The organism is Amycolatopsis sp. NBRC 101858, assembly GCF_030269325.1.
GTDB lineage: Bacteria > Actinomycetota > Actinomycetes > Mycobacteriales > Pseudonocardiaceae > Amycolatopsis > Amycolatopsis ponsaeliensis.
This window is the reverse complement of sequence record NZ_BSTD01000001.1, coordinates 224,306-281,469: the sequence shown is the minus strand read 5'-3', so window position 1 is coordinate 281,469 and position 57,164 is coordinate 224,306. Positions and strand designations below refer to the sequence as shown.

The following is a 57,164-nucleotide window of genomic DNA, read 5'->3' as shown; positions in this document are numbered from 1 at the left end:
TCGAGCACGTCGGCCACCGGGCGCAGCTGGCGCGCGAGGGTGTCGCCGACCGGGTGGGCGCCGATCGCCGTCGTCGGCACCGTGAGGCGGCTCGCCGCCACCGCCTCCGCGATCTGCGCCGCGCTCTCGGGCATCGCGCGGTAGTGGGCGAACGCGCACCGCAGCGCGTCGCGGCCGGTGTAGGCGGCGACGAACCGGTCCCGGAGCTCGGGCGGCACGCCGCGCCGGGAGCCGGCGTCGAGGAACCAGCCGATGTAGTCGTCTTCGTGCCCGGCCAGGACCGTTTCGGCGAGGCCGGGGACCGCGTGGAACCCGAACCACCACGGCGGCCCGCCGGCGAGGAAGTCCTCGGCACCGGGGAGGCGGCCGAGCAAGGACTCCATGAGGACGAGCCGGTGGACCCGCTCGGGCCGGCGCAGGGCGAGCAGGAACGCGGGCGGGGCACCCGCGTCGATGCCGGCGACGGTCGCGGCCGGTTCGCCGAGGGCGTCGAGGAGGGCTTCGGCGTCCGCGGCGAGGGTGGCGGCGTCGTAACCGCCGTCGGCGCGGGTGGTCGCGCCGAGGCCGCGCAGGTCGGGGGCGATCACCCGGTGGTGCGGGGTCAGGTGCGGGATGACCGCGCTCCAGATGCGCCAGGTGTGCGGGAAGCCGTGCAACAGCAGGAGCGCGGGCCCCTCACCGCCGATGGCGACGGTGATCTCGATGCCGTTGGCGGTGATCCGGTGTTCGCGCACGCTGCCTCCCGGGGCGGTTACCATTGGTTAGTGGCTAACGTTAGGTAACGACTCCGGCCCGGCCAAGACGGCACTTCCCCGACAGGTGGTGAGCTCCAGGTGACCCCTTCGCGCGGCGACCTCTTCGACCCCGCGTGCCCGACCCGGAAGCTGCTGGACCGCATCGGCACCAAGTGGACGTCGATGGCGGTCAAGGTGCTGGCGGACGCGGCCCCGGCCGAGGTCCGGTTCGCGGAACTGCAGCGGCGGATGCCGGGGGTGTCCCAGAAGATGTTGTCGGTGACGCTGCAGAGCTTGACGCGCGACGGTTTGGTGGCGCGCCGGGTGGAGCCGACGGTGCCACCGAAGGTCCACTACCGCCTCACCGAACTGGGGTGCTCGCTGGAGGTACCGCTGGCGGCGTTGCGCAGGTGGGCGGAGGAACACATGCCGGCGATCGACCGGGCCAACGCGGCTGCCAGGGACTGAACCGCGGGTGGGTCCGGCGCTCGTGGTCCTGCCGAGGACGGCGATCCCGGCGGCATCGCGCTGGGTGTGGCTGCCGCCGGCTCGCTCGGCTTCGCCGGAAGCCTGCGGGCAGGGTGCGTCATCGGTTCGCGCGCTCGTGGACGTGCCCGCCGGCGATCGACCGGGCCAACGCGGCTGCCCAAGACTGAACCGCGGCCGTCAGGTCACCGGCTTTCCCGCACCGAGCAAAGCCGGAATGGCCGTGTGCCCGTTGGACAGGAACGACGGGACCGTGGTCAGCTCCGCCGGGTCCACGGCCAGCCGGAGCCCCGGGAACCGGGCGAACAACGCGGGCAGCGCGATCGCGGCTTCGAGGCGGGCCAGCGGGGCGCCCATGCAGAAGTGCACGCCGTGCCCGAACGCCAGGTGCTGCTTGTCTTCGCGGGACAGGTCGAACTCGCCCGCCGTTTCGCCGTGCTCGGCCGGGTCGCGGCCCGCCGCCGCGTACGCCGCGAGGATCGCCTCGCCCTTGGCGATGATCGTGCCGTCGTCCAGGGCGATGTCCTCGATCGCGTAGCGCAACGGCAGGTACGGCACCGGTGCCTGCCAGCGCAGCGTTTCCTCGATGACCTCGGCCCACGTGTGGTCGCCGCGCAGGACCGCCGCCAGCTGGTCGGGGTGGGTCAACAGGGCCGTGACCGCGTGGTCGAGCAGGTTGACCGTGGTTTCGTGGCCCGCCGTGAGCATGAGGATGAGCGTGTCGACCAGCTCGTCGGCGTCGAGCCGGGTGGTGTCTTCGGCCCGGGCCGTGATCAGAGCGCTCGTGAGGTCGCCGGCGGGGTTCGCGGTCTTGTCGGCGACCAGGCCGCGCATGAGCTCGTACAGCTCGAGCGAGTTCGCCTGCGCCCGTTCGGCGGTGACGGTCGTGTCGAAGATGGTGTCCACGACCGAACGCACCGCGGCCCGGCGGTCGGCCGGCACGCCGAAGAGCCGGCAGATCACCTCGACCGGCAGCGGGTAGGCGAACTCCTCGCGCAGGTCGACCGGCTCCCCGCCCGCGCGCTCGAGCCGGTCGAGCAGCTCGGTCGTGATCTGCTCGACGTCCGGCCGCATGGCCTCCACCTGCCGCACGGTGAAGGCCTTGGACACCAGGGCCCGCAGCCGCCGGTGGTCGGCGCCGTAGGTGGTGAACATGTTGCGCACCGACACCCAGATCAGCAGGGGCCAGTCCTCGCCGATCCGCCCTTCGCGCAAGGCGGTCCAGTGCGCCCGGGGATCCTTCGACACCCGGGGGTCGGTGAGGAGCTTGCGCAGGGTGGCCGCGTCCGCGACCGCCCACGCCGGGACGCCGCCGGGCAGTTCGACGAGCCCGGCCTGGCCTTCGGCACGCAGGAGCCGGCCCTCGCCGTGCACGTCCTGGCCGGTCACGTCGAGCCGCAGGACGTTGCCGCTGGTCATCTCGCCTCCCCTGAACCCGGTGCCCACCCCGAACCGTAGGCCGTCCTTCCGGTTTTACCAGCGGCACAGGGGATTCCGGCACGGTGGCCTGGCAATCGGCGTCGCGAATAGGGGTGACCCCAGCCCGGCCGTCAGCCGGGTCGGAAGAACGCGAGCAGCCTCTGGGCGGCGTCCGGCGACATCAGCAGTTCCTGCATCTTCGCCGACATCCGGGCGGCGGCGCCGGTGCGTTCGAACATTTCGCTTTCGTAGTCCCCGACGGCGGCGGGGAAGTCACCCGGGTGCGCGGCCAGCGCGAGGCCGAGCAGGGCGCCGTCGATCAGCGCCATGTTGGCGCCCTCGCCCACCGGCGGCATCAGGTGCGCGGCGTCGCCCACCAGCGTGACGTCCGGCTTCGACGGCCAGGTCAGCCCGATCGGGAGCGTGGTGAGCGACCGCGGCACGACCGTGTCGTCGCAGGCTGCGATCAGCGCGGTGAACCGCGGGTCCCAGCCGGCGAGCAGCTCGATCAGCCGCGCGCGGGCGCCGGCCGGGTCGTCGAACGGGATCCCGCTGCCGGCGAGCCAGTCCTCGCCGGTGTTGTAGAAGCTGAGTCCGATCCGGACACGACCGTCGCCGTTGCGCTGCGCCGAAAGGGATTTGCCCTCGCCGAGCACCCAGTAGTTGCCGCGCCCGACCATCGCGGCCAGGTCGGGGTGCGTGCGGTCGATGTCGGGGATGCCGACCTCGACGACGTTCTGGCCGAGGTGCTCCGGGCGGGCGCCGGTGAGCAGCGCGCGGACCCGGGACTGCGCGCCGTCCGCGCCGACCATCAGGTCGTACGGCGCGCTGCTGCCATCGGCGAAGTGCACCCGGCCGTCGCCGGCGGACTCGTACGCGTGCCCCCAGCGCACCACGTCCGCCGGGAGGGAGTCCAGCAGCAGAGCGCGCAGGTCGGCGCGGTCCACCTCGGGACGGGCGAGCGGGGCGTCGTCGGGGGTGTCCTCCTGGAGCAGGAGTGTCCCGTCCGGCTCCAGCAGCCGCATGTCCTGGCCCTCGCCACGGGCGATCGCGAAGAACTCGTCGATCAGCCCGGCCTCACGCAGCGCCCGCTGCCCGGAGTGGATGTCGAGCATGCCGCCCTGGCCGCGCGCGTCGCGGGCCGGCTCCCGTTCGTACACGACGGCGTCGATGCCCTTGACGTGCAGCACCCGGGCGAGGGCGAGGCCGCCCAGCCCGGCTCCGACGATGGCGATCGTCATGGGTCCCCCTTCGATACGGTGTATTGCACGATACAGTGTATCGAACGATGCGTTGTACTGTCAGCGCCATGGTGGTGTGGGAACGGCCGGAGCCGCCGGAGCGACCGACGCCGGCCCCGCTGAGCCGGGACCGCATCGTCCGGGCGGCGACCGGGCTGGCCGACGCGCACGGCCTCGAAGCCGTGTCGCTGCGCAAGGTCGCCGCCGCGCTGGACGTCGGGCCGATGCGGCTCTACGGCTACATCGCCACCAAGGAGGAGCTGCTCGACCTGATGGTCGACGCGGTCTACGCCGAGATCCGGCCGGCCGGCGACGGCTGGCGGGAGGTGCTGACCTCGGTCGCCGAACTGACCCGGCGCACCGTGCACCGGCACGAATGGCTGGCCGACCTGATCGGCGGGCGGCCCCAGCTCGGGCCGAACGCGCTGGCCAGGGGCGAGGCCGTGCTGGCCGCGCTGGGCGGCGTCCACGTGGACCTCGTCATGCCGGTGGTCTCCGCGGTCGACGCGTACGTGATCGGCACGGTGCGCCGGGAGGTCGCCGAGCGGCGCGCCGAGCGCGCGTCCGGGATGAACCAGCGGCAGTGGCAGGCCGCGTACGGGCCTTATCTCGAGCGCACCTTCGCGACCGGCCGGTACCCCGCGCTGGAGACGGTCGTCCGCGACGCCGCCCACCTCGGCGCCGACGAGACCTTCCGGACCGGCCTCGGCTTCCTCCTCGACGGCATCGGCGCCGGCATCCCGGACTGAGCCGCTGTCCACTGAGGACGGCCCGGCGCGGCGAAAAGGTGCGGATCGCGGCGGTGCGTGCTTACAGTCCTCCTTCACGGGAGAGAGGGGCAGCGGGTGTCGGTCAGCGCGCAGGAGCCGCCGCGGGGGTGGGTTCCGGTGGAGCACCGGTTCCTCGGTCTCGACCGGCGGACGTTCAAGCCGGCCCTGATCGCCCTCGGGATCGCGCTGGTGCTGGGCTACGGGCTGCCCGCGCTCGACGCCGCCATCCCGTGGCACAACGAAATCCGGGCCGGGGACGTGCTGGACCTCGGGGCCGGGGCGACCGCCGTCCCGCCGGTGGGCTGGCAGCTCGAGAACGGCACCCTCACCGGATCCGCCGCACCGGCGAGCCCGGCGACCCTGCAGGTCACCCTGGCGACCGGCGGCGCGACGATCGACCTGCGCGGCGCGCCCTACCCCGGCTCGGCCGCGGCCTTCCTCGACCAGGTCGAACGCTCGGAGGGCGACGCGCCGGGCGTCGACGCGGCGCGGGGCACGGTGACGACCACGGCCGGCCTGACCGGCGTCGTGCAGGCCGGCACCGGGCCGGGCGGGGACGCGCTCGACGTCGCGTTCAAGGTGCCCGCGGCCGGGCAACCCGCCGATGCCGCGCCCGCGTTGCTGGTGCGGGTGCGCACCGCGCCGGACCAGTTCGAGCGCTACCGCGACACCGTGACGGCGTTCGTCCGCAGCATCGCCCCGGGCGCGGGCCGGTGAGCGGCAAGGCGGCCCAGCTGGCCGCGATCGAAGAATCGGGCTGGGGCCTGCCGTTCCGGTTCTTCCAGCCGCACAACCTGGCCTTCTGGGTGTACCTGCTCGGCGTGGGCGGGGGCGCGCTGGCGATCGTGCGGTACTTCGGTTCCAGCGGCTTCTACACGCCCGCGCTGACCGGCGGCGTGCTGCTGTTCGGGCTGTACCTGGTGCCGTGGTCGCTGGTGCTGCGCCGGCAGAACCGCTACACCGCGCAGCCCGGCGGACTGCTCGCGGCCGGCTTCGCGTGGGGCGGCATCGCGGCGGCGTTCTGGATCGCGCTCCCGGCGAACACCGCGCTGCTGGAGATCTGGACGAAGGTGGGCGGCACCGCGTTCGCGCAGAACTGGGCCGCGGGGCTCACCGCCCCGATCAACGAAGAGTGGAGCAAGGCGCTCGGGCTCGTGCTGCTGATCGGGCTCGCGCCGCGGCTGGTGCGCAGTGCCTACGACGGCTTCATCATCGGCGCCGCCATCGGCCTGGGTTTCCAGGTCTTCGAAGACGTCCTCTACGTCTACAACGGCGCGGCCCAGACCTTCGGCGCCGACCAGCTCGTCACGTCCGTCCAGGTGTTCCTGGTCCGCGGCGCGTCGGGAATCGTGTCGCACGCCCTGTTCAGCGCCATCTTCTGCACGGGCCTGATGTGGGTGCTGGGCCGGGCCCGCGGGGAGCGCCGGGTCGCGCTCGGGCTGGTGACCATGCTGACGGCCATGGTGTTCCACTTCGCCTGGGACGACATGAACGGGCTCGGCGGCAACGGGCCGCTGACCGCGGTGCTGCCGTTCGTGATCGCGGCCGTCGAGCTCGTCACGCTGTTCGCCGTGCTGCGCCGGGCCGCCGGGCTGGAGCGCCGCTGGATGCGGGACCTGCTCGGGCCGGAGGCCGAAGCCGGTGTGCTCGAGCCGGCTCTGCTCGACGCCGTCAGCGGGCTGCGCCGCAACCGCAAGGCCTACCGCAAGCACGTGCACAGCCGCCGCCGGGCGCGGCACCTCGTCGAAGCGGCCGGCGACCTCGCCCGGGAGATCGCCCGGGCCGGCGGCCGGGAAACCCCTCGGGTCGCGCACGCCCGGGCCGAGCTCGCGCGGCTCGGCTGACGGGTCTCCCCAGAGCGCATGGGGCGCGGGAAAGGCTGCCGTGCCGCTCCCGCGTCGGCGACCGGGGCCGATGGGGGACCTTGCGGACGGCAGCACCGGCGCGCCCGTCGCGTCGTTCGAGGGCGCTTCGCACCGCCCTACGGTGGCGGCGACTGGCACGTGCGGTTCGTCGCCAACTGATCCGTGAACGCCCACCGGGGCGGGCGAGCGGGAGGTGCCGGGCAGTGGCATCCTGACCGCGGTCCCGACTCCAGAGGAGATGTTCCGGATGCAGTTCCTGCTTTCCGTCGTCCACGACGGGCCCAGCCTCGCCGACCCGGTCGAGGAAGCGGCGATCGACGAGTTCAACGACCGGCTCCGGGCCGGGGGCAACTGGGTCTTCGCCGGCGGGCTCGGCACCCCCGACAACGCCACCGTCATCGACAACCGGGGCAAGCAGGCGGTGATCACCGACGGCCCGTTCCTGGAGTCGAAGGAGTACCTCGCCGGCTTCTGGGTCGTCGAAGCGCCCTCGTTCGACGTCGCGGTCAAGCTCGCGACCGAGGGGTCGGAGGCGTGCAACCGGAAGATCGAGGTCCGGCCGTTCCTGGACGAATGAGCGTGCTCGACGCCCGCGAGGCCGTCACCCGCGCCCACCGCGAGGAATGGGCCCGGGTGGTCGCCGCCCTGGCCCGGCGCTTCGGCGATCTCGACATCGCCGAGGAAGCGGCCGCCGAGGCGTTCGCGACCGCCGTCGAGCGGTGGCCGGCCGACGGCGTGCCGCCCAACCCCGGCGCGTGGCTGACCACGACCGCCCAGCGCAAGGCCATCGACCGGATCCGGCGTGAGAACAAGCGCGACGACAAGCAGCAGGAAGCTCGGCTGGCGCACGACGACAGCCCGCCGGAGCCGCTCGGCGCCGTCGAGGACGACCGGCTCCGGCTCATCTTCACCTGCTGCCACCCGGCGCTCGCGGTGGAAGCCCGCCTGGCGCTGACGTTGCGGATGGTCGGCGGCCTGACCATGCCGGAGATCGCCCGCGCCTTCCTGGTGGCCGAGAGCACCATGGGCCAGCGGATCACCCGCGCGAAAGCCAAGATCAAGGCGGCGGGCATCCCCTATCGCGTGCCGTCCCCCGAGGACCTCCCGGAACGCGTCTCCGGCGTGCTCGCGGTCCTGTTCCTCGTGTTCAACGAGGGCTACCTGGCCACCGGCCCCGACACCGACCCGGTGCGGCAGGACCTGACCGCCGAGGCGATCCGGCTCACCCGCGTGATCCGGGGCCTCCTGCCGGACGACGGCGAGGCGGCCGGGCTGCTGGCGCTGATGCTGCTCATCGAGGCCCGCCGCCCGGCTCGCGTCTCGGCCGCCGGTGAGCTGATCCCCCTGGCCGAGCAGGACCGGGCGGCATGGGACGCGACGCTGATCGCCGAGGGTCACCGGCTGGTGCGCGAGCGGCTCGCCGCCGGCGTCGCTCCGGGCCGCTACCAGATCCTCGCGGCGATCAACGCCGTGCACACCTCGGCCCGCACCATCGGCGACACCGACTGGTCGCAGGTCCTCGCCCTCTACGACCAGCTCGTCCGCCTCGACCCCTCACCGACGATCGCCCTCAACCGCGCGATCGCCGTCGCCGAGCTCGACGGCCCCGAAGTCGCACTGGCGGCCGTCGACGAGCTCGAGGACAGCCTGGCCGGCTACCACGCCTTTCACACCACCCGCGCCGAGCTGCTGCGCCGCGCGGGCCGCAACCCCCAGGCGCGCACGGCCTACGACCGGGCCATCGCCCTGGCCGGCAACACCGCCGAGACCGCGTATCTGACCCGCCGTCGCGACGAGCTGACCTAGCTGTGGTGCCCGGGGAGGTTGATCAGCCGGGTGACCGGCGATCGTAGAAGTGCAGCCAGCCCGGTAACGCGGCCCGCCGCAGGGTCTCCGACGGGGAGAAGCGGGCGTAGGCCAATCCGGGGCGGTTGTGTTCGTAGCGGCGCAAGGGTTCGACGGCGACACGGTCGATCCGGGGCAGCCGGTTGATCCGGCACCTGAGCCTCCCCGGACATCACCCCTAGCCGGAATCCGCGTGCGGTGACCGGCTCGTGCCGGAAATGTCGGCTACAGCCAGCGCCGCGGTGAGTGCAGCGCGTACAACATGCGCAACTTCGAAGGTGCAGTGCCCGACGTCCTTCGGAACGATGAACACCTGCCCTGCTCGAGGTCGACGTCTCCGGGTCGCGATTGGCTCGCCGGTGTTGTCGTGAGTGTGTCAGACGAACTCGCACCTGACTTTCCGGAAATTTTTCGAATGCGGTGTCGGATCGAGCCAGGGGTGTTCGTAGTACGGATGAGAGGTCGCCCAGAAGGGGCGCCCCGACAGAGCCGAGAAGGACGTTCCTCATGACAACCGTGAAGGAGCCGGGCGCGGTCGCCACAAGCCGCTCCAGCCGCCTGATGTGGGCGATCCTGGGGGTGGTGCTGCTTGCCGACGCTCTCGACGTGATCGATGCAACAGTCACGAACATCGCCGCTCCGACCATCGCCGCCGAGCTCGGCGGCGGGGAGAGCCTGATCAAGTGGTTGGGCCCGGCGTACATGCTCGCCATGGGTGTCCTGCTCGTGGTCGGTGGACGGCTGGGCGACAAGTTCGGCCAGCGCAGGCTTTTCCTGATCGGCGTGGCCGGGTTCACCCTGGCGTCGGCGGTCGCCGGTTTCGCGCCCGACCCGGCTCTGCTCATCGTCGCCCGGGTCGCGCAGGGAGCGTTCGGTGCGCTGCTGATTCCGCAGGGCATGGCGATCATGACGAAGAATTTCGACCGTGAAATGCTCGGCAAGGCGTTCGGTCTGTTCGGACCCGTTCTCGGTATTTCCAGTGTGGCCGGCCCGGTCCTCGCCGGTTTCATCATCAGCGCCGACATTTTCGGCCTGACCTGGCGCCCGATTTTCCTCCTGAACCTCGTGCTGGGCATCATCGGGCTGATCGTGGCCGTCAAGGTCCTGCCGCGTGACGACGACGGCGACCGCTCCACCGTCGTCGACGGCTGGGGTTCCGGCCTGCTCGCGGTGACGATGCTCGGGCTGCTGTACGGCCTGATCGAGGGCTCGACCAACGGCTGGGGCGTCATCCCGGTCGTCTCGATCGTCGTCGGTGTCCTGTTCTTCGCCGCCTTCGCCTACCGTCAGCGCACCGCGGCCGACCCGCTGATCATGCCGTCGCTCATGAAGAACCGGGGCTTCACCTCCGGCATGATCGTCGGCCTGGCCGCGTTCGCCGCCGGTACCGGCCTGATCTTCGTGCTGTCGCTGTTCCTGCAGGAGGGCCTGCACGCCAGTGCCCGGACGGCTTCGCTCGGCCTGGTGCCGCTCACCCTGGGGCTCATCGCCGCCGGGTTCGCGGCCATGGGCGGCATGGTCGCCAAGCTCGGCCGCCGGCTCGTCTTCATCGGCCTGACCGTCACGTTCGTCGGCTGCGCCGCGGTCCTGGCGCTGGTCGAGGGCTACGGGACGGACGTCAGCATCTGGGCGCTGGCCCCGGCGCTGCTCGTGATCGGCGTCGGCATCGGGTTCAGCTTCTCGACGATCCCGACGGTGGCCCTGGGCGACGCGCGGCCCGAAGAAGCGGGCAGCGCGAGCGGTTCGCTCAGCTCGATCCAGCAGCTGGCGTCGGCCATCGGCTCCGCGGTGGTCACGTCGATCTTCTTCCAGTCGGCCGGCACCGGGCTGGCCCACGCGATGAACGTGACGCTGATCGTGGTCCTCGCGGTCACGGCGCTCAGCATCCCGATCGTGACGCTGATGCCCCGCAAGGCGCCGGCGGGCCCGCCCCCGCCCCCGGAGTGAGTCACCTTTTCCGCAAAACGGCCGGCCGACGGGATACCCACCCGCCGGCCGGCCGTTTTTCGCGCCCGGACGGCGGTTCAGTCGGCGGAGGCGGCCGCCGCGCGGGGCAGCCGGAGGACGGCCCAGACCACCTTGCCGCCGGAGTGCGTGCGGGACCAGCCGGTCGCGTGCGCGAGGTGGGCGACGAGCTGCAGCCCGCTGCCCGGTGCCGGCGTCCGCGGGCCCGGCCGGGGCAGCGAGACGGGCCGGGTGTCGTCATCGGCGACCGCGACGGTCAGCCGGTCCGGCCGCCATTCGAGGCGAAGGCGCGCCGGTGACCGGGCGTGTTCCGCGGCGTTGTCCACGAGCTCGCCGGCCACGGTGGCGGCCGGCTCCGTCAGCGGGTCGATTCCCCAGTTGTGGCAGGTGTCGGTGACGAACCGCGTCGCCGCGCGCACGCTCAACGGCGAAGACGGCAACCACAGCTCGGCACGGCGGCGAGGCGGCGGCGCGCCGAGGTTGTCCAGCGCGGCGAGCACGGTGGGCTCGACCGCGACGAAGCGCCGCACCGGACCACGCCACGGCAGTGCCCCGTGCGCCGGCCCGGGAACCACGACGAGCCGCATCGTCGACCATTGCGTGACGCGCAGCCACACCGTGACGAAGACACTCGCGAGGTAGTCACTGGTGATCTCGAGCCGGCCGAGATCCACGATCACCGCGCGAGGCTGATCCGCCGCGCACTTGAGCAGGACGTCACGCAGCTCCGGATAGGTGCGAATGTCCAGTACGCCCACCGGGCGGACGATCGTCGCCCCTTGCAGTTCGGACAGTTCACAGCTGAGCGGGCTGTCCGCATCCATGCCGAAGGGTCGCCGCCTCTGATTGGTCGAGCCCGGATCGCGCCCAGGACAGTCGAGATTACGCCGGGGCAAGCGACGACAATAGCGAAGCTCGTCAGGTCCACACGATTCAGTGAATGTGGATAAAGAATCACGGATAACGGCCGGGCGATCACAAGATCGAGTGAGGTTGGGCGAACCGGCGCGCGCCGAGCCGGGGGACCGGGTCCGGCCGCGGTTGACTGCACCGGATCCCAGCCCCGGCAAGTGCGGTCCCGCCGGGAAACCCTTCGTGTCCCGAGAGGACGAACGATGACCTTCGCCGTGCCCGAACAGGTCCGCCGCGACCGGATGCCCGAGCTGGACACCGTGCGGGCCGCGATCACCGACATCGGTTCGGGGCGGCCGGTCATCGTGGTCGACGACGAGGAGCGCGAGAACGAAGGCGACCTCATCATGGCCGCCGAACACGCCACGGCCCGCGCGCTCGCCTTCTACGTGCGGCACACCAGCGGGCTGATCTGCGCGCCGATGGACCCGGAGACGGCCGACCGGCTGCGGCTGCCGTTGATGGTGCCGGACAACGAAGATCCGGAAGGCACTGCCTACACGGTGTCGGTGGATGCGGCCGACGGCATCGGATCGGGGATTTCGGCGGCCGACCGCGCGCACACGCTGCGGCTGCTCGCCGGGCCCGCCACCACCGCGACGATGCTGCGCCGGCCCGGGCACGTGTTCCCGCTGCGGGCCCGCCCCGGCGGCCTCGCCGAGCGGCGCGGTCACACCGAGGCGGCGGTGGAGCTGATGCGCCTGTGCGGCCTGGCGCCGGTCGCGGTGATCAGCGAGGTCTGCGACGACGACGGCGGCGTCGCCCGGCTGCCCCAGCTGCGTGCGCTGGCCGACCGGCACTGGCTGAAGGTCGTGTCCGTCGAGCAGATCGCCGCGTTCGCCCGCCAGGCCGAGGTCGCCGGCTGATGCCGCTCGCCACCGTCTTCGACCTGGACGAGACGCTGGTCGACAGCTCCGCGTCGTGGCAGCGCGTCCTCGGCACCGTCGCCGCGCGCCACGGCTACGCGTGGACACCGGCGGACTGGGCCGCGATCCAGGGCACCAGCACCGCCCACTGGAGCACCTACCTCGCGCGCCGCTGCCGGACCGTGACCGCCGAGGCCGTCGTGGGCGAGTGCGTCGACGGCATGGTCGAGGCGATCCGCGACGGTCGCGTCGGCCTGCTGCCCGGCGCCGCGGACCTCGTGGCCGCCGCGGCCGCCCGGGGTCCGGCCGGCCTGGTCTCGGCCTCGCCCCGGCGTTACCTCGACGCGGCGGTCACCGCGTTCGGGCTCGCCGCCCTCCTGCGCGTGACGGTCGCCGGCGAGGACGTCGAGCGGGGCAAACCCGCCCCGGACCCGTACCTGCTCGCCGCCCGGCTGCTCGGCGTGGCACCGGCGGACTGCGTCGCGGTGGAGGACTCCGCGTCCGGGATCCGCTCGGCGCACGCGGCGGGCATGACCGTGCTCGCCATCCCCAACGCCACCACCGCGCTGGACTTCGCCACGCTGGAGCTCGCCCACCACCACGCCGCCGACGCCCGGATCGCGGCCAAGACGCTCGGCATCCTGGCCGGCTGAGGCCCTGCCGTGGCGCGACTCCGAAGGCCGCACCACGCGCCGCGCGGCTAGAACCTTCCCGGTCCGCGGAGGATCTCCCCCTTCTGCAACGGCCTTGTCCCGCTCAACGGCTGGTACCCGGCCTGGCGGAAGCGGTCGAGCTCGAGCCCCATCACCGTCGGGCGGTTGTTCTCGTAGTCCCAGCGGTTGCCCTCCTCCGGTGAGGCCACCAGGACCTTCATCCGCCGCGCGATCACCGACGCCACCCAGAACTCGTTGTTGATCGTCAGGGACCAGCCGGAGTTCGTCGGGTCGTACAGCGGGTCGTTGGGGGAGAGCTTCCGCAGGTCGGGGATGTCGAGGACCTCGTAGCGCGGGTCGTTCTTGTACTTCGCGGTGTCGGGCAGCCTGCCGATCACCGCCATCCGTTCCGGGTTGTCCTCGTCCGTGCGGGTCCGCGCCGTGCTCCGGGGCGCGGACTGGACCGCCGGGGCCGTCTCCAGGGCCGCCGCGGGCGGCGGTGAGGCCGGCGCCCGCTGCTGCTCGGCGACCTCGGGCGAGCTCGTGGTGTACCGGTAGGCCAGGTACCCGGCGCCGATCGCCAGGAGGCCGCCGACCGTCACCGCGGCTCCGCACACGATCGTCGCGAAACAGCCGATGACGGCGGGAGCGGCGGCGACCGTGGCCTCCGCCGCGATCGGTGCCGCGGCGGGGGCGAGTGACCACGGGACCGTGCTGAACCGGCCGTCGGGGTCGGTCAGCCGCACCGGGTTGTCGTACGCGTAGGTGTAAGCCCCCAGGTTGGCCGGGTTCTGCACGCCGCCGTTCCCCTTGCCGTCCAAATAGGACGGCAGGGCCGGGTCGGGCGACTGCCACAGCTGGGTTCTCGGGTTGTAGTAGCGGGAGCCGTAGTTGTAGAGGCCGGTCTCCTTGTCGAACTCCTTGCCGTTGTACTGGTAGGGCACCGGTGGCTTCTCGGCGCTCTCGCCGGCCCAGGTCTCGCCGGACGGGAAGTACTCCTGGTGCGAGACGAGCTTCCCGTTCTTGTCCGTCACCAGCCCGGCCGAGCCGAGGTGGTCGGCCTGGAAGTAGAACTGCTCGTCTTCGAGCTTGCTCTCGACCTTCTTCGTCAGCAACCGGGTGTCGCCGACGAAGACGTGCTTGAACGACTGGCCGTCGACCTTGCTGAAGTTCTTGCTCGGCGCGATCTCCTTGACGGCGCCGAGCTTGGCGACCCGGCTCCCCGACTCGTCGTACACGAAGCTCGCGGCCAGGTCCTCGCCCCGCCCGTCACAGGAGCCCGGTTCCTGCTTGACCGGGTCGTCCTCGTCCTCGGTGACGCACGCGAGCCGGTTCTCCTCGTCCCAGACGAACTGCGTGTGGTCGTCCGAAGAGGTCAGCGGCTCGGCGGCCAGGACGTTGACCGCCTGGGCGGCGTCGCGGTCCTTGGTGCCGACGTCGATCAGGTTGCCGTTGGCGTCGTACTTCTCGGTGTCCTGGCCGATCTTGACCGGGGCGTGCGGCCGGCCGGCTTCGTAGGTGTAGCGCTGCGAGTACGTCGTGGTGCCCTGCGGGGTGACCGAGCCGCTGGTGCTCACCAGGTCGTTGCGCTGCACCTTGTTCGTGGTGTTGCCGAGAGTGTCGTAGGACAGGTCCAGCTGGTACCGGTTCAGCTTGTCGGCGCTGTTGCGGTACTCGCCGCCGGCCGTGGTGAGCCGGTTCAGGTCGTCGTAGCCGAAGGTCTGCTTGCTCGGGCCGCCGATGCTCTTGGCCGGCGGGACGGCGACGTCGTTGCTCAGCTGCGTGATGTTGCCGACGTCGTCGTACCGGTAGGACTGGTTCTGGATCTCGCGCCCGTCGGGCTGCCGGGCATCGAGGGTGGCCAGCCGCCGGTCCGCCGCGTCGTAGCGGTAGCTCGTGCGGACGCCGGACCCGGTCTCCGTCAGCACTTTCTGCCCGAACTTGTCGTAGTCCTGCCGGGCCAGGTACGGGTAGTCCCGGCCGTCCTTGACACCGGCGGCGGTGGTGACCTGCCCGCCGGTGTCGTAGCCGTAGGTGAGCTGCTCGCCGTCGGGGTAGGTCGTCTGCAGCAGCCGGGCGAACGAGTCGAACCGGGTGAGGGTGGTGAACGACGTCCCGGCGTCCGGGGCGCTGCCGCCGAGGGTGCGGGTCTCGCGGGTGGTCTCGCCGAGCGCGCCGTACCCGCGGGTGACGGTGCCGGCCGCGTCGCGGATCTCGGTGATCCGGCCGGCGCCGTTCTCGGGGGCGCCGAGCGCGCCGTAGGTGTACTTGACGTTGTTGCCGGTGAAGACCGGGTACCGGATCGCGGTGACGCGGGTGAAGTCGTAGTCGTACTCGATCGCCTTGCGCTTCGCGCGCAGGTTCGGCGTCACCTTGGTGATCACGTTGTCCGCGAGGTCGTACCCCGTCTCCGTCTTCCCGGAGTCCGGGCTGTCGAGCACCGTGCGGCGGCCGAAGTTGTCGTAGGCCGACTTCGTGGTGTTGCCGCGGTCGTCGGTCACGGAGGTGATCTGGCCGAGCGGGTCGTAGCCGTAGCTCGTCCAGAGCACCGGCTGGCCGCCGGCGGGGTTGAACTCCTTGACGGCCGTGGTCAGCCGGCGCAGGTCGGTGTAGTTCCGCTTCTCCTTGCCGTTGGCGTCGGTGCTGACCGTCTCGAACTGGGTGGCCCCGGCCCGGTCCGGCCCGAAGCCGTAGGCCACGGTCGAGGACGTGTCGTCCGGCAGGGTCACCCGGGTCGGGCGGTCGAGCACGTCGTAGCTCATCCGCGTGGGCGCCACGGCGTCGACGTCCGTGTCGAACGCGACGTTGCCGTCGCCCTTGGGTTCGGTGACCGGGTAGTACTGCTCGGTGTCCCGGCCGAGGAAGTCGAACACGTGCTTGCCGGAAACGATCATCACCGGCTCGGGTGCCGCGCCGGGCTCGGGCGCGACGCTGGCGTCCTGCTTCGTCTGGACGACGCGGCCGAGGCCGTCGGAGAACTGCACGGTGTCGATCGTGTCGTCGCGGACCCCGGTGGCGGTGTTGTCGATGTGCCGGCTGACCGCGAAGGGCACCGGGGCTTCCGGGTGGTACTCGAAGTCGATCGTCACCCGGTTCTCGGGGATCTCGTTCGGGCCCGCCACGAAGTCGGTGCGGCCCACCCGGTCGTAGTGGAAGTCGACCCGCTGGAAGTTCTCGTCGACGGTGGTCTCGGGCAGGCCGTACTTGTAGTTGTGCGTGCTCACCGAGCGGAGGTTGAAGCTGTCCACGACGGTCTCGACGTAGATCCCGACGACCGCGTCGTAGCCGTAGTCCAGCCGGTACCGCTGGCCGGCTTTGTTGACCGGCCCGACCACGGCCTTGAGGTTGCCGTTGCCGAGGTATTCCATGTCGCTGACGGCCTTCGTGCCGTCGGCCAGCAGCGCGCGGACCTGCGTCACGTTCCCCGTCTTGCAGTCCACAGTGGATTGACGGCTGCGCAGCACGGCCTTCGACGCGACGGCGGAGACCTGGAGGGTGTTCGCCGTACCGACGATGCCGCGGTCCCGGCAGGCGGAATCGGTCGCGGTGTAGCCGATCCGGGTCTCGACGTCGTCCGCCGTCCCGGCGTCGGCCGCGTCCACCACCCGCGTCTTGTTGCCGTACTCGTCGTACTCGAAGTCCGAGGACGTCGACTTGCCCGCGGCCGGGCGGCCTTCGTAGAACCGCTGTTCGGTGCGGGACAACAGCGGGAACACCGTGGCGGTGGTGCTGCGCGGGTCGACCGCCTTGCCGGTGGCGATGTCGCGCAGCGTGTAGGTGTTCACCGTCTCGGTGAACGCCCTCCCGGCCGCGTCGGCGGTCACCGACCGGGCCACCAGGCCGCGCACGTAGAAGCTGTCGGTGCGGTAGTCGGTCGTCACCGTCCGGAACAGCGCATCGCCGGCGCCGGCGTCCCGCTGCTCGGTGACCACCCGGCCGAAGCCGAGGAACTGCCGCTCCAGGCGGTCGTAGCGGCCGTTCTGGTACTGGTAGGTGGACAGCTGCACGTCCTGGCCGTCACCGGGGTGGCCGTCGGAGACGCGGGTGCTCGCCAGCACCCAGCGCGACTGCGGCAGGTCGGTGGTGTTGCCGTCCCGGGTGTAGTCCAGGTCGATCCGGCCGCCGAGCGGGCGGCTCACCGAGCGCAGCAGGTTGGTGCGGCCGGTCTGGTTCTCCGCCACGACCAGCTCGTTGTCGCGAGTGGACCGCACGTGGTCGGGGTAGCCGTCGCCGTTGACGTCGCGCAGCGCGAGCTCGGACCGGCCGATGCCGGTGGAGGTGTCGGCACCCGGGTTGAACACGACGCAGGCGCCGGCCAGGATGCCCAGGCAGAACCCGAAGGTGAAGTACGCGCCGGCGCCGAGGCCGGCGTTCTTGTCGGCGTTGATCCCGCCGAAGCCGCCCGGGAAGGGCGTGGGCGCGAGGAAGCCGTTGCCGGTGTTGATGGCGACGCTCATCGGGGCGCCGTCCCGGGAGAAGACCCGGTCGGCCAGGCCGTCACCGTTCAGGTCCGCGAGGCTCGCGTCCGTCTTGGACGTTCCGGTCGAGGCCGAGACGCCACCGGCCAGGCCGTAGAAGTCGGTGTTGAAGCCGAGATCGGCCGCGGCGTTGCGGGTGTCGGAGTCGTTGAGCGGGCCACCCGGCCACGGTTCGGGCGCGGCGAACCGGTAGCCGAGGTTGAGCGCGGCCGTGCCGTTGTCGTAGACGCGGTCGGGCAGCGCGTCGCCGTTGATGTCCAGCAGGTCGAACCGGCCGCCGGACTCACCGCCGCCGACGCTGCCGCCGATGCCGAGGCTGGGCAGCTCGCTGCCGGACTGGGCGGTGACGGCGTTCGCGTCGGCCGGCGGGCCGCTGTGGCCGCGGCCGTTGGCCATCGTCCGGGCCGGGCTGCCGGCGTTGGCCGACGCGGTGAAGGCGCTGGAGTCGCTCTCGCGGACGTTGGCGGCGCCCAGCGAGCCGCGGGTGCTGCCGAGCCCGCCGGTCATGTCCGAGTACTGGATCCCGGCCGAGCCGACCACGTCGGGGAAGCGGTCGCCGTTGAGGTCGAGGAAGTCGACCTGGCCGCTGCTGCTGCCCCGGGCGACGCTGGCCCCGGCCCCGATCGGCACGCCGGGCAGGCTTGCGCCGAACGTCGTCGAGACCTGGCTGCTCTCGGCGACCCGGGACACCCCGGTCGCGCCGGCGAAGTCGGAGTCGCGGGCGACGTCGATCCGGTCGGTGCCCAGCCGCGAGCTGGCGGCACCGGCGCCGGCGACCCAGGTGTTGCCGTCGTCGCTGCCCCAGCGTCCCTCGGCGGGCTGCGGTGCGAGCACGACGGCGTTGGGCGGGGTGACGCGGCCGTCGAACCCGGGGACGTCCTCCTCCTTGGGGGCGCCGGGGATCCGGTCGCGGTAGTTCGCGTCGATCGCCAGGTCACCCTGCACGATGGGGGCGGTGGCGCGGTCGCGGTTGCCCTGGTAGCCGATCGCGGCCCAGCCGCGGTAGGGCTGGGCGAACGCGCCCTGCTCCGCCGAGGCGTGCAGGGCGCTGGGCACCGGCTCGAACGTCGCGCCGTCGGTGCTGACCGACGCGCTCGCGGTGAACCGCGCGGGCGCCGTGGTGTCCGAAGTGGAATAGTCGAAGAACAGCTCGTCGCCCTCGTTCGCGGACACGGTCACCCGCAACGACTCCGGGGCCGGCGTCTGTCCATTCACGACGTCGATGACCTTCTTGGCCAGCAGCGCGCCGCGGCGCTTGACGGTGAACACGACCCGGGTGTCGGGGCCGCTCACAGTCAGCTCCGGCTGCACGGTCAGCTGACCCGTCCGGGGCGCGGTGTAGGACTGCTGCGGCGCGGTCAGGGAGTCGACCGGGTACAGGTCCAGGTCGTAGGGCGGGCTGATGGTCATCGTCGGGTTGCCGTCCTGGTCGACGACCGGCACGTCGCCGTCCACCGCGGTGTAGTGCGCGGACGGGACCCAGTGCAGGGCGCCGGCGTCGATCGGCGAGTCCACCCGCAGCCGCCACGACAGCGTGTCGTTCGCCGTCACGGGGATGTCCAGGTCGATCGGCACGGTGCCGCCCGTGGCCGCGGGCAGGGTGCCGGTGAGCACGTCCCGGCCGTTGCGCGTGATCACGACCGCGACGTCGTCGGTGGTCGGCCCGACCTTGGACGCGTCCCCGGACAGGTGCAGCGTGCCGGTGACCGGCGCGGTCACCGTCGACGGCCGGCCGCCGAGGGTGAAGTCACGCGAAGCGAGGTAGCGCCGGTTGTCCAGGCCGTTGACGTCGGTGCCGGCCGGGACGCTGGTGTAGGTGATGTCCGGGTCCCACGCGACCTGGTCGAACTTCCCGTCCAGCACGGACTGGACGCGGAAGTAGATCCGCTCGCCGCGGTGCACCGCCACGGCGTCCACGCCGGAGGGCAGGTACTGGGCTGGGTCGCCGGGCATGATGCGCTGCGACCACAGCTCGGCGTTCTCGTGCTGCACGGCGACGCGGACGCCGTCGGCCGCGCGGTCGGCGCCGGGGTCGCCGGTGAGCCGCACCCCACCGGCGATCCGGACGGTGCCGTCGTAGGGCGCGACCCACCGGCGCACGCCGTCCAGCAGCGGGAAGGCGTCGACCTGCCGTTCGAACTCGGCGGTCTGGTCGCTGACGACGCTGCCGGTCACCCCGCCGGCGCCGATGGGCACCGGGGTGTCCTTGCTGTTCGCGCTGTACGCGGGGTGGCCGTCGGCGTCGAGGTGGCCGAACAGCACGCTGCCGTTGGTGACGAGGTCGGTCAAGCCGTCCCCGTTGACGTCGGAGAAGTACCGGTCGGTGCGCGTGGTGGTGGACACGTGGTCGAGCTGCGCGGCCACGCCGATGAACGACTCGACGCCGGAGGTGACCGACCGGGTCGACTCCGAGGAGATGCCGGGCAGGTTGGTCAGCGCGATGGGCGTGTCGCCGAACTCGGTCGCGCCGCCGGGCCCGGACAGGTTGGGCCGGTAGAAGACGCCGGCGCCGGTGCGGAACACCTTGTCCGGCAAGGAGTCGCCGTTGACGTCGGTCAGCGCGAGCAGGCCTTCGGCCGAGCCGGCGGCGAAGCCGACCTTGCCGCCGGCGGACCCGGACTTGCGGGGCAGCGTTGGGTTGAACCCGACGTAGAGGTGGCCGCCGGCGCTGCTGGACGTGGTGGCCGAGAGGGCGCTGGCCTGCCCGCCGGGCACCGGCGCGCCGAGCGAGTCGCCGGGCGTGGTCCAGCCCTGGGCGTCGGAGAAGCCGCGGTAGTCGCCGGCGCCGGTGCGGATGTCGTCGAAGTAGCCGAAGGTGTGCGTGGTGAAGAGCTTGAGGTCCTCGCCGTACTGGGAGACCGACTCCAGCAGCGTCTTGGCGAACGCCCCGGTGCGGTAGTTCAGCTCGTAGGCGCGGATCGGCTTGTCGTCGAGGTAGACGTCGATCCGGCGCAGCAGGTCGGCGGTGACCTCCTTGAACCCGTTGCGCGCGTCGATCTCGACGTCCTGGCGCCGCGGCTCGCCGCGTTCCCGGTCGCGGACGAAGGTGATCGAATACCGGCCCTCGATCTTGCCCTGGCCGGTGTAGGTGATCCGCTTCGGGTAGAGGGCGACGCCGGGCACCGTGCCGCCGGCCACGCCGACGTCCGAGACCTGGACGTTGTGGTAGCGCACGAAGTTGTCGTTGGCGTCGCGCACCTCGCGCAGCGCCCACACCGCGATGTCGCCGAACTCGTCGGTGAGGGTCGTGCTTTCCCCGGGGCTGTCGGCCGGGCCCCCGAAAATCGACCGCGTGCCGTTCTTCGCGGTCACCTCCCACCAGTATTCCCGTGGGGTGGCACCGTGCCGCACGATTCTGCTGAATTGGCCTTCGATCCGGGTGTGGAACACTTTTTCCGCGGTGCGCGGCCGCAGTTCGGCGCGATTCGCGACCGGCGTCAGCTGCTGGCCGCCGAGCAGGTAAGTCTCGGTTTCCAGGGCGCCGGCGTAGCGCGGGACGCCCCACCGCGTGTCGATCGTGATCGACTGGGTGGCCAGCCCCCAGCCGACGCCCGTCCAGCCGTTTTCCGCCGCCGAGTCGTACGTCAGCCCGACGGCCGGCTGGGCGTCGCCCCGGCCCGGTGGCACCTCGATGGGGTAGCTCAGCCGGGCGTCCCCGGTGGAGTCCGCCGTCGGCGGCTGCACGAGGTTGACCTTCGCGCCGGGATCGGCGGCTTGGATCCCCTGGAGCTGGTTGGCGTCGAACGACGCCCCTTCCGGGTGCGCCGGCACGTCGACCAGGCCCTCACCCGCGGCCCCGGCCACGGCCGGTGGCTCGGCGAAGCGCGCGGCCGGCGGGACCACGCCGGCGAGCAAGGTCAGCACCACCCCCAGCGCCACGACGTTGCGGGGAACTTCCGGCACGCGGCGACGCTGACCCCAGGGGCTCATGATCCGGGACCTTTCGTATCGGTCGTCATCAGCGGATCGTGGTTTGATCAGTGAGGGGTGGAACGTACCGATACCGGATATGCGAACGCAATCCGCTCGAGGTGCACCGGAAAGACCGTTCGGCGAATTCGGCCATCAGCCTCAAGGGTTTAAGGCGACGGACTCAGGAATAGGTGACCCGAAAGGGCGTACCGGCTTTGCGGTGCGAACGGGGGTTTTCCGTGTGCTATTTCGAAATCGTCGATTCCGCGGGAACACCCGGCCGGTGCCGCGGGCACCGGCCGGGCGGTGCCGCGCTAGCCGAAGGTCACGTCACTGCACCACATGTAGGTCTGGTCCTGGTGTGACGCCTGCCAGATGGTGAAGACGACGTGGTGCCCGGTGTAGGCACCCGAGGTCTGCACGGTGAAGGTGATGTCCTTGGCCGGGGCGTACCGGCCGGTCTGGGTGACGAAGTCGAGGTTGCCCCAGCCGAGGCGCTGGGTGGTGGGGTCGAACCCGTTCTTGCTGATGTAGACGCGGAGGAAGTCGGCGCCGTGGCTGGCCTGGTCGTACAGGTGCATCGAGAAGCTGCTGCCGAGGGCGGTGGTCTTCCACGGTCCGGCCGCGTTCAGGGAGTTGTTGCGCGACAGGGCGTTGCTGCAGAGCTGGCCGTCGGGGGTGGCGTTCTGGAAGTTGCCGCCGAGGCCGTCCCGCAGTGCGCTCATCCAGTTCCACATGGTGTCGGCGTTGGCCTGGAAAGCTTGCCAGCACTGGGGGTCCTGTTGCTGCATGGCCGGGTTCGTGTGCTGGCTGCCCCAGTCCCGCCAGCACTGGTAGGCGCGGGTGGCGGGGCCGACGATGGTGCCGTGCGCCGAGGCGGCCGGTACCCAGAGGAACAGGCCGGCCAGAGCGGCGACGAGCACGGCGAGGACGCTTCGCCGCCGGGTGGTGGTACGCATTGATGGGCCTCCATTCGTGACGAGTGGTGGTGACCATTGGGAGCGCTCCCAGCGTGGCCGTCAGAGTAGCCGCAATCCGGTAAAACTTCAACAAACCGGACGGGTAGACGGTGGCCTGTTCCCGCGCGGGCTACTCGCTGACGCTCGTCGAGAACTTGAGCGAGCGGCCGGCCTCGGCGCGGAACGTCGAGCCGTTGTCGTTGCTGTAGGCCTCTCCGCCGCCGGGGTACGGGCTGGAGTCGTTGTACGCCAAGCCGTAGCAGCCGGTCGTGTTCGCCGAGCGGACCAGCAGGCCGTACCGTTGCCCGGCCACGACGGGGATGCCCGGCGCCACCGTGACCTCGCGCGGTGACCAGCCGATCTGCGCGGCCGGCACGACGGTGGAGCTCAGCGCGGCACCGGACGGCTGGAACGCGTCCGTCGCCCGGTAGACGCTGATTTCGAGGCCCGCGTCGGGGTTGCCGGCCTGGAAGCTCGTGTACGAGACGGCGGAGAGCCTGCCGGTCCGGCCGGCCACGAACGTCTGGAACCGCGCCACCCCGGCGCCGACGTCGCAGTACGAGCGGAACCCGCTCACGCCGTCCGCCTGGTCGACGTCCCGCGGCGGGGTCTGGTGCCCGGGCGCGCCGGTCGACAGGGTGAGGGAGAACGAGCTCCGGCAGCTGATCGGCTCGATCGCGCCGGCGGCGGTGAAGGTCAGCGGGGTCCAGAAGTAGTTCGCCAGGGCTTCGTTGCGTTGCCCGTTGTTCCAGAGGTCGCTGGCGTAGAGGTAGGTCGTGCCCGACGTCGTCGGGATCGCCGAGACGAACGCCGGTTGCCCGCCGCACGAGTCCGCGCTGATCTTCGCCGGCGCCGACCACGGGCCCAGCGGGCTCGCGGCCGTCCGGTACGACGTCCCGGTGCCCGCGCAGTACCCGCAGTTCGGGTCGGAGTAGGTCAGGTAGTAGACGCCGCCGCGCTTGAACAGGGCCGGTGCTTCGGTCTGCTGCTGGCCGAGCCGGGTGTAGTGGCCCGTTCCGGTGCGGTAGTCGCCCGAAAGCCGTTCCACGACGAGGTCGCCGTTGCTGCGCCAGTCGGTGTAGGCGAGGTACGCGGTGCCGTCCGTGTCGACGAAGACGTCGTGGTCACCGTTGTTCACCCCGCCGGCCGGAGCGTCGTTGTTCACCGCCAGCGTCGGTACCGGTGCTTCGGTGAACGGCCCGGCCGGCGACGGGCTCGTGAGCACCCGGAAGCCGACCTGGTTGTCGTAGACGTTCACCCACAGCACGTACTGCCGGGTCCGTGCGTTGTAGCCGACGTGCGGCCGGAAGCATCCGTAGGTGGCCCCGTTGCAGCGCGTCTGCCAGACGCCGGCGGGGTCGAAGAGCCGGCCCCGGTCGGTCCAGTGGACCAGGTCGGGGGAGGTGTGGACCTTGAACCCGCAGAACGGCGAAGTCGTGGCCTGCCAGGCGAACCCGCAGTCGTAGCTGGTGCCGTAGAGGTAGTACGTCCCGTTGAAAAAGGCGATCTCGCCGTCGTGGGCGTCGACCGAGTTGCCCTGGGCGTCGAACCGGATGACCTGGTGGCCCTGCGCGTCGAAGTTGGTCACGGTCGTGGTGAACGGGGACGCGCTCGCGGGGAGTGCCATGGCGAGCATCGCGACGAGCGCGAGGACGAGCGGGCGAAGGTTCCTCATGGTGGTCTCCTGCCTCGCTCATCTTCGTTGTATGAAACGATTCAACGAATGAACCTAGGTGATGCGGGTCACGGTCGTCAAGGTCGCACGGCTGATCGGGTGTCTTGTTCCGCGTCATCCGGACAGGATCGACGCCGTTCCTTGTTTCGCCGCCGCGGAGGTTGTAGAAAGCCCTTCGGTTGATTGAAACGTTTTATGCGTGTCGGGAGACGTTCATGCACCGGTCGGGAACCTCGATGAAGAGACAGGCTGTCGTGGTCGCGCTCGTGCTCGCCGCGGCGGTCGCACCCACGACCGCGTCGGCGGAGCCCGCGCACGGCGGCCCGCTGCCGCCGACGTCGCTGCGTGCCGACGGCCAGGCGTCGGACGCGGTGGCCGCCAGTCCACAGCCGACGTTCGCCTGGACGGTGAACGACACCGGACGCGCGGAAACCCAGACGGCGTACGAGATCCGTGTCGACGGACCGCGGTCCCACTGGGACTCCGGGCGCGTGCCGTCGGCGAACTCGGTCGACGTCGCCTACACCGGGCCCGCCCTCGACAGCGATCGCACCTACCAGTGGTCGGTGCGGACCTGGAACAGCGAGGGCCGGCCGTCGCCGTGGTCGGCGCCCGCGAAGGTCGACACCGGCCTGCTCCGGCCCGCCGACTGGTCCGCCTGGTGGCTGCAGGCCGACGACGGCGCGCTCGTGCGCGGCAGCTTCGACGTCACCAAGCCGGTCGCCCGCGCCCGGCTGTACCTCGGCGCCCAGGGCGTCGCCGAGCCGCACCTCAACGGCGCCCGCGTCCAGCCCGGCCGGGTGCTCGACTCCGCGGTGACCGACTACGCAGCCCGCGTGCTCTACCGCGACCTCGACGTCACGAACCTGGTCAAGCCCGGCCGCAACGCGCTCGCGTTCATGGCCGGGAAGGGCCAGTACACCGGCCGCCCGGCGCTCGTCGCGCAGCTGAACGTCACTTACACCGACGGCTCGACCGCACGCTTCGGCACCGGCCCCGGCTGGAAGGCCCACGCCGGCCCGGTCACCGGCGACGACTTCTACTACGGCGAAACCTACGACGCCCGCAAGGAGATCGCGGGCTGGGACACCGCCGGGTTCGACGCGGGAGCCTGGCCCGCCGCGCTCGCCGTGGCCCCGGCCGCCCACCGCCAGAGCCTGGCGCAGGGCAAGCCGGTCACCGCTCTCGACACGACCACCTGCTGCGGCTGGTCTCCGGCGGCCGCGACCGACGGGATCGACGGTTCGAGCGACGCGTCGGAGGGCTACCACTCGGCCATCGAATCCAGCGCCGACAGGACGAAGTGGGCGCAGGTCGACCTCGGCTCGGCGCAGCACCTCGGCTCGGTGACGCTGTTCCCGGCGCGGCCGACGAACGACCCCGCGGGGGACTTCGCCGGCGCCGGTTTCCCGGTGCGCTACCGCGTCCAGGTCAGCGACGATCCGGCGTTCGCCACCGCGACGACCGTCGCCGACCGCACGGACGCCGACCAGCCCAACCCGGGCACCGCGGCCGTCACCGTGCCCGCGGACGTCACCGGCCGGTACGTGCGGGTGACCGCGACGAAGCTCGCCTGCGCCGGGACGAGCTGCACCTTCCGGCTGGCCGAGATCGGCGTCTACGGCCCGAACCCGGCGGTGGTCGACAGCGGCGTCACGCAGCTGCTGCCCGACACCACCCCGCCGTCGGAGATTGTCGCGAACTTCAAGCCGGTCAAGGAAACCCGGCCCGCGCCGGGCGTGCGCGTCTACGACTTCGGCCAGAACCGCACCGGCCAGGCGACGCTGCGGGCCGCGCAGCCCGCCGGGACGACGGCGTCGCTGAAGAAGGGCGAGATCCTCGACGGAGGTGGCCGTGTCACGACCGCGAACATCAGCTTCGGCGGCTCCGAGCCGCCGCGGCAGACCGACCACTACACCTTCAGCGGCAACGGAACCGAGACGTACCTGCCGCACTTCAACTACGCCGGCTTCCGCTACGCCGAGCTGACCGGTGTCCCCGACGACGCCGCCGTCACCGTGACCGCGCAGGAGATCCACACCGATGTCGCCTCGACGGGCGGGTTCGACACCTCGGACCCGGGGCTCGACAAGATCCAGGCCGCCGTCACGCAGACGCAGCTGAACAACCTCGAGTCGATCCAGATGGACTGCCCGACCCGCGAGCGCCACGGCTGGCTCGGCGACGCCGCCGACTCCGACCAGGAGGCGATGGCCAACTTCGACATGCAGGCGTTCTACGCGAAGTGGCTCGGCGACATGGTGACCAGCCGGAACGCCGACGGCAGCCTGCCGTCGGTCGCGCCGGTCAACGGCCGCACGGACTGGCTCACCGACCCGGCCTGGGGTACCGCGTACCCGCAGATCATCTGGGACTCCTACACGCAGTACGGGAACGCGCAGCTGCTCGCGACCCACTACGACCACGTCAAGGCGTGGGTCGACTACCTCGGCACGATCAGCGACGCCGACCACGTCGTCGTCAACCCGCCGACGTCGTGGGGCGACGACTGGCTTTCGACAGTCAGCACGCCGCACGGTTACTTCCAGACCGGCTTCTCCTACCTCGACGCGCAACTGCTCGCGAAGATGGCCGGAGCACTGGGCAAGCAGGCCGACGCCACGAAGTACACCGCACTCGCCGGGCAGATCGCGACGGGCTTCCTCAAGCGGTTCTACTCCGCCGACACCGGCGTCTTCGGCACCGGGACGCAGCTGTCCTACGCCCTGCCGCTCGTGTTCGGGCTCGTCCCGGCCGGGCGTGAGCAGTCCACAGTGGACCGGCTGGTCGCCGACGTCGCCGCGCACCAGAACCACGTCACGACCGGCTTCGTCGGCACGACGCTGGTGTTCCAGGCGCTGGGCAAATACCAGCGCAACGACGTCGCGCTCGCCATCGCCCAGCGCACCGACTACCCGAGCTTCGGGTACATGGTGAACCAGGGACCGGGGACGATCTGGGAGAAGTGGGACAACTCCTCGGCGCCGGACGGCACGTCGTCGAAGGACCACATCGGACTCGGCGGCGCGGTCGGCCAGTGGTTCCAGCAGCAGCTGGCCGGGATCCAGCCCGGCACGCCCGGCTGGCGCGAGTTCACCCTCGCGCCCGCCGTCGCCGGGAACCTCACCCACGTGACGGCGCAGCAGCAGACCGTGCGGGGGACCGTGGTGAGTTCCTGGCGGCGCGACGGCAGCACCCTCACCTACCACGCGACGGTCCCGGTCGGGGCGAAGGCGACGATCCGGCTGCCGCTGCTCGGCGGCAAGCAGTCGTCGGTCCGCGAGAGCGGGCGGACGATCTTCGCCGACGGGCACGCGGCCCAGCCCGACCCCGGCCTGACGGTCGGCCGCGCCGACGACGAGACGCTCACCCTGACCGCCGGTTCGGGGGACTACACGTTCACCGTGACGCCGCCGCGCACGCCGTTCACCCGGCTCGCGCTCACCACGGGCACGCCCGCCGCGATCACCGCGGGCGGCAGCGGCGACGTCCCGGTGGTCATCGAAGGCCGGTCCACAGTGGACGCGCAGGCGACGCTCGGCGCGCAGGTCCCGGCGGGCTGGACCGTGACGGCCACCCCGGCGGGAATCCCGTTGACCCCGGCCACTTCCGAGACGCCGGCGACCGTGCGGATCACCGTGCCCGCGGGCGTCAAGAGCGGCCTGTACCCGGTGACGCTGACCGTGAAGGCCCCTCGCGGCGGGGAAGCGAAGACGACGGTGAACGTGCCGGTGTTCGGCAGCTGGGCGAGCGGGACGACGGCGTCGGCGTCGAGCGAGCACGCGCCGAACGTCGTCGACGGCGCGACCCGCACCTACCTGGCGTCGAACGCGATCGACCACGACCTGGCGACGTTCTGGAACGACGACACCGACAGCCGGTACCCGGACACCCTCACCGTCACGGCCCCCGCTGCGACCGCGTTGACCGGCGTCGGCTTCGCGTCCAACCCGGACGGCGTCCCGACCGACTTCACCGTGCAGACCTGGGACGGCGCCCAGTGGGCCGACCAGGTCCACGTCACCGGCAACACCGCCGTCTACCGGTGGATCCCGTTCCCGGCGCCGGTGACGACGGCCCAGGTGCGGATCGTCGTCGCGGCCGCGCAGAACAGCTTTTCGAGGATCGCGGAGGTGACACCGTGACGCGGCGGGGAGCGCGCGCTCACCCCAGCCGCGCGGCGCGGGTCAGGAGGTGGCGCCGCTCCGGTTCGCTGGTGGTGCGCCGGGCCGCTTCCCGGTAGCCGGCGCGCGCCGCGTCGTGGTCGCCGGCCAGCTCCAGCAGGTGGGCCCGCACGGACACGAGGTGGTGGGAGGCGGCGATGCGCTCGTCGGCCGAGACGGCGTCGAGCAGGGCCAGCCCGGCCGCGGGGCCGTGGACCTCGGCCACCGCCACCGCCCGGTTGAGCGTCACCGTCGGGTTGGGGGCCACGCGCTCCAGAACCGTGTAGAGGGCCAGGATCTGCGGCCAATCGGTGACGCCGGCGGCGGGTGCCTCGTCGTGGACGGCGGCGATGGCGGCCTGGAGCTGGTACGGGCCGAGGGGGCCGCCGGCCAGGGCGGCGGTCACGAGGGCCACGCCCTCGGCGATGGCCTCGGTGTTCCAGAGCGTCCGGTCCTGCTCGCTCAGCGGCACCAGCGAGCCGTCCGCGGCGGTGCGGGCCCGGCGGCGGGCGTCGGTGAGCAGCAGCAGGGCCAGGAGCCCGGCCACCTCGCCGTCGCCGGGGACCAGCCGGTGCAGCTCGCGGGCCAGCCGGATGGCCTCGGCCGTCAGCTCGGCCCGCACCAGCCGCGTCCCCGACGTGGCCGTGTAGCCCTCGTTGAAGACGAGGTAGACGACGTGGAGCACGACGCCGAGCCGCTGCGCCCGCTCGGCCGGCGGTGGCAGGTCGAAGCCGGCCCCGGCCGCCTTGATGCGTTGCTTGGCCCGGCTGATGCGCTGCGCCATGGTCGCCTCGGGCACGAGGAAGGCCCGGGCGATCTCGGCGGTCGACAGGCCGCCGACGGCCCGCAGGGTCAACGCGATCTGCGACGACGGGGTCAGCGCCGGGTGGCAGCACAGGAACAGCAGCGTGAGGGTGTCGTCGCCGGCCTGCACCTCGCCACCGGCGGGCGGCGTGCGCAGGGCATCGGCCTCCTCCCGCCGGCGGCGAGCGGCGTCGCTGCGCACCTGGTCGGCGAGGCGGCGCGAGGCCACGGTCACCAGCCACGCCCGGGGGCTCTCCGGCCACCCCTCGACCGGCCACTGGGCCGCGGCGGCCAGCAGCGCCTCCTGGACGGCGTCCTCGCAGGCGTCGAACCGGCCGTAGCGGCGCACCAGCACCCCGAGCACTTCCGGGACCAGCCGCCGGACGGCCTGCCAGTCGTTCACGGCCCGACGTTGGCCTCGTGCATGAGCGGCCGGACCTCGACACCCCAGTGGCGCGCCGACGGGTTGCGGGCCGCGATCTCCAAGGCTCGTTCCAGGCTGTCGCAGTCGAGGATCGTGAAGCTGCCCAGGAACTCCTTGGCCTCGGCGAAGGGGCCGTCGGTCACCACCGGCGTCCCGTCGGCGACCCGGACCATCTTGGAGTTCATCTGGTCGGCCATCCCGTAGGCGCCGACCAGCTCACCGGACTCGAACAGCTCCTGGTTGAGGGCATCGGTCTCGCGGATGAGCTCGGCGAGGGCGTCCGCACCGATCGAGGTGAAGGCTTCCTCGTTGCCGTAGATCAGCAGCATGTACTTCACAGCGCGCTCCTCTGCTCCGCCTGGGACGGTCCGACCAGCTCGCCGCCGGCCCCGCGATCGTCCAAGACCAGTTTCGACCGCCCGGTGACGGTATAGCGGATGTGGGTGACCCCGGGCGACTCGACGACCCGGGCCGGGACCAGCTCGATGCCGTCGTCGGCACCGAGGCCGAGGCCGGGCCCGAACAGGCGTTGCCCCTCACCCAGCAGCACGGGCGCGATGTGCAGCTCGAGCTGCTCGAGCAGCCCGGCGGCCAGCACCTGGCGCAGCAGCTCCCCACCCCCGGCCACGGCGACGTCCTTGCCCCCGGCGGCGTCCCGCGCCAGCTCGACGGCCCGCTCGACCCCGTCGGTGACGAAGGTGAAGGAGGTGCCACCCCGGCGTTCGAGCACCTCCCGCGGACGGTGGGTGACGACGAACACCGGGGCGTGGAACGGCGGCTCGTCACCCCAGGGGAGCTCACCGGCGTCGAACATCCGCCGTCCCATGACATAGGCCCCGGCGGAGGCGAACATCTCCTCGACGACGTCCGAGTCGACCGACCGTTCACCCCCGGCAAAGCCCTGCCGCTCCCGCCAGGCGGCGGCATCGACGGCCCACCGGGTGACCCGGAAGAACCCGGGCGCTTCGGGACCCTGCATCCAGCCGGTCACCTCATCGGCAGCCCGCGGCCCGGTGTAGAAGCCATCGACGGACACCGACATCTGGGCGGTCACCTTGGTCATGGTGCGTGCTCACATTTCGTGGGTGGCGGCCCTGCCGGCCGCGCGAGTGCCCCTGAGTCGGAGCCGATCACCGGTTCTCGACATGCGCCGGCGAGAAATCTTCGCGCCCGGCGAGAGCGCCGTCAGAACCGGGAACCGAGGACGTGGTCGACCGCCGCGTGGAGGGTCTCGGTTTCGGTGGCCAGGATCGATTCCTCGGAGGGCAGCGCCCTCGCGATGGACAGTCCGTTGAGCACGGTCACCAGGAACCTGGCACGCCGGCTGTCGTCGCCCTCGGCGAGTGCGCCTTCGCTGCGCAGGACGGTCAGCCAGTACTCGACCCGGCGTTGCGCCTCCCGCTCGATCGAGAGGTACGCCGCGCGGCTCTCCTCGGTCGGTTCGGGCTCGATGTACGTCCTGAAGATCTCGCCCCAGCCGGCCCGTGCCTGCTCGCCCACGCCGGCGAGAGCGAGGACTTGGCGGAGGCAGTCGATCAGCCGGTCCCGCGCCGGTGTGGAGCGGTCGTGGATTCGGTCGTCGGGGGCGATCACGTCGTAGATGCCGGCGAGCACGGCGTCCTGCAGCACGCGCTGCGTCGGGAAGTGGTACCGGAGCGAGCCGGTGCTCACCCCGGCCCGCGCCGCGACCGCGCGCACGCTGAGCCGCGCGCCCTGGTTCTCCCCGAACATCGCCATGGCCGCCCGAAGAATCCGGTCCCGGCTGCCGGTCCCCGTCTCCTGCTCCGCCATGGGCACCTCCTCTAACACACTGTACTAGCACGCTGTGCTACTGTCGCGGCCGACCCGCTCTAGTACAGTGTGTTAGAGCGGCTGACATGCGGTTTCCTCGACGAATGGACGTAAACCATGTCTCGCCTCCGCGGGCCGTTCCAGCTCATCCGCGCCGATCTCCGGGCGTACCTCCTCGTCAACGTCTTCGTCTACGGAGTGCTGCTCCTCGGCATGGCCGTGGGGACGCTCTTCCCGAGCTTGCACGCCGCGCGGGTCGCTTCGTTCGCGGGCGGCGGGCAGGGGGCGCTCGTCAACGCGGTGGTCGGCAACGGGTGGGTGTTCGGCGCGGTCATCTTCCTCGTCAACGTGTTCCCGACCGCGCTGCTGCTCATCACGCTCCCGTCGCTCGTGGTCCCGTTCGCCGGGCTGGCCGTTTTCGCGATCAAGACGATCGACCTGGGCATCACGCTCGCCCCCGTCGACGCGACTTCGCGGCTGACCCTCATCCCGCATTCCCTGACGCTGCTCATCGAGTTCCAGGCGTACGCGCTCGTGATGTTCGGCGCGTACCTGCTCGGCAGGTCCTGGCTCCGGCCCGCGACGGTCGAGGCCCCCACCCGCCGCCAGGGTTACGTGCGCGGCTTGGCGAGCCTCGGCCGCCTCTGGCTCCCGGCGCTCGCGCTGTTCTTCCTCGGAGCGGTGTACGAGGCCGTCGAGATCTATTTCCTCGTGCCGCTGGTGCTCGGAGCCTGAAGCAGCCGGGCCGGCAGGTGTCACCGCACCGTCATGCTCGGCTGATCCGGTAGCGATCGAGCGAATAGCCGAGCAGGATCAGCCCGAGACTCGGCAGCGTGTATTTGAGCTGCGGCCAGTTGTCTTCGCGGGGCGGGTCGACGCTGGCGGTTCCCGGGTAGAGCGCGGCGGAAAGCTGGGTGAGCCCGTACAGGCTCGCGATGACGGCCGCGCTGTCCAGCGACTCGCGCGACCGGCCCGGCTTCCACAAGTGGTACAGGGCCGCCAGCCCCAGTGCGGTGCCCATGCTCATGGTTTGGGCGTTGTGGAACTTGGCGTGGGGCGGCCACGCGGGATTGTGGATGTGCGTCTCGTTCCAGTCGGCGACGTACGAGCCGATCATGGTCCCCACCGCGGACAACGAAATGAGCACCTTGCCGAACGGGAACGCCTTGAGCTTCGCCATCCTATTCTCCGGTGGATCGCAGAGGTGAATTCGCGGCGGAGAATCGCGCCCGGTGGGCGGCTTCCGCGGGGTCCGGGGGCGTGGTCGGGTAGACGTCGGCGTCGAAGAACCTGGCGAAAGGCAGCGTCGCCAGTGTCTCGGCGACCTGCTTTTCGTCGTCGGCGATGACCTCGATGAACGTCGCTCCCCGGGCGGGGGAGACGTAGTGGGCGCCGACCCGCCCGGCCGAGCGCAGCACCTCCAGCTGTTTGTGCTCGTCATCCCGCAGCGCGGCGAATTCCGCGAGGTCCGTGTCGTCGCGCAGCATTGCGACGACCATGAACGTGGTGCTCGTGGTCGGTGGCATGGCCTGTCCCTTCTCGCAGTGATGTCATCAGCTGACATCACCATAGCACGCTGATGTCAGCCGATGACATCACTGCGGATGCGGCAGCACTAAACTCGCGGGATGGGACGATGGGAGCCGGGAGCCGGCGGCCGACTGCGTGAGGCCGCGCTGAACCTGTACCTCGAACGCGGCTTCGAGCAGACCATGGTGGCCGACATCGCCGAACGGGCCGGCGTGACGGCCCGCACCTTCTTTCGCTACTTCGCCGACAAGCGCGAGGTCCTCTTCGACGCCGCGGCCGAGCTGGAGGAGAAGTCACTGGCCGCGCTGGAGGCGGCGCCCGCCACGGCTTCGCCCCTCGAAGCCGTGGCGGCCGCGCTCGACGCCGTGGCGGCGATCATCGGGCACGACCGTGCCCTCGCCCGGACGCGGCACGCGGTGATCACGGCCAACGCCGATCTCCGAGAACGTGAGCTGATCAAGCTCGCCCACATGTCAGCCGCCCTCGCCGACGGACTTCGACGACGGGGCATCGGCGACGCCGAGGCCAGCCTGGCCGCCGAAACCGGCTCGGCGGTGTACCGGGTCGCGTTCCAGCGCTGGGTCGACGCCGACGACCTCGACCTGCGCGAGGCCATCGACCAGTCGTTCGCCCAGCTGCGAACCCTGACCGCATCGGACTGACCCGGCCGCTCGGCCCGCGCCCGGCGGCCGGCTTTCCGGACCGAGGGCACCCGGCCGGCCGTGTGGCTCGGGCTTCGAGCAGCGGTGGAACTGTCTGAGCGGTCACTCGCCGGCGGTGCCGCCCAAGACTTCCCGTCGCGGTCGCTGCGGGTCGTACGCTGCCCATCCGGGGTCGCCGTGGGTTGCGAACGCAACCCAAGCGCCGTGCACGCGGGCCGCCAGCCCGGCGGGCGCCGGGTCGGGACCGAGGAGGCCGGTGTCGCCGTGCAGCCATGGTTCGTCGGCGATGTCGAAGACGAACGGCAGCTCGACCGTGTGGGCGGCGCCCAGCCGCCCGCCCGAAGCCGTCGAGCGGTAGCCGAACGAATAGGCGTACGTGCGGCCGCCGGACAGCCGGGCGTGGGTCTCGATCATCCGGGCCGTACCGGCTTCGAAGAGAGCTTCGCCGAGCACCGCGGAGCGCAGTTCGCCCGGGGTCGCTCCCGGCCGGGCCGCCCGATGGGCCGCGACGACGGCGGCGGGATCCGCGTGGACCTTCGCCGCGACGGCGAGCACGTCGTCGTCCATTGTGGACTCCAGCTTGCCCTGCGGTACCAGGTAGAGGTGCCCCTCTTCGGTGGTGGTGCCGATGAGCAGGCCGACCTCTCCGGCCGGCCCTTCGGCCAGGGCATCGGCCGGCTGCACGGGCCGGACCGGGGCGAACGGGCTCAGCCCGGCGAGCGGGTCCGTGGCCGTCGCCGTCCGCAGGTCGATCCCCGCGAGGGCCGGGAGGATCTCGAGGAACCGCTCGTCCGGGATCTCGGCGAAGGCCTCCGCGGTGGGCCGCACACCCAGCGCCCGCGCGGCCGCGTCCGTGACCCGTCGCGCCTGCTCGGGGGTGAACGCGCCGGTGCCGCTGCCGCTCTGGACGATCGCGCGCCGGAACAGCCCCTTGGCCGCCGGCGTCGCCAGCAGGGCTCCGGTGATCGTGGCACCCGCGGACTGGCCGCACAGCGTGACGTTCCCGGGATCGCCGCCGAACGCCGCGATCGTGTCCCGCACCCAGCCGAGCGCGGCGAGCACGTCGAGCAGCCCGCGGTTGGCGGGGGCGCCCGCCAGGTCGAGGAAGCCGGGGACGCCGACGCGGTAGTTCACCGTCACCAGCACGACGCCGTCGCGCGCGAACGCCCGGCCGTCGTAGAGCGCGGCGCGGGTCGAGCCGGTGACGAACCCGCCGCCGTGCACGAAGACCAGGACCGGCCGCTTCCCGCCGTCGGTGCCGGGCGTCCGGATGTCGACGGTCAGGTACTCGTCGCCGCGCACCCAGCCCGGCCCGAAGTAGGGGGTCATGTCGAGCCCGCCGAAGTCCCGGGCCGGCTGCGGTGCGGTCGGTCCGGGCGCGGTGGCGTCCCGGACACCAGTCCAGCCGGGGTGGGGCATCGGCGGCGCGAAGCGGCCGGCGCCCGTCGGTGCCGCCGCGTACGGGACGGCGCGGTAGAGCTCGCCGAACCGGTCACGGACGCCGCGCACGGCACCGGCCGGGGTGCCGACGATCGGATCTGCCTGCTGGGACACGGGAAACGCTTCCTCTCGTGGGCTGCTGCCGGGCTCAGGCGATGCGGGAGAACCCCGCCCACTCCTTGATGGCGAACTTCGATCCGGCCCGCTCGACCTCGGCGCCACCCTGGCCGCCGAGGTGCGCGGGGAAGACGAGCGCGTTGTCCTCGGCCGCGCGGCCGAGGAGCTTGTGCCGCGTCGCCCGGGCCTCGGCCGGGTCCTCGCAGAAGCAGGAGTTCGTCTCCGGCTCCACGAATTGCAGCGGGGTGTGCACCAGATCGCCGACGAACAGCGCGCGGTCCCCGCCCGACTCCAGCGTCAGCACGGACGACCCGGGGGTGTGGCCCGGCGCGAGATCCAGCCGGAGGTTCCCGTCGATCCGGTAAGAGCCGTCCCACAGGTGGGTCAGCCCGGCTTCGTGCACCGGGGCGACGCTGTCTTCGAAGACGTTCTGGTTTCCGCGGCCCAGCAACGGTTTGTGACCGTTGGCCGGGTTCCAGAAGTCGAAGTCCTGCCGGGTCATGAGGTAGGTGGCGTTCGGGAAGGTCGGTACCCAGGTGCGGCCGTCGAGGTGGGTGTTCCAGCCGACGTGGTCGATGTGCAGGTGGGTGTTGACGACGACGTCGACGTCTTCGGGCCGGACCCCGGCGGCGGCGAGGTTGTCCAGGAATTTCGTGTCCAGCCGGCTCCAGACGGGCGCGTAGGGGCGGTCCTTGTGGTTGCCCACCCCGGTGTCGACGAGGATCGTCCGGCCTTCGCTGCGCAGCAGCCAGGTCTGGATCGCCGAGACGCACTCGCCGGTCTCGGGATCCAGGAAGTCCGGGGCGAGCCAGTTCCGGTGCTCGTCCCAGGCACCGTCGGGGCTCTCGGGGAAGAACTCGCCGGGGCCCATCTCGACCGAGCCGTAGTACTCCTTGATGCGGGTGACGGTCACGTCGCCCAGCGTGATCTGATCCATGGTCGCTCCTCGGGAATCGCGGGCCGCAGCCCGAACGAGGTCGAGCCTGATCGGGTCCGCGCGGGCCGGCCAGCCCCGCGTTGTCGTACCCCCGGCAGGGTGTGGCTGAGCGGTGCCGTGCGCGGGGATAGTGGGGTGATGGACGGATCGAGCCCGCTCGGCGACTTCCTGCAAGCACGGCGGGCCAGGCTGCGCCCGGAAGACGTGGGCCTGCGCGACCTCGGGCCGCGCCGGCGCGTGGCAGGGCTGCGCCGGGAGGAGCTGGCGCAGCTGGCGGGCGTCAGCGTGTCCTACTACACCCGGCTCGAACAGGGCCTGTCCCGGGGCGCGTCGGCGGAGGTGCTCGACGCGATCGCCGGCGCCCTGCTGCTCGACGAGCACGAGCGGGACCACCTGGAACGGCTCGCCGGGGCCTCCCGCCGGGTACCGCGGGTGCGCCGGCCGCGCCCCGAGAAGGTCGCCGACGAGACGCGCGACCTGATGCGCTCCTTCGACGGCGTCCCGGCGCTCGTCCTCGGCCGGCGCACGGACGTGCTGGCGTGGAACCCCCTCGGCCACGCCCTGCTCGCCGGCCACGTGGACCCGCTGAGCCCGGAGGACCCCGCGCGCCGGCCGAACATGAGCCGGATGGTGTTCCTGGACCCGCATTGCCGGGAGCTCTACGGGGACTGGCGGCGGAAGGTGCGCGCCGTCGTGGGCAACCTGCGGATCGCCGTCGGCCGTCATCCGGAGGACCGGCTGCTCGCCGAGCTGATCGGCGAGCTGACGATGAAGAGCCCCGAATTCGTGGCGTTGTGGGGCGACCACCGCGTGACGCCGTGCGATGCCGCCACCTACGAGCTGCACCACCCGGTCGTCGGCGCGGTGACGGTCACCCAGCAGACCCTGGCCCTCCTGCGGTCGCCGGGCCAGACCGTCGTGGTGTGCACGACGCCCGCCGGGTCACCGTCGGAGGAGGCCCTGGCGTTGCTGCGGCAGGTGGGCGGGAGCGGGGGACGGGCGCGACGATCAGGCGGAGTGCAGGCGCACCGGTAGTTCGCGCACGCCCCAGGTGAAGTTCGACGCCGTATAACGCGGCTCGCCCACGATGTCCACAGTGGCCACGCGGTTCAGCAGTTCCTCCAGGAACACCGTCAGTTCCAGGCGGGCGAGACGCGCCCCCAGGCACTGGTGGCGGCCGCCGCCGAAGGCGAGGTGGCGGTTGGGTGTGCGGTCCACCCGGAAGCGTGCCGCGTCGCCGAACTCGGCGTCGTCGCGGTTGGCCGAGACGTTCCACAGCGTCACCCGGTCGCCTTCGGCGATGTCGACGCCGCCGATCGTGGTGGGCGCGGTCGCGGTGCGCAGCACGTGCACGCCGGGGGTGGTCCAGCGCAGGACCTCCTCGACCGCACTCGGCAGCAGCGCGCGGTCGGTGCGCAGCGCCGCCCACTGGTCCGGGTGCTCGATCAGCGCCAGCACGGCACCGGCCGCGGAGTAGCGCGTGGTTTCGTTGCCACCCGCGAGGACACCGTTGCAGTTCACCACGATCTCGGTGTCGGTCAGCGGCCGCTTCGCACCGTCCGATGTGGACCGCTCGTCGGCGGCGATGCGGCTGACGAAGTCGTCGCCCGGGTTGTCCCGGCGGTCGAGCACCAGTTCCGAGAAGTACAGGAAGATCTCCGCGTGCGCGGCGAGCCTGCTCTGTTCGTCCTCGCCCTCGAAGGCGTCGTTCATCGTGCCGCCGAGCCAGTCCCACTCCTCGCGCGGCACGCCCATCAGCGCGCACACCACGCGCGTCGGCAGCCGGCGCGCGGTCTCCACGAGATCCACCTCCCCCGCGGCGAGGGCGTCGTCGAGCAGGCCGCGCACCACGGTGCGCACCAGGTCCTCCGCGTGCGGGATCGCGGAAGGGGAGAAACCCTTGGCGAGCACCGTCTTCAGCTGCGCGTGGTCCGGCTGGTCGGAGACGATCAGCATCTGCCCGGTCACGGCGTCCACCGCGGTCGGGTTGGTGCCCAGCCGCATCCCGTGCCGGGAGCTGAACCCGGCCGCGTCGCGGTAGACCGACAGCACGTCGGCGTAGCGGGTGACGACCCAGAAGCCGCCACGGGAGTCGGGGTGCCGGCTCACCGGGTCGTGCTCGCGCAGCCACGCGAAGTGCGACCAGAACTCGGTGCCGGCGAAGCTCAGGTCGTCGGTCAGGTCCATCAGCACAGCAGGCTCCCCAGCGCGGGCACGGTCTCGTCGGCGAGGTCGGTCAGGAAGGTGTGGCCCCCGGCGAAGGACCGCCGGGTGGTGCCGGCGGTGCTGTAGCCGGCCCAGCCGTCGAGCAGGTGCCCGGGCACCACCGCGTCCTGATCGCCGGACCAGGCGTGGATCGGGCAGTCCACTGTGAACTGTTCGGCGAGGACGTGGGTGTCGGCGAGCTTGTCGTCCCGGCGCAGCACGTCGAGCAGGAACTCCTGGCTGTCCTCGTCGAGGTCGCGGAGCTCGGGCGGGCCGGAGACGAACAGGTCGCGCAGGATCTGCTCGTCGATGACCAGGTGCTCGGCGGCCGACCGGTTGCCCGGGGGTTCGGTCGCGGCGAGCACGAGCGCATCCGGCCCGGTCGCCCGCGCGAGTTCGTAAGCGAGCAGACCGCCGAAGCTCTCTCCGACGATGACGAGCGGCGCGCCCGCCCGCAGCTCGGCGAGGTCCGCGGCGACGGCGTCGACGGCTTCGGCGAAGGTCGCGGGATGTTCTTCGGCGAACCGGTTCTCCCGCCCGGGCAGTTGCACGCCGACCACGGAGACGGCCAGCCCGAGCCGGGCTTGCCAGGTGCGGAACCGGCTGCAGCCGGCGCCACCGGGCGGCGCGCAGACCAGAGTCGGGCGGCCGGCGGGGGACGGGTGCCACGGCACCACCCAGGCGCTCATGCGGACACCTCGGCGAGCCGGTCCAGCTCCGCGGCCAGCGCGGCCGGGTTGGGGTTGCCCAGCAGCAACGGGATCGACGCCCGCAGCCCGGTCCGCTTGCGCAGCGCGGCGACCATCCGGGCGGCCAGCAGCGAGTGGCCGCCGAGCTCGAAGAAGTCGGCGGCCACGTCGGTCACCGGCTGGTCCAGCACCTCGGCGAAGACGGCGCAGACCTCGTGTTCGCGGTCGGTGGCCGGCGCCCGGCCCGCGGGCCGGGCCGCGTCGGCGGCCAGCGCGAGCGCCGCCCGGTCGACCTTGCCGCGGTCGTCGTAGGGCAGCGCGGGCACGAAGTCCACTGTGGACGGGAGCATGTGCTCCGGCAGGAACGTCCGGCAGTGCTCGCGCACGAGCAGGGCGCCGGCGACCGGGTCGTGCCCGTCGGCGAGCACGGCGGCGACGCCGAGGGTGCCGCCCGCGGTCCGCACGAACGCCGTCGCCGCGAGCACCGCCGGCAGCTGCTCGACTACCCGCTCGAGCTCGCCGAGCTCGATCCGGAACCCGCGCACCTTGACCTGGGTGTCGAGCCGGCCGAGGAACTCGAGCTGCCCGTCCGGGCGGGCGATGACCTCGTCGCCGGTGCGGAACAGCCGCTCGCCGTCCACGGTGACGAACCGGCGCGCGGTGAGCTCCGGGTCGCCGCGGTAGCCCCGGGCGAGCGCGGGACCGCCGAGGCACAGCTCGCCGCGGGCGCCCGCGGGCACCGGCCGCAGGTCGTCGTCGAGCACCCGGGCCAGGTAGCCGGGCAGCGGGCGCCCGATGGTCGTGACGTCGTCGCCGCGGGCGCTGTCGGCGCACGTCGCGGCGATCGTGGCCTCGGTGGGGCCGTAGACGTTCAGCACCCGGTGCCGGGCCAGCAGCACTTCGAGCAGCCCGCGCGGGCAGTGTTCCCCGGCGACCACCACGACCTCGGCGCCGGCGAGCGCGTCGGCGCAGGAAGCCAGCAGGGACGGGGTGAGGCTGGCCGTGCGCGGCGCGACCGCGGCGATCCGGCCCGCGAGGTCGACGTGCTCGCCGTCGTCGGCGAGGTCGAGGATCGCCGTGCCGACGCCGTTCAGCAGGTGCAGCAGCACGCACCAGAGCCAGCCGTCGAACGCGGGCGAGAGGGGGTTGATGCCCAGGCCGCCCGGTCCGATGTGGAGGGTGCGCATGGCGTCCAGCGCGGTTTCCAGGCCCGCGTAGGTGACTTCGACGGCCTTCGGCCGCCCCGCGCTGCCCGAAGTGTGGATGAGGTAGGCGATCTCGCCCGCGGCCGCGGCGAACGGCCCGCCCCGGGCGCTTTCGGGGTCGAGCACGGGCAGGTCGGCCGGCGCGCCGGGAGGCCGCTTCCCGAGGAGCACGGACACGCCGTCGAGCGCCTCGGCGGTCCGCGCGGCCGGGTGCCGCTCGTCCAGCGGCACCGCCGTCGCCCCGAGGCGCCACACGGCGAGCAGGCTCGCCACGGCCAGCCGGGACCGTCCGGTGGTCAGCGCGACCGCGGTGCCCGGCCCCGCCCCGGCGGCCGCCAGCGCCCCGGCGATCGCCGTCGTCCGCTCGGCGAGGCCGGCGAAGTCGAGCACGCCGTCCGGCGCGGAGCACGCCGTGGCGGTGGGCCGCTCGGCCGCCCACCGCTCGACGACGTCCTCCAGCAACCCGATGCCCCTGCTTCGGGCGGCGTTCACCGGCAACGCGAGATCCGTCATCGTGCTGGAATCCATTCTTTCGGACGCGACAATGAAAGCGGCTGATGATCGCTGGCGAAACTACGGTGAGATCGCGGCCGAAGCAATACTGCGCCAAGGTGATCGGCTCCGGTGTGCGACCATTCGTGGCAGGGTGGATAAGCCGATCAGCGTAAGTCTGCGGATTCCCCTGGTTTGACCGCGCTTTCCCTTCCCCGGTCCGATGTGGATGGTGTAAAGGCGCGGTCGCGCGGCCACTATGCGAGAAAAGGTGTTTCTGACCCTGTCGGACACGGGACGGCGAGCCGTACGATGCGTCGTCGCCCGATCTGATCGAATGAGGAAACACCGGATGTCACAGACCATCGGCTGGAACAACTTCGTCGACACCCAGGCGCAGGCCGAGCACCGCCGGCTCCACCTGCTGCAGGAGAGCTTCGACCCGTTCAGCTTCCGGCAGCTCGAGGACCTCGGGGTTCGGGAGGGGTGGCGGTGCCTGGAAGTCGGCGCCGGGGCGGGTTCGGTGGCGGCCAGGATGGCCGAGCTGGCCGGCCCGGAGAACGTGGTGGCGACGGACCTCAGCCTCGCGTTCCTCGGCCCGCTCGCCGACCTCGGGGTGACCGTGCTGCACCACGACGTCACCACGGACGACGCACCCGGGGAGTTCGACGTCATCCACACCCGGTTCGTGCTGGAGCACCTGCCCGGGCGCGAGGCCGTGATCGAGCGGCTGGCGTCGTGGCTCAAGCCCGGCGGGTGGCTGCTCATCGAGATCGGCACCACGCTGCCCGAGCTGTCGTCGCACCCGGCGACCCGCCGGACCATGACGGCGCTCTCGCGGGTCATGGCGGACCGGGTCGGCACCGACCCGGAGTGGGCTCGCACCCTGCCTGTGCCGCTGGAGGCAGCCGGTCTGGTCGACTGCGCGGCGGAGGGCGTGGTCCTGCCGGCGCGGGGTGGGCAGCCGCTGGCGGGCTGGCTCAAGAACACGACGAAGCTGGTCGAGGAGCACGCGCTCGCCACCGGCCTGGTCACCCGGGAGCTGCTCGACGAAGCGTACGCGACGTACGAGAGTCCGTCCTTTGTGGACTACAGCTGGATGACCGTCGGGGCGCGTGGTCGTCGCGGATGACCACTAGGCCGGCTTCCTCCCGGAACAGGAGGAAGCCGGCCAGGGCCGTGGACCCGGGTTCTCGCGTCAGCCGGTCGCCTGCGGGGCGATCATCGCCGCGGCGTCGACCTTGGTGTTGATCGCGCCCATCTGGAGCATCAGGTCGGGCACCCGCTGCAGGCGCCGGGCGTCCAGCTTCGCGCTGAAGCTGGGGAGGCCGAGCAGCTTGGAGGAGTCTTCGTCGATCTTGGCGTACTTGACCAGCAGCGGCTCGATCTTGGAGCGGTCCTTGTTCGTCTCACTGGTGGCGCGCTGCAGTGCGCGCTGGAAGGCCGCGAGGGTCTTCGGGTTCTCCTTGACCCACTTCGAGATCGCGCCGTAGCCGGAAAGCGGGAAGTCCTGCGTGGCGCCGGAGTTGACGTCGATCACCGGGATCGCGCCGGCGGTCTTGGCGGCCTGGGTGAGGAACGGCTCGGGCAGCAAGGCCGCGTCGACCTGACCCTGCGCCAGTGCCGCCGCGGTGTTCGGGAACGGGCTGGGGACCCAGATCACCTTGTCGATCGGGACGCCGTGGTCCTTCATCAGGGACTTCGCCAGCAGGTCGCTCGCCGTGTTCTTGGCGGTCATCGCGATCCGCTTGCCACCGAGGTCGTTGACCGTCTTCACCGGCGAGTTCGGCGCCGTGACGATCGCGACGGACTTCGGGCTGACCGAGGTCGCGTCCGCGACGAGCTGGAAGTCGGCCGTGCCCGTGCTCTTCGCGACGAAGAACGGCATGTAGCTCGAGATCGAGATGTCGGTCTCGCCGGAAATCGCTTTCGTCAGCGCCGCCTGGCCACTCGCGGCCATGACGGCCTCGACCTCGAGCCCTTCGGCCTTGAAGTAACCGGCGTCCTGGGCGAGCCACAGTGGAGCGGTGTCGACGGTGGGCAAGATCGCGACCTTGATCTTGGTCTTCTCCAGGCTGCCCCCGCTGGCCGAGGCGTTCGAGTCGAGCGCGCTGCAGCCGGTGAGGGCGGTGGCGGCGGCGACGGTGAGGGCGAGCCCGAGCGTGGCGCGGCGGGTGCGAACCCGGCCACTGCTCATGGCGTTTCCAAGCAAGACCTGCTCCTTGGGAGATTTGACAGTGGTGGACCGATCCCGGGGAAACGAAACTCATTCTCGGGAGTACGCGGGCCACTGTAGAGAAGGTGACGGCTCGCTCACAACGGGTAGGATCGGTTCTTCTGGGAGTGACGCGCGTCACTCTTTCGGCCTCTGGTCTAGACCCACTGCTCCGCTCGTTGTAGCCGCTCACCCAGCGTGGGAACAAGATCGTGAATATGAGATGTCGGCGCCGCTACATTGTGGACTTCCGCGTCGCCGGGCCCTGCGTGGTCGCCGTCGGCCGTGGACTGTCCGGAACGAACGGCCGGCGGTCAGGGCTCAGCCGGCGAATTCGTCGACGCCGAGGGCGAAGTCCCCGTGGCCGACCCCGTTGCCGGCGAGGCCGACCGTGACCACACCCACTCCTTCCAGCCAGTGCGCCATCTTCAGGCCGCCGACGTCCAGCGCGCGCAGCCCGAGGGTCTCGACGAACGCCGCCACGCCCGCCTTGGCCTGCGCACTGTCGCCGGCGATGAAGACGTCGGGCCGGCCCTTCTCCAGGGCACCCCGGAAGATCGTGTTGAACGCCTTCACCACGCCGGCGCTCGCCGGGGCCACCTTGGCGGCTTCCTGCGCGATCGAGGTCTCTTCGTTGTGGACCAGTCCGTCGAACGCGGCGTTGAAGGGGTTGCTGATGTCGACGATGACCTTGCCCGCGAGGGCGTCCCCGTATTCGGCGACGACCGGGACGACACCGTCGTGCAACAGGGCCGCGATGACGATGTCCCCGGCCGGGACGGCGCCCCAGTCGCCCCTCGTCGTGCCGCCGCCCAGCGCCTTGGCCAGGTCGTCGGCCTTGGCCTGGTCGCGGCCCATGACCTCGACGGTGTTGCCGCCCGCCACCGCGCGCGTGCCGATGGTGCGGGCCATGTTCCCGGTGCCGATGAGGGTGATGCTGCCCATGAGGTGTGCTCTCTTCCTGTTCTCGGGGGTTCAGATGGCGGTGGTGCCGCCGTCGGTGACCAGCTCCAGGCCGTTGACGTAGCTGGAGTCTTCGGAGGCGAGGAACAGGGCGACGGCGGCGATTTCCTCGGGCCGGCCCATCTTTCCGCGGGGGATGAGGGACTCGAACGCGGCCTTGGTCGCCTCGTCGAACAGTTCCTCCTGTTTGGCGGTGGCGACCTGGCCGGGGGTCAGGACGTTGACCCGGATCTTGCGGTCGCGCAGTTCGTTGAGCCAGACGCGGGCCCAGGCCTGCTGGACGGCTTTGCTTCCCGCGTACAGACTCCAGCCGGGGAAGGCGCCCAAGGAAGCGTTGGATCCGGTCATGAGGATCGAGCCGTGGTCGTTGATCAGCGGCAATGCCTTCTGGACGGTGAACAGGGTGCCGCGCGCGTTGAGCCAGAAGGCGCGGTGGAACTGGTCCTCGGTGATCTCGCCGAGGACGGCGGGTTCGCCCATCCCGGCGCTGGCCCACAGCACGTCGATCGAGCCCTTTTCCCGCTCGACGGTGTCGTACAAGCGATCCAGGTCGTCCAGTTCGGCCGCGTCACCCTGCACGGCGGTGACGTTGCGGCCGATCAGCTCGACCGCGTCGTCGAGTGCTTCCTGCCGCCGGGCCTGGATGAAGACGTGCGCTCCCTCGTCCACGAACAGCTTGGCGCCGGCCAGTGCCATGCCGGTGGACCCGCCGGTGATCACTGCCACCTTGCCGTCGAGCTTTCCCACGATCGCTCCTCTGTTATGTGTACCGATCTGTGTGGTTAACGTAGCGGACGGGTCACCCGAGGGGCAAGTTATGTACACCGATCGGTACTCGCGTCGGCTATGCTGGCCGCATGACGGAGTTGGAGAAGGGGCCTCGAGGCCGCCGCCGGGGCAGGGGCGCGCGCGAGCGGATCCTCGGCGCGTCACAGCAGCTGTTCCGCGACCAGGGCATCAACCGCACCGGCATGGACCAGCTCTGCGCGACGGCCCAGGTCTCGAAGCACACGGTCTACCAGCACTTCGCCGGCAAGGACGAACTGGTCGCCGAGTACCTGCGCCGCTTCGATCCCGACGTCCTGCCCGGGGTGTTCGACCGCACCGACCTCACGCCCCGCGAACGGCTGCTCGCCGCCTTCGACGTGCCGGCGTCCACCCCGCTGTGCCCGTACATCGGAGCGGCGGTCGAACTCCACGACCCCCGGCACCCGGCGGCCGAATGCGCGCGCGAATACAAGACCGCCATCGCCGCGCGGCTAGCCGAAACCGCCCGCGAGGCCGGCGCCACCGATCCCGGGCAGCTGGGCGAACAGCTGGCGCTGCTCATCGACGGCGCGTCGGCCCGCACCCGGGTGCTCGACAGCGATTGCTTCCCCGCAGCCGCCGCCATCGCCGCCGTCCTCATCGACAACGCCATCCCGGCCGGTGCCGCACGTCCTTTCCCTCAGGCAGCCGGGAAGTAATGACCGTTGTCCAGATCGGCCAGCAGGCCGGGCCGGACGGGCTTCCAGCCGAGGGTCCGGCGGGTGATGAGGCTGGACACCGGAAGATCGAGCGTGACCACGGCCGTGAGGAACCCGAAGTACCCCGGCAGCACCAGCTCGTCGGACGGAATGCGCACGGCGGGCACGCCCAGCCGGCTGCCGATCGCCTCCGCGATCTCGCGGAACGGGATGCCCTCGCCCTCGACCGCGTGCCAGTACCGGCCGGCCGGGCCCTTCTCCAGCGCCAGGCGGAACACGGAGGCGGCATCGCGGGCGTGCACCGCGTTCCACCGGTTCGCACCGTCTCCGGGGTAGCCGGCGAAGCCCTTCTCCCGCGCGACGGCGATCAGTGTGGTGAGGAAGCCCGCATCCGTCGTGCTGTGCACGATGGTGGGGAGTCGCACCACTGAAGACCGCACTCCCCGCTCGGCGAGGCCGGTCACGGCGGCTTCCACGACGTTGCGAGCCCGCAGGGTGCCCTTGTGCTCGTCGCGGACCGGAAGGGCCGGGTCCTCCTCGGTGGCCGGCCGGTGCAGGGTCCTCCCGTTCCCCGGCGAACCGATGCTCCCGGCCGCGACCAGCGGCTTTCCGGTTCCCGCCAGTGCCTCGCCGTACGCGTGCACGACCGGGAGCTCCGCGGCGGCCACCGCGTCCATCCCGCCGGCCGGAAGCAGGTCCTGCCGGTGCGCGACGTGGATGACGCCGTCGGATTCGGCGGCCGCCTCCTTGAGCCCGTCGAGATCCTCGAGGCTGCCGCGACGCACCTTCGCGCCGAGTGCGGACAACGCCGCCGCGGAGGCGTCCGACCGGGCCAGGCCGGTGACCTCGTGCCCGGCGGCGATGAGCTCCGGGACGACGAACGAGCCGGCGTGGCCGGTCCCGCCCGTGACGAAAACGCGCATGCTCGTGATGCTCCTTGTGGGGTGGGTGAGCCGGTGCTCAGTCGAGGACGGTGACGCCGAGCGCGAGGTTGAATCCCGCGCCGCTGCGGGCCAGGCCCATCAGCAGCAGGCCGGCACCTTCCAGCCAGTGCGCCATCTCCAGGCTGCCGGCATCCCGCGGGCGCAGCCCGAGGCTTTCGATGAACGCCGACACGCTCGCCTTGGCGCCCGCGTCGTCGCCGGCGACGAGCACGTCCAGCGGGCCACCCCGCGCCAGGACGTGACCGAAGACGGTGTTGAACGCCTTGACCACGTGCGCGCTCGCCGGGGCGGCCTTGGCGATCTCCTGCGCACCGGAGCCGCCCTCCGGGGTGACCAGCACGGTGTCGTCGGGGCCGGCGAACGTGTTGGAGAGTCGATGACGACCTTGCCGGCCAGCGCGTCCCCGTACCGGGTGACGACCGGCACGCCGCCGGCGTGCGGCACGGCGAGGACGACGAGGTCGCCGGCGGGGGTGGCGCCGAATTCTCCGGTCGTGGCGCCGCCGCCGAGCGCGGCGGCCAGGTCGGTGGCCGCGGCGGCGTCGCGGCCGATGACCTCGACGGTGTGGCCGGCCTCGATCGCGCGCGCTCCGATGGCGCGGGCCATGCTTCCCAGGCCGATGATGCTGATGCTGCTCATGATGTGCTGCTTTCCGGGAGTCGGGCGCTTGTGTTCCCGAGGCTGCCAGCGGCCCGAATGCGTGTCCAAGACCTCTTACAGCTGCTGCGATACCCTGAAGACATCGCCGGACCGGGAGGCGCCGTGGATCTGGACCTGCGCAAGCTGCGCTACTTCGCCGCCGTCGCCGACAAGCTGCACTTCGGCCGCGCCGCTGACGAGCTGCACATCGCACAGCCGGTGCTCAGCCGGCAGATCCGCGCGCTGGAACAGGATCTCGGCACCCCGCTGTTCACCAGGGACAGCCACGGCGTGGCGCTGACCGACGCCGGCCGGCAGCTGCAGGCCGACGCCGGCCCACTGCTGGCCTCCGCGCAAGCGGCGCGTCACCGGGTGACCGCGGCCGCGCGCGGCAGCCGGCGGCTGACGGTCGGCTTCCGGGCGGGCGTCACCGTAATCCCGGCGGTGCAACGGTTCGCCGCCCGGCACCCGGACGTTGTGGTTGACGTGCAACGGATCGAGTGGGACGACCAGGCCCCGATGCTCCTCGACGGCAGCATCGACATCGGCTACGTGCGCCTGCCCATCGACGAGACCGGCCTGCGCGTCGCCCCGCTCTACACCGAACCACGGGTGGTGGTGCTGCCCGCCGGCCACCGGCTGGCCGGCAAGGAGGAAGTCACCGAAGCCGACCTGGCCGGTGAGCCTTTGATCGGGCACGCCGATCCGGGCACGCAGCCCACCGGACGCCCACATCCCAACGCGGGACACGTGGTGCGCGGGGTGGAGGAAACGCTCGAGCAGGTGGCGGCCGGCCGGGGCATCTCGTTCCTGGCCCGTTCGGCGACGGTGTTCTACTCCCACCCGGACATCAGCTACGTGCCCATCCCGGACCTGGCACCCGAACAGGTGTGCCTCGCGACGGCGGCATCCCGCACCTCACCGATGGTCGCGGATTTCTTCACGGCGGCCCAGGAGGCGGCCGAGACCACGGCAGAATGCGGAAACTACGAAATGTGGCAGCGCGGCGGCGTGACCACGACCTAGCCCGGCGGAAGGCTCGACAGCTCCGCAGACCCGGACACCGGTGTGACCGGTTCGTGTCCGAAATGTTCTTCCCCGCCCTCGCCCGCCGGTTATAGTCGCTGGCCAGGGCTCTGGAGTGCCGGGCCCTTCCTTGGGGGAAGGAACGACGTCGGATGAGCGGGTTCGTCACCGCGGCTTTGGCATTTCCCGCCGTGCTCTTCAGCTTCCTGCTGATCGTCGTCATCGGGTACTGGGTGCTGGCCCTCGTCGGGGTGCTCGACGTCGAGGACGGTGACATCGGGTTCTTCGGCGGGGTTCCGCTGCCCATTTCGCTGTCGCTGCTCGTCGCTTTCAGCTGGTTTCTCAGTCTCGTCGGGACCGTTCTCATCGACGGCGTGAGCACGCCCTTGCGGGTCGGGCTCGGGGTGGGTGTCCTGCTGGCCGCTCTCGTGCTCGGGGCGCTCGGGACCCGGCTGGTCGTCGTGCCGTTGCGGCGCGTCTTCGCCGGGGCCGCGCCGAGCCGGCAGGACTTCGTCGGCCGGGTCGCCGTGGTCCGGACCTCGACCGTCACCGAGGACTTCGGGCAGGGCGAAGTGGCCGCCGCCGACGGGGCGTCGGCGATCATCTCCATCCGGCTCGCCGGCGAAGGCAACCTCGGGCTGGGCAGCCGCGTGGTCATCTACGACTACGACAGCGCGGGTGAGTTCTTCTGGGTCAGCCCGCTGGAACTCGAAGCAGAAAAGGACTGACGCATGGATGCCATCGGCCTGGGTGCCGGCGTGTTGATCGCCGTCGTGGTGCTGATCCTGCTGGTGCTGTTGTTCGTCGTGAGCCGGCTGTTCCGGAAGGTGCCGCAGGGCAAGGCGCTGATCATCTCCAAGGTGCGCAAGGTCGACGTCACCTTCACCGGCGCCGTCGTGCTGCCCGTGCTGCACAAGTCCGAGGTCATGGACATCTCGGTGAAGACGATCGACATCGAGCGCACCGGCCAGGAAGGCCTGATCTGCCGGGACAACATCCGCGCCGACATCCGGATTTCGTTCTTCGTGCGGGTCAACAAGACGGCCGAGGACGTGGTGAAGGTGGCGCAGGCCATCGGCACCGAACGCGCGAGCGACGAGACGACGTTGCAGGCGCTGTTCAGCGCGAAGTTCTCCGAGGCGCTGAAAACCGTCGGCAAGCAGCTCGACTTCGTCGACCTCTACACCAAGCGCAACGAGTTCCGCGACCAGATCATCCGCGTCATCGGCACCGACCTGAACGGGTACAGCCTCGAGGACGCGGCGATCGACTACCTCGAGCAGACGCCGATGACGTCGCTCGACGCGGCGAACATCCTGGACGCGCAGGGTATTCGCAAGATCACCGAGCTGACCGCGATCGAACACGTGCGCACCAACGAATTCCGCCGCCACGAAGAGAAGGAAATCACGCGCCAGAACGTCGACGCCCGCGAGGCGATCCTCGAACTGGAGCGGCGCCAGGCCGACGCGGAGATCAAGCAGCGCCGTGAGGTCGAGACCATGCGGGCGCGTGAAGAGGCGGAAATCTTCAAGGTGCAGGCCGAGGAGCGGCTCAAGGCGCAGGCCGCGCAGCTGCGCACCGACGAGCAGCTCGGTATCCAGCAGCAGAACCAGCAGCGTGAAATCGAAGTCGCCGGCAAGAACCGCGAACGCGTCATCGCCATCGAGTCCGAGCGGATCGAAAAGGACCGCCTCCTCGAAGTGATCGGCCGCGAGCGCGAGACCGAGCTTTCCCGGATCTCGAAGGACAAGGAACTCGAAACGGAGAAGCGGTCGATCGCCGAGGTGATCCGCGAACGGATCGCCGTCGAGAAGACCGTCGCGGAGCAGGAAGAGAACATCAAGAAGCTGCGGGTGGTCGAGGAGGCCCAGCGCACGCGCGAGGCCGTCGTCATCCGTGCCGAAGCCGAAGCGCAGGAGAACCTGGTCAAGGGCATCAAGGCCGCCGAGGCGTCGGAGCAGGCCGCCAAGCACAAGGCACGCGAGGAGCTGACCCTCGCCGAGGCGCGCCAGCAGACCGCCGAGCTGGAGACGCGGGCCAAGATCCGGCTGGCGGAGGGCATCCAGGCCGAGGAGGCCGCCGCCGGGCTCGCCGCGGCACTGGTCAAGGAGCGCGACGCCGACGCACTGGAGAAGGTCGGCCGCGCCGAAGCGATCGTCGAACGCGAGAAGGCGATCGTGGTCGCCGAGGCGCTGCGCGACAAGCTGAAGGGCGAGGCCGAGGGCCTCACCGAGAAGGCCGCCGCGATGGCCGCGCTCGACAGCGCGAGCCGCGAGCACGAGGAGTACCGGCTGCGGCTGGAAGCGGAGAAGGAGATCCGGCTGGCCGCGCTCGGCGTGCAGCGGGACGTCGCCGAGGCGCAGGCGACCGTGCTGAGCGTCGGGCTGGAGAAGGCCGACATCGACATCGTCGGCGGCGAGACCATGTTCTTCGACCGGATCGTCGGCTCGATCGGCCTCGGCAAGAGCGTCGACGGCTTCGTGCAGCACTCCGACGTCGTCCAGTCGCTCGCGCGGCCCTACCTCGACGGGTCGGCCAGCTTCACCGACGACCTCGCCAAGCTGATCGGCGCGGTGAGCACCGAAGACGTGAAGAACCTGACGCTGTCGGCCTTCCTGGCGAAGCAGCTGCAGGCCGGCGGCCCGGACACGGACAAGCTCCGTGAGCTGATGACCACGGCGCAGCGGCTCGGCCTCGCCGAGACGTCGGTCGCCACCGTCGTCGCCGCGAAGCAGTGACGACGGCCGAGACGGAGCTGGACGCGGGCACGTACGACGTGCTCCGCGTCCGGCTGGCCGCCCAGGCGGCCGAGCTGGCGAAACGCGCGGACGAGCTCAACGCGCGCCGGCTGGCGGTCTTCGGCAGCGCGCAGCTCGCGCTGATCGGCACCGAACGCATCCGCACCGCGAACAACTGCGTGCCCCGGGACATCGCCGCGGTCGGCGGGCGGATGTTGTTCGGCTACAACGTCTTCATCGGGCTCAAGCCCGAGACGGCGGTCGACGACGTCTTCTCGCTGCAGCGCTTCAGCCACGACGAAAACGCGTTCCGGTTCGACGACGTGAGCGCGCAGGACCTGCCCGAGCTGCTGCGGGACGAGCAGTTCGCGCGGGACTTCGGCGAGCTGTACCGGTACTACCGCCAGGCGAAGCTGCTGCAGCTGCGCCGGCTGGACGGGAAGCTGCTCGCGGTGTTCCAGATCGGCCCGCGCACCGAAGACATCCGGGTGCTGCGGTGGGGGATCGCGCCCGACGGTGCGGTGTCCTACCTGGACAACCGCGGTGAGCGCGACCACGTGTTCCCGCCGTCGCACGATTTCGAGTGGGTCGAAACCACGCGCGAGGACCACGTCCTCGGCCGGCACCCGCACATCTCGATCGAGGACGAGGTGTTCGTCGAGACCGTCGGCGGCAACCTGACGGTCAAGGTCGAAAACAACACCGAGACCGGCGCCGGCGTCTACGCCGAGCCGGTCGACGAGCCGTTGCAGAGCCTCGCCGACGCCGAGGTCTCCTACGCCCGGATCGGCCCGCTGATCCTGCTGCGCATGCTGCCGTACAAGGAAACCACCTACCGCTACCTGGTCTTCAACACGCGCACCCAGGACGTCGTGCGGCTCGACGGCATCGGGCAGGCGTGCCAGCGGCTGCCCGAGGACCACGGCATCATCTTCCCCGGCGGCTACTACCTCGACACCGGCGTGAGCAAGACGTTCGACACCACAGTGGACGGTCTCGAGTTCGAGCGCGTGATCCGCTCGCCCAACGGCGAGGACGTGCTGTACGTCTTCCACGCGCGGGCCGAGGGACGCTCGCTCCTCCTGCCCTACAACGTGATCCGCAAGGAGGTCGCCAACCCGATCCCGTGCCACGGGTACTCGCTGTTCGACGACGGCACGATGATCCTGTTCCGCGCGCTGTCCGACGAACCGAGCCGGGTGCACCCGATGCAGGTGTGGCGCACGCCGTTCCAGTCGGACACCTACGCCGCGTCCCAGCCCGCCGGGACCGGGCCGCTGGAGCGCGTCGGGAACGCCGATCTCGTCCGCGGGATCTCGGACTGCCTCTCGATCACGACGATGATCGCGGACATGGCGCCGTCGGCGGCGGTGTTCGAGGCGCTGATCGCCGCGTGCGCGCGGGTCTTCGACCACTACCACTGGCTCGGCGAGTCCGAGCTGGGTGATCTGCGCTCGCCGCTGTCCGACGTCCGGGTCACCGCCGAGCAGGTGCTGGACGAGTTCGAGACGGTCACTTCGCTCACCGCGCAGGCGGCCGAGGCCGTCGAAACGGTGGCGGCCGACACCGCGTCCCTCGTGCGGCGGGTCCGCGGCGAGGCCCTGCAAACGGCGGACGCGTGGGTGCGCCGCCTCGCCGAAATGCACCGGGCGCGGGGGCGCCTCGTCACCGTGCGGGAGCTGCGCTACGCCGACACCGCACGCGTCGACACGCTGATCGGCGAGCTGGACACGGAGTTTTCCGAGGCCGCGCACCGCGCTGTGCGATTCCTGCAGGGCGAGGAGGCGTTCACCGGCTACCACGCCGAGGTGGACGCGCTGGTCGCCGGGGCGGCCGCGATCGCGACGGTCGCCGAGGCCGGCCCGGTCGCCGAGCGGCTCGACGAGCAGTCAGCCGGCCTGGAGGTGCTCACCGACGTCGTCGGCGGGCTCGACATCGCCGATGCGGTCGTCCGCACGAAGATCCTGGAGCGCGTCGGCGAGGTGATCGGCGCCGTCAACCGCGCCAGGGCCACTTTGGACGCGCGGCGCCGGGAACTCCTGGAGACCGAGGGCCGGGCGGAGTTCGCCGCCGAGTTCGCATTGCTCGCGCAGGCCATCACGGGCGGACTCGCGGTCGCGGACACCCCGGAGCGTTGCGACGAGCAACTGGGCAGGCTGCTGCTGCAGCTGGAGAACCTCGAATCGCGGTTCGGGGAGTTCGACGACTTCCTGACTTCGCTCGGGGAGAAGCGCACCGACGTCTACGAGGCGTTCTCCTCGCGCAAGCAGGCGCTGCTCGACGAGCGGGCGCGGCGGGCCGACCGGCTCGTCGATTCGGCGGACCGGATCCTCGGCAGCGTGACCCGCCGGGTCGGTTCGCTCGGCTCGGTCGACGAGATCAACACCTACTTCGCGGCCGATCCGATGGTCTCGAAGCTGCGCAGCGTCGTCGAGGACCTGCGTGCGCTCGGCGACCAGGTCCGCGCCGAAGAGCTCGAAGGCCGGGTGAAGGCCGCCCGCCAGGAGGCCGGCCGGGGCCTGCGCGACCGGCTGGACCTCTACGGCGAGGGCGGCGAGACGATCCGCCTCGGCCGCAGCACCTTCGCCGTCAACACGCAGGACATCGACCTGACGATGGTGCCGCACGAGGGCGCGATGAAGTTCGCGATCACCGGCACCGACTACCGGGCGCCGGTGCGCGACGGCGTGTTCGAGGCGACGCGGCCGTACTGGGACCAGCTGCTGGTCTCGGAGTCGCCGGAGGTCTACCGGGCCGAGTACCTCGCGACGTCGATCCTCGCCGAACGGCCGGTGGCGGAGCTGGTCGAAGCCGACCTGCTCGACGTCGTGCGGAGCGTGGCCGGGGAGCGTTACGACGAGGGTTACGCGCGCGGGGTGCACGACCACGACGCGGCCGCGATCCTGGCTGCCTTGCTGCGCCTGCGGTCCGCCGCCGGCCTGTTGCGCTACCCGCCCGCGGCCCGGGCGGCGGCTCAGCTGTTCTGGGCCTTCGGCGCCGACGAACGGGCCAAGGCCGCGTGGACGACGCGGGCCGCGTCGCTGGGGCGGGTGCGGGAGGCGTTCGGCCACCCGAAGGCGATGGACGACCTGGCGCGGGAGCTCACGGACGCGATGACGGCGTTCCTCGACGGCGCCGGGCTGGGGCTCGAGGCCGAGTTCGCCGGGGAGTACCTGGTCGAGGAGCTCGCCGTCGCCCAGCCCGGGTTCGTCACCCACGGCGGCGCGCGCACGGTGCTGGACAAGTTCCGGCTCGACCGGCGGAGCTTCGCCGAAGACCTGCGTTCCCTCGACGCACTGGCGGACCGGTACCAGCTGGCCGACGCCTGGCTGCGGTCCTTCGTGGACGCCGCCGGGCTGCCGGCCGACGAGCTGCCGGAGGCCGTCGCGATCGAGCTGTGCGACCTCCCGCGGTACGACTCGTCGGCGACGCTGACGACCACTGTGGACGGTCTGCTCGGCTCGCACCCGCGGATCACCGGGCGGTCGGTGACGCTGCGGCTGGACGAGGTGCTGGCCAGGACGCACCGGTTCCGGCGTGATCGCGTGCCGGGGTTCCGCGCCTACCAGCGGCTGCGCAACGAGCTCGTCGCGGCCGAACGCGACCGGCTCCGGCTGGACGAGTACAAGCCGAAGGTGATGAGCGCCTTCGTGCGCAACCGGCTGCTGGACGAGGTCTACCTCCCGCTGATCGGCGACAACCTGGCCAAGCAGCTCGGCGCGACCGGGGACGCCCGGCGCACCGACCAGTCCGGCCTGCTCCTGCTGATTTCGCCGCCGGGGTACGGCAAGACGACGCTCATGGAGTACGTGGCCAGCCGGCTCGGGCTGGTGTTCGTGAAGGTCAACGGGCCGGCGCTCGGCCACGACGTCACCTCCGTCGACCCGGCCGACGCGCCCAACGCGACCGCGCGGCAGGAGGTCGAGAAGATCTCGTTCGCGCTGGAGCAGGGCAACAACGTGCTGCTGTACCTCGACGACATCCAGCACACGTCGCCGGAGCTGCTGCAGAAGTTCATCTCCCTGTGCGACGCGCAGCGGCGGATGGAAGGCGTGTGGGAGGGCCGCACGCGGACCTACGACCTGCGCGGCAAGCGGTTCGCGGTGTGCATGGCCGGGAACCCGTACACCGAGCAGGGCAAGCGGTTCCGCATCCCCGACATGCTCGCCAACCGCGCGGACGTGTGGAACCTCGGCGACGTGCTGTCCGGCAAGGAAGACCTCTTCGCGCTGAGCTACGTCGAGAACTCGCTGACGTCGAACTCCGTGCTGGCCCCGCTCGTCTCGCGGGAGCGGTCCGATGTGGACGTCCTGGTGCGGATGGCGCGCGGCGACGGTTCGGTGCGCGCCGACCAGCTTTCGCAGGCGTATTCGGCGACGGAGCTGGAGCAGATCCTCGCGGTGCTGCGGAAGCTCCTGCGGGTGCAGCGGACCGTGCTGGCGAACAACCGGGCCTACATCGCCTCGGCGGCGCAGGCGGACGCGTCCCGCACCGAACCGCCGTTCCAGCTGCAGGGTTCGTACCGGAACATGAACAAGCTGGCCGAGCGCATCGTGCCGGCGATGAACGACGCGGAACTCGAGGCCCTGATCGACGACCACTACGCGGGCGAGGCGCAGACACTGACCTCGGGCGCCGAAGCCAACCTGCTCAAGCTGGCCGAGCTGCGCGGACGCCTGTCCGAGGAGCAGGCCCGCCGGTGGACCGACGTCAAGGCGGCGTACCTGCGAGCCCAGGCACTGGGCGGCGACGACGAGGATCCGATGAGCCGCGCGGTCGGCGCGGTGGGCTTGCTGGCCGACCGGGTGGGCGCGGTCGAAACCGCCATCGAACGCGCGGGGCAACGGCTTGTGCGTGAGGAAGCTTGATCGAGCCGGGGGGAGTGGGGATGCCACGCCTGATCACCGCCGTCGAGGACACCGTCGACGTCGAGTACGGCCAGTTCGTGCTCCAAGAACTCCCCTTGGTCCGCAACGCGCTCAGCTTGTCCCCTCCCGCTGGGCCCTGGATCGGCGTCGGCGGCCCTGGCGGCCTGCTCCTGCACAGCGCCGCCACCGACCACGCACCGGCCGTCCGCCTCGAAACCTGGGACAGCGCACCACCCGGCGAGCCGGACTCCGCGGCCTGGGACCACGTGCTCGAGCTCGCCTGCGACCTCACCACCGAGGTGCGGCTGCAGTCCGTGACGGCGGCCCCGGGCGACCACACACTTTCCCTTCCCCGTCCTGGCCCGCACCGCGCCCGGGTCCACGTCGGCAACCAGCGTGGCACCGCCCAACTCGGTGAAGGCAGCTTCGCGACAGGCATCGAACGGTGGTTGATCCAGCTCTGGCCTGCCTGAGCGCGCGGAGATCGTCTCCGCCGCCAGATTCTTGAAGAAGTTCTGCGCGGAGGTACACGGATCGCGCGCGGCGGCAGTCTTCCTAGTGATGGCTGACTACGAGGACTTCGTCCGGGCGCACCTGCCGCGGTTGCTGCGCTACGCGACGATGCTGACCGGGGAGCGGGAACAAGCCGCTGACCTGGTGCAGGACGTGCTGGTCAAGGCGTACCGACGGTGGTCGAGGGTCAGCGACGCCGATCACCCCGACCGCTATGTCCTGCGGATGGTGACCAACGACTACCTCTCCTGGCGGCGCAGCAGATCGGCGCGGCTGATCTCCGTCGGCGACCCGCCGGACGAGGCGCGGCCGGATGACTTCGCGTCGGACCACGCGGCCCGCGAGGACATGTGGCAGCGCCTGGCGCGGTTGCCCCGGCGCCAGCGCGCGGTCGTGGTGCTCCGGTACTACGAGCAGCTCGCCGACGCCGACATCGCCGACCTGCTCGGCTGCGCCCAGGCCACCGTGCGGGCCCACGCCCGCAAAGCCCTGACGACCCTGCGACACGGCCTGGGCATCGACCGGATGGCCCAGGCGAAGGAGAGCTGATGGATATCGAGAACCTGATCAAGGACACCTTCACCGCCCACGAGCAGGACACCCCCGACAGCGACCGGGTGCTGGCGGCCACGCGTGAGCGCCTCGACCGCAAGCGCGCCGTGGTGAGCCGTCCGCTCGCGGCCGGCGCCGGGGTGGTCCTGCTCGTCCTGGCCGCGGTCGCCGTCGTCGTGCTGAACCGGCCCGCGCACGACAACCAGGTGGCCACGGGCGCCGGTCCGGCTGCCGGTCCGGCCGCCGTCGCGGCACCGGCCAAGCCGGGCATCGCGGACCTGACCATGCCCTTCTCGCTCGGCTGGCTGCCGCCGGGCAAGGCCGACTACCTCGCGCGCCGGATCAACATCGGCGGCAGCGCGGCCAAACCCGACAAGCCGGTGTACGGCGGCGAGTACATGCTCACCGTGACGTCGGGGCGTCAGGCCCTGCTAGTGGACGTGCAGGAAATGCGGTCGATGCCGGTCGGGCACGCCGCCTTCAAGTCCGGTCCGGGCCAGCCCGTCACCATCGGCGGCCGGGCCGGGGTGGAGAGCTCGCACTCCGGCGGCCCGGGCGGTTACGAGGTGTACCTGACCCACCCCGAAGGCGGCTCGCTGTACGTCAACGTGGCCGCGCAGCCGGGCAGCACGGCGCCGGCGCAGCAACTGATCGACGCGGGCCGCCGCGTCGCGGAGAACATCGCCTTCCCGGGCAAGACGACCGTCACCCCGGCGTTCGGCCTCGGCACGCTGCCCGACGGCCTGCGGATGTGCGCGTTCGACGTCGAGGAGGCTTCGCGCACGGCCTACTCGGTGGGCACGTGCAGCACCCTGCCCCCGATCCAGGTGCGCAGCGACGAGTCCAGCCAGGTGCGCGGCACAGCGGGCCAACAGGTCCAGGGACACGCGACCCGCTACGTGGACGAGAACGGCTACCGCACGCTCTGGATCCTCAAGGCGGTCCACGACGAGCCGATCGCCGTCGCGGGCCCCGGCGAGCTGACGGAGCTGTACGCG

The 57,164-nt window shown here is 71.5% G+C and carries 45 protein-coding genes and 1 pseudogene (2 of these 46 running past the window's edge); 22 read left to right on the top strand and 24 right to left on the bottom strand.

Features of this window, described 5'->3' with window-relative positions:
- Window positions 1-734, bottom strand: partial view of an alpha/beta fold hydrolase gene (locus QSK39_RS01265; RefSeq protein ID WP_502873231.1) — the 5' portion only. Its footprint begins 91 nt before the window's first position; 734 of the gene's 825 nt are visible here — the first part of the coding sequence; it begins with the start codon at window positions 732-734; its stop codon lies off the left edge, out of view.
- Window positions 735-833: 99 nt separating this feature from the next.
- Here QSK39_RS01265 and QSK39_RS01260 point away from each other — a divergent pair, with 99 nt between their 5' ends.
- Window positions 834-1,202: a winged helix-turn-helix transcriptional regulator gene (locus tag QSK39_RS01260; RefSeq protein ID WP_285475809.1), complete on the top strand. Its 369-nt coding sequence runs from the start codon at window positions 834-836 to the stop codon at window positions 1,200-1,202.
- Window positions 1,203-1,400: 198 nt separating this feature from the next.
- Here QSK39_RS01260 and QSK39_RS01255 read toward each other — a convergent pair whose 3' ends face one another.
- Both QSK39_RS01255 and QSK39_RS01250 read right to left on the bottom strand, forming a co-directional pair.
- A complete protein-coding gene (locus QSK39_RS01255; RefSeq protein WP_285475808.1) occupies window positions 1,401-2,639 on the bottom strand; it encodes a cytochrome P450 family protein in 1,239 nt (412 codons plus the stop codon).
- A gap of 131 nt (window positions 2,640-2,770) precedes the next feature.
- The gene (locus QSK39_RS01250) at window positions 2,771-3,880 is read right to left on the bottom strand and encodes an FAD-dependent oxidoreductase (protein WP_285475807.1); all 1,110 of its coding nucleotides are present in this window, start codon (window positions 3,878-3,880) and stop codon (window positions 2,771-2,773) included.
- A gap of 68 nt (window positions 3,881-3,948) precedes the next feature.
- On the opposite strand from QSK39_RS01250, the gene QSK39_RS01245 reads away from it, so the two are divergent.
- The 6 genes from QSK39_RS01245 to QSK39_RS01220 all read left to right on the top strand — a co-directional run bounded on the left by QSK39_RS01245 (window position 3,949) and on the right by QSK39_RS01220 (window position 10,307).
- A complete protein-coding gene (locus QSK39_RS01245) occupies window positions 3,949-4,629 on the top strand; it encodes a TetR/AcrR family transcriptional regulator (protein WP_285475806.1) in 681 nt (226 codons plus the stop codon).
- A gap of 138 nt (window positions 4,630-4,767) precedes the next feature.
- Entirely contained in the window at window positions 4,768-5,367 is a 600-nt protein-coding gene (locus tag QSK39_RS01240) for a hypothetical protein (protein WP_285475805.1), read from the top strand.
- Complete coding sequence (locus tag QSK39_RS01235; RefSeq protein ID WP_285475804.1) at window positions 5,364-6,494, top strand: PrsW family intramembrane metalloprotease; 1,131 nt, start codon at window positions 5,364-5,366, stop codon at window positions 6,492-6,494. Before QSK39_RS01240 ends, QSK39_RS01235 begins: the two co-directional genes overlap by 4 nt.
- A gap of 268 nt (window positions 6,495-6,762) precedes the next feature.
- Window positions 6,763-7,092, top strand: coding sequence for a YciI family protein (locus QSK39_RS01230; protein ID WP_285475803.1), 330 nt, complete (start codon window positions 6,763-6,765; stop codon window positions 7,090-7,092).
- A complete protein-coding gene (locus tag QSK39_RS01225) occupies window positions 7,089-8,321 on the top strand; it encodes an RNA polymerase sigma factor (RefSeq protein WP_502873230.1) in 1,233 nt (410 codons plus the stop codon). The genes QSK39_RS01230 and QSK39_RS01225 overlap by 4 nt, the downstream gene beginning before the upstream one ends.
- Window positions 8,322-8,867: 546 nt before the next feature.
- Entirely contained in the window at window positions 8,868-10,307 is a 1,440-nt protein-coding gene (locus QSK39_RS01220; protein WP_285475802.1) for an MFS transporter, read from the top strand.
- 77 nt (window positions 10,308-10,384) lie between these two features.
- On the opposite strand, the gene QSK39_RS01215 is transcribed toward QSK39_RS01220, so the two are convergent.
- Entirely contained in the window at window positions 10,385-11,149 is a 765-nt protein-coding gene (locus QSK39_RS01215) for an ATP-binding protein (protein WP_285475801.1), read from the bottom strand.
- Between the two features lie 291 nt (window positions 11,150-11,440).
- Here QSK39_RS01215 and ribB point away from each other — a divergent pair, with 291 nt between their 5' ends.
- Together ribB and QSK39_RS01205 are read left to right on the top strand one after the other, a co-directional pair.
- Window positions 11,441-12,103, top strand: coding sequence for a 3,4-dihydroxy-2-butanone-4-phosphate synthase (gene ribB, locus QSK39_RS01210; protein ID WP_285475800.1), 663 nt, complete (start codon window positions 11,441-11,443; stop codon window positions 12,101-12,103).
- On the top strand, window positions 12,103-12,756 hold the full coding sequence (locus tag QSK39_RS01205; protein ID WP_285475799.1) for an HAD family hydrolase: 654 nt from the start codon (window positions 12,103-12,105) through the stop codon (window positions 12,754-12,756). The genes ribB and QSK39_RS01205 overlap by 1 nt, the downstream gene beginning before the upstream one ends.
- A gap of 47 nt (window positions 12,757-12,803) precedes the next feature.
- Here QSK39_RS01205 and QSK39_RS01200 read toward each other — a convergent pair whose 3' ends face one another.
- The 3 genes from QSK39_RS01200 to QSK39_RS01190 form a co-directional block, all read right to left on the bottom strand.
- Window positions 12,804-21,137 carry a SpvB/TcaC N-terminal domain-containing protein gene (locus QSK39_RS01200; protein WP_285475798.1) on the bottom strand — a complete coding sequence of 2,778 codons (8,334 nt, stop codon included), beginning with the start codon at window positions 21,135-21,137 and terminating at the stop codon, window positions 12,804-12,806.
- Between the two features lie 323 nt (window positions 21,138-21,460).
- Complete coding sequence (locus QSK39_RS01195) at window positions 21,461-22,105, bottom strand: lytic polysaccharide monooxygenase auxiliary activity family 9 protein (RefSeq protein ID WP_285475797.1); 645 nt, start codon at window positions 22,103-22,105, stop codon at window positions 21,461-21,463.
- A 130-nt stretch (window positions 22,106-22,235) separates the two neighbouring features.
- Window positions 22,236-23,780 (bottom strand): family 43 glycosylhydrolase, encoded by a 1,545-nt coding sequence (locus QSK39_RS01190; protein WP_285475796.1) that lies wholly within the window; start codon window positions 23,778-23,780, stop codon window positions 22,236-22,238.
- A gap of 236 nt (window positions 23,781-24,016) precedes the next feature.
- Between QSK39_RS01190 and QSK39_RS01185 the strand changes: the two genes are divergently transcribed.
- Complete coding sequence (locus QSK39_RS01185; protein WP_285475795.1) at window positions 24,017-27,925, top strand: family 78 glycoside hydrolase catalytic domain; 3,909 nt, start codon at window positions 24,017-24,019, stop codon at window positions 27,923-27,925.
- A 19-nt stretch (window positions 27,926-27,944) separates the two neighbouring features.
- Here QSK39_RS01185 and QSK39_RS01180 read toward each other — a convergent pair whose 3' ends face one another.
- The 4 genes from QSK39_RS01180 to QSK39_RS01165 all read right to left on the bottom strand — a co-directional run bounded on the left by QSK39_RS01180 (window position 27,945) and on the right by QSK39_RS01165 (window position 30,962).
- Window positions 27,945-29,150: an RNA polymerase sigma factor gene (locus QSK39_RS01180; protein ID WP_285475794.1), complete on the bottom strand. Its 1,206-nt coding sequence runs from the start codon at window positions 29,148-29,150 to the stop codon at window positions 27,945-27,947.
- Complete coding sequence (locus QSK39_RS01175; protein ID WP_285477895.1) at window positions 29,147-29,500, bottom strand: YciI family protein; 354 nt, start codon at window positions 29,498-29,500, stop codon at window positions 29,147-29,149. The genes QSK39_RS01180 and QSK39_RS01175 overlap by 4 nt, the downstream gene beginning before the upstream one ends.
- A gap of 5 nt (window positions 29,501-29,505) precedes the next feature.
- Window positions 29,506-30,234 (bottom strand): dihydrofolate reductase family protein, encoded by a 729-nt coding sequence (locus tag QSK39_RS01170; protein ID WP_285475793.1) that lies wholly within the window; start codon window positions 30,232-30,234, stop codon window positions 29,506-29,508.
- Window positions 30,235-30,356: 122 nt separating this feature from the next.
- Complete coding sequence (locus tag QSK39_RS01165) at window positions 30,357-30,962, bottom strand: TetR/AcrR family transcriptional regulator (RefSeq protein ID WP_285475792.1); 606 nt, start codon at window positions 30,960-30,962, stop codon at window positions 30,357-30,359.
- Between the two features lie 117 nt (window positions 30,963-31,079).
- On the opposite strand from QSK39_RS01165, the gene QSK39_RS01160 reads away from it, so the two are divergent.
- Entirely contained in the window at window positions 31,080-31,697 is a 618-nt protein-coding gene (locus tag QSK39_RS01160) for a stage II sporulation protein M (RefSeq protein WP_285475791.1), read from the top strand.
- A gap of 31 nt (window positions 31,698-31,728) precedes the next feature.
- Here QSK39_RS01160 and QSK39_RS01155 read toward each other — a convergent pair whose 3' ends face one another.
- Both QSK39_RS01155 and QSK39_RS01150 read right to left on the bottom strand, forming a co-directional pair.
- Window positions 31,729-32,142, bottom strand: coding sequence for a DUF6640 family protein (locus tag QSK39_RS01155; protein ID WP_285475790.1), 414 nt, complete (start codon window positions 32,140-32,142; stop codon window positions 31,729-31,731).
- A 1-nt stretch (window position 32,143) separates the two neighbouring features.
- Window positions 32,144-32,488: a muconolactone Delta-isomerase family protein gene (locus tag QSK39_RS01150; protein WP_285475789.1), complete on the bottom strand. Its 345-nt coding sequence runs from the start codon at window positions 32,486-32,488 to the stop codon at window positions 32,144-32,146.
- 102 nt (window positions 32,489-32,590) lie between these two features.
- Here QSK39_RS01150 and QSK39_RS01145 point away from each other — a divergent pair, with 102 nt between their 5' ends.
- Window positions 32,591-33,154, top strand: a complete 564-nt coding sequence (locus tag QSK39_RS01145; RefSeq protein WP_285475788.1) for a TetR family transcriptional regulator — start codon at window positions 32,591-32,593, stop codon at window positions 33,152-33,154.
- A 102-nt stretch (window positions 33,155-33,256) separates the two neighbouring features.
- Here the strand turns inward: QSK39_RS01145 and QSK39_RS01140 are convergent, their stop codons facing one another.
- Together QSK39_RS01140 and QSK39_RS01135 are read right to left on the bottom strand one after the other, a co-directional pair.
- Window positions 33,257-34,708 (bottom strand): carboxylesterase/lipase family protein, encoded by a 1,452-nt coding sequence (locus tag QSK39_RS01140; protein WP_285475787.1) that lies wholly within the window; start codon window positions 34,706-34,708, stop codon window positions 33,257-33,259.
- Between the two features lie 34 nt (window positions 34,709-34,742).
- Window positions 34,743-35,648 (bottom strand): MBL fold metallo-hydrolase, encoded by a 906-nt coding sequence (locus tag QSK39_RS01135; protein ID WP_285475786.1) that lies wholly within the window; start codon window positions 35,646-35,648, stop codon window positions 34,743-34,745.
- 138 nt (window positions 35,649-35,786) lie between these two features.
- Between QSK39_RS01135 and QSK39_RS01130 the strand changes: the two genes are divergently transcribed.
- A complete protein-coding gene (locus tag QSK39_RS01130; RefSeq protein ID WP_285475785.1) occupies window positions 35,787-36,683 on the top strand; it encodes a helix-turn-helix domain-containing protein in 897 nt (298 codons plus the stop codon).
- Here QSK39_RS01130 and QSK39_RS01125 read toward each other — a convergent pair.
- From QSK39_RS01125 to QSK39_RS01115, 3 genes are read right to left on the bottom strand one after another with little or no spacing between them, the layout of a single operon-like run.
- On the bottom strand, window positions 36,657-37,835 hold the full coding sequence (locus QSK39_RS01125) for a cytochrome P450 (protein WP_285477894.1): 1,179 nt from the start codon (window positions 37,833-37,835) through the stop codon (window positions 36,657-36,659). The two genes, QSK39_RS01130 and QSK39_RS01125, sit on opposite strands and share 27 nt — an antisense overlap.
- Window positions 37,835-38,542, bottom strand: coding sequence for a thioesterase II family protein (locus QSK39_RS01120; protein WP_285475784.1), 708 nt, complete (start codon window positions 38,540-38,542; stop codon window positions 37,835-37,837). Before QSK39_RS01120 ends, QSK39_RS01125 begins: the two co-directional genes overlap by 1 nt.
- A complete protein-coding gene (locus tag QSK39_RS01115; protein ID WP_285475783.1) occupies window positions 38,539-40,260 on the bottom strand; it encodes a non-ribosomal peptide synthetase in 1,722 nt (573 codons plus the stop codon). Before QSK39_RS01115 ends, QSK39_RS01120 begins: the two co-directional genes overlap by 4 nt.
- A 331-nt stretch (window positions 40,261-40,591) precedes the next feature.
- On the opposite strand from QSK39_RS01115, the gene QSK39_RS01110 reads away from it, so the two are divergent.
- Window positions 40,592-41,371: a class I SAM-dependent methyltransferase gene (locus tag QSK39_RS01110; protein WP_285475782.1), complete on the top strand. Its 780-nt coding sequence runs from the start codon at window positions 40,592-40,594 to the stop codon at window positions 41,369-41,371.
- A gap of 66 nt (window positions 41,372-41,437) precedes the next feature.
- Here QSK39_RS01110 and QSK39_RS01105 read toward each other — a convergent pair whose 3' ends face one another.
- The 3 genes from QSK39_RS01105 to QSK39_RS01095 all read right to left on the bottom strand — a co-directional run bounded on the left by QSK39_RS01105 (window position 41,438) and on the right by QSK39_RS01095 (window position 44,164).
- The gene (locus QSK39_RS01105) at window positions 41,438-42,436 is read right to left on the bottom strand and encodes an ABC transporter substrate-binding protein (protein WP_285475781.1); all 999 of its coding nucleotides are present in this window, start codon (window positions 42,434-42,436) and stop codon (window positions 41,438-41,440) included.
- 339 nt (window positions 42,437-42,775) lie between these two features.
- A complete protein-coding gene (locus QSK39_RS01100; protein ID WP_285475780.1) occupies window positions 42,776-43,399 on the bottom strand; it encodes an NADPH-dependent F420 reductase in 624 nt (207 codons plus the stop codon).
- 30 nt (window positions 43,400-43,429) lie between these two features.
- Window positions 43,430-44,164 (bottom strand): SDR family NAD(P)-dependent oxidoreductase, encoded by a 735-nt coding sequence (locus QSK39_RS01095; protein WP_285475779.1) that lies wholly within the window; start codon window positions 44,162-44,164, stop codon window positions 43,430-43,432.
- A 110-nt stretch (window positions 44,165-44,274) separates the two neighbouring features.
- Between QSK39_RS01095 and QSK39_RS01090 the strand changes: the two genes are divergently transcribed.
- Window positions 44,275-44,883: a TetR/AcrR family transcriptional regulator gene (locus tag QSK39_RS01090; protein ID WP_285475778.1), complete on the top strand. Its 609-nt coding sequence runs from the start codon at window positions 44,275-44,277 to the stop codon at window positions 44,881-44,883.
- Here QSK39_RS01090 and QSK39_RS01085 read toward each other — a convergent pair.
- The 3 genes and pseudogenes from QSK39_RS01085 to QSK39_RS01075 all read right to left on the bottom strand — a co-directional run.
- Window positions 44,865-45,806, bottom strand: a complete 942-nt coding sequence (locus QSK39_RS01085; protein WP_285475777.1) for an SDR family oxidoreductase — start codon at window positions 45,804-45,806, stop codon at window positions 44,865-44,867. The genes QSK39_RS01090 and QSK39_RS01085 overlap by 19 nt on opposite strands.
- Before the next feature lie 37 nt (window positions 45,807-45,843).
- Window positions 45,844-46,167 (bottom strand): NADPH-dependent F420 reductase, encoded by a 324-nt coding sequence (locus QSK39_RS01080; RefSeq protein WP_285478015.1) that lies wholly within the window; start codon window positions 46,165-46,167, stop codon window positions 45,844-45,846.
- Window positions 46,168-46,235: 68 nt separating this feature from the next.
- A pseudogene (locus QSK39_RS01075) lies at window positions 46,236-46,433 on the bottom strand (NADP oxidoreductase); the annotation flags it as partial.
- A 90-nt stretch (window positions 46,434-46,523) separates the two neighbouring features.
- On the opposite strand from QSK39_RS01075, the gene QSK39_RS01070 reads away from it, so the two are divergent.
- The 7 genes from QSK39_RS01070 to QSK39_RS01040 form a co-directional block, all read left to right on the top strand.
- Window positions 46,524-47,492, top strand: coding sequence for a LysR family transcriptional regulator (locus tag QSK39_RS01070; RefSeq protein ID WP_285477893.1), 969 nt, complete (start codon window positions 46,524-46,526; stop codon window positions 47,490-47,492).
- A gap of 152 nt (window positions 47,493-47,644) precedes the next feature.
- On the top strand, window positions 47,645-48,220 hold the full coding sequence (locus QSK39_RS01065) for a hypothetical protein (protein ID WP_285475776.1): 576 nt from the start codon (window positions 47,645-47,647) through the stop codon (window positions 48,218-48,220).
- 3 nt (window positions 48,221-48,223) lie between these two features.
- Window positions 48,224-50,233, top strand: a complete 2,010-nt coding sequence (locus tag QSK39_RS01060) for a flotillin family protein (protein WP_285475775.1) — start codon at window positions 48,224-48,226, stop codon at window positions 50,231-50,233.
- Window positions 50,230-55,101 carry a DNA repair ATPase gene (locus tag QSK39_RS01055; protein WP_285475774.1) on the top strand — a complete coding sequence of 1,624 codons (4,872 nt, stop codon included), beginning with the start codon at window positions 50,230-50,232 and terminating at the stop codon, window positions 55,099-55,101. Before QSK39_RS01060 ends, QSK39_RS01055 begins: the two co-directional genes overlap by 4 nt.
- A gap of 20 nt (window positions 55,102-55,121) precedes the next feature.
- A complete protein-coding gene (locus QSK39_RS01050; RefSeq protein WP_285475773.1) occupies window positions 55,122-55,574 on the top strand; it encodes a hypothetical protein in 453 nt (150 codons plus the stop codon).
- 88 nt (window positions 55,575-55,662) lie between these two features.
- Complete coding sequence (locus QSK39_RS01045; protein ID WP_285475772.1) at window positions 55,663-56,163, top strand: SigE family RNA polymerase sigma factor; 501 nt, start codon at window positions 55,663-55,665, stop codon at window positions 56,161-56,163.
- A protein-coding gene (locus QSK39_RS01040) for a hypothetical protein (RefSeq protein ID WP_285475771.1) crosses the window boundary here: on the top strand, window positions 56,163-57,164 show its 5' portion. It continues 30 nt past the right edge of the window; only the first 1,002 of its 1,032 coding nucleotides appear in the window; the start codon lies at window positions 56,163-56,165; the stop codon falls past the right edge of the window. Before QSK39_RS01045 ends, QSK39_RS01040 begins: the two co-directional genes overlap by 1 nt.

Excerpts from the sequence above, each read along its gene's own strand:
- QSK39_RS01255 (WP_285475808.1), bottom strand. The coding sequence starts at position 2,639 with ATGACCAGCGGCAACGTCCTGCGGCTCGACGTGACCGGCCAGGACGTG.
- QSK39_RS01250 (WP_285475807.1), bottom strand. The coding sequence starts at position 3,880 with ATGACGATCGCCATCGTCGGAGCCGGGCTGGGCGGCCTCGCCCTCGCC.
- QSK39_RS01245 (WP_285475806.1), top strand. The coding sequence starts at position 3,949 with ATGGTGGTGTGGGAACGGCCGGAGCCGCCGGAGCGACCGACGCCGGCC.
- QSK39_RS01230 (WP_285475803.1), top strand. The coding sequence starts at position 6,763 with ATGCAGTTCCTGCTTTCCGTCGTCCACGACGGGCCCAGCCTCGCCGAC.
- QSK39_RS01225 (WP_502873230.1), top strand. The coding sequence starts at position 7,089 with ATGAGCGTGCTCGACGCCCGCGAGGCCGTCACCCGCGCCCACCGCGAG.
- QSK39_RS01220 (WP_285475802.1), top strand. The coding sequence starts at position 8,868 with ATGACAACCGTGAAGGAGCCGGGCGCGGTCGCCACAAGCCGCTCCAGC.
- QSK39_RS01215 (WP_285475801.1), bottom strand. The coding sequence starts at position 11,149 with ATGGATGCGGACAGCCCGCTCAGCTGTGAACTGTCCGAACTGCAAGGG.
- ribB (WP_285475800.1), top strand. The coding sequence starts at position 11,441 with ATGACCTTCGCCGTGCCCGAACAGGTCCGCCGCGACCGGATGCCCGAG.
- QSK39_RS01205 (WP_285475799.1), top strand. The coding sequence starts at position 12,103 with ATGCCGCTCGCCACCGTCTTCGACCTGGACGAGACGCTGGTCGACAGC.
- QSK39_RS01195 (WP_285475797.1), bottom strand. The coding sequence starts at position 22,105 with ATGCGTACCACCACCCGGCGGCGAAGCGTCCTCGCCGTGCTCGTCGCC.
- QSK39_RS01190 (WP_285475796.1), bottom strand. The coding sequence starts at position 23,780 with ATGAGGAACCTTCGCCCGCTCGTCCTCGCGCTCGTCGCGATGCTCGCC.
- QSK39_RS01185 (WP_285475795.1), top strand. The coding sequence starts at position 24,017 with ATGAAGAGACAGGCTGTCGTGGTCGCGCTCGTGCTCGCCGCGGCGGTC.
- QSK39_RS01175 (WP_285477895.1), bottom strand. The coding sequence starts at position 29,500 with ATGCTGCTGATCTACGGCAACGAGGAAGCCTTCACCTCGATCGGTGCG.
- QSK39_RS01170 (WP_285475793.1), bottom strand. The coding sequence starts at position 30,234 with ATGACCAAGGTGACCGCCCAGATGTCGGTGTCCGTCGATGGCTTCTAC.
- QSK39_RS01165 (WP_285475792.1), bottom strand. The coding sequence starts at position 30,962 with ATGGCGGAGCAGGAGACGGGGACCGGCAGCCGGGACCGGATTCTTCGG.
- QSK39_RS01160 (WP_285475791.1), top strand. The coding sequence starts at position 31,080 with ATGTCTCGCCTCCGCGGGCCGTTCCAGCTCATCCGCGCCGATCTCCGG.
- QSK39_RS01155 (WP_285475790.1), bottom strand. The coding sequence starts at position 32,142 with ATGGCGAAGCTCAAGGCGTTCCCGTTCGGCAAGGTGCTCATTTCGTTG.
- QSK39_RS01150 (WP_285475789.1), bottom strand. The coding sequence starts at position 32,488 with ATGCCACCGACCACGAGCACCACGTTCATGGTCGTCGCAATGCTGCGC.
- QSK39_RS01145 (WP_285475788.1), top strand. The coding sequence starts at position 32,591 with ATGGGACGATGGGAGCCGGGAGCCGGCGGCCGACTGCGTGAGGCCGCG.
- QSK39_RS01135 (WP_285475786.1), bottom strand. The coding sequence starts at position 35,648 with ATGGATCAGATCACGCTGGGCGACGTGACCGTCACCCGCATCAAGGAG.
- QSK39_RS01130 (WP_285475785.1), top strand. The coding sequence starts at position 35,787 with ATGGACGGATCGAGCCCGCTCGGCGACTTCCTGCAAGCACGGCGGGCC.
- QSK39_RS01125 (WP_285477894.1), bottom strand. The coding sequence starts at position 37,835 with ATGGACCTGACCGACGACCTGAGCTTCGCCGGCACCGAGTTCTGGTCG.
- QSK39_RS01120 (WP_285475784.1), bottom strand. The coding sequence starts at position 38,542 with ATGAGCGCCTGGGTGGTGCCGTGGCACCCGTCCCCCGCCGGCCGCCCG.
- QSK39_RS01115 (WP_285475783.1), bottom strand. The coding sequence starts at position 40,260 with ATGACGGATCTCGCGTTGCCGGTGAACGCCGCCCGAAGCAGGGGCATC.
- QSK39_RS01110 (WP_285475782.1), top strand. The coding sequence starts at position 40,592 with ATGTCACAGACCATCGGCTGGAACAACTTCGTCGACACCCAGGCGCAG.
- QSK39_RS01105 (WP_285475781.1), bottom strand. The coding sequence starts at position 42,436 with ATGAGCAGTGGCCGGGTTCGCACCCGCCGCGCCACGCTCGGGCTCGCC.
- QSK39_RS01100 (WP_285475780.1), bottom strand. The coding sequence starts at position 43,399 with ATGGGCAGCATCACCCTCATCGGCACCGGGAACATGGCCCGCACCATC.
- QSK39_RS01090 (WP_285475778.1), top strand. The coding sequence starts at position 44,275 with ATGACGGAGTTGGAGAAGGGGCCTCGAGGCCGCCGCCGGGGCAGGGGC.
- QSK39_RS01085 (WP_285475777.1), bottom strand. The coding sequence starts at position 45,806 with ATGCGCGTTTTCGTCACGGGCGGGACCGGCCACGCCGGCTCGTTCGTC.
- QSK39_RS01070 (WP_285477893.1), top strand. The coding sequence starts at position 46,524 with ATGCGTGTCCAAGACCTCTTACAGCTGCTGCGATACCCTGAAGACATC.
- QSK39_RS01065 (WP_285475776.1), top strand. The coding sequence starts at position 47,645 with ATGAGCGGGTTCGTCACCGCGGCTTTGGCATTTCCCGCCGTGCTCTTC.
- QSK39_RS01060 (WP_285475775.1), top strand. The coding sequence starts at position 48,224 with ATGGATGCCATCGGCCTGGGTGCCGGCGTGTTGATCGCCGTCGTGGTG.
- QSK39_RS01050 (WP_285475773.1), top strand. The coding sequence starts at position 55,122 with ATGCCACGCCTGATCACCGCCGTCGAGGACACCGTCGACGTCGAGTAC.
- QSK39_RS01045 (WP_285475772.1), top strand. The coding sequence starts at position 55,663 with ATGGCTGACTACGAGGACTTCGTCCGGGCGCACCTGCCGCGGTTGCTG.